A 56845-nucleotide genomic window follows, 5' to 3' on the forward strand; every position below is an offset into this window, starting at 1 on the left:
GGTGCTACTGGCCGCCCATGCCGGTCGTGGCGACGCCCTGCACGATGCGCCGCTGGAAGAGCATGAACACCACGAGCAGCGGCAGGGCGGCGATCATCGCCGACGCCATGTTCTGCGCGTACTGCACGCCGTAGGCGTTCTTCACGGTCGACAGGCCCACGGGCAGGGTCATGAACTGCGGGTCGGTCGTGACGATGAACGGCCACAGGAAGTTGTTCCACGCGCCGATGAACACGAAGATCGCGACCGCCACGAGGATCGACTTCGACAGCGGCAGCACGATCGTCCAGAAGAGCCGCCACGTGCCGGCGCCGTCGATGCGGGCGGCGTCGAGGAGCTCCGTGGGGATGGCGTCGAAGAACCGCTTGAGGATGAACACCATCACCGGGGCCACGACCTGCGGCAGCACGATGCCGGCGAACGTGTCGACCAGGCCCATCGCCTGCATCTGCTTGAACAGCGGCACGATGAGGATCTGGCCGGGCATCATGATCGACGCGACGGTGAGGAACTGCAGCAGGCCCCGGCCCTTGAACACGGTCTGCGAGAACGCGAACGCGGCCATCGCGGAGATCAGCACGGTCAGCGCTGTCACGAGGACGGCGACGACGAGGCTGTTCCACATCCAGCCCAGCAGCTCGCTGTTGCCGAGCACCTGGCGGTAGGCGTCGAGGGTCCAGCCCTGGCTGGGCCACCACGACGCGGGCAGCGCGGCCTCGGCCTCGTGCTTGAAGCTGGTGACGGCGCCCCACGCGAGGGGCAGCAGCCACAGCAGGGCCATGACGACGAGGGCGGCGAGCGCGGCGGCCCGCACCCACGGGGACGGCCCGATCGTCAGCTTGGTGAGGGTGCGGTTCTCGGCCCGGGTCTGCTGCGCCGCCGACCGGCGCGCGGCGACCAGCGTGGAGACGGAACCCTGGGCGGACTCGGCGATGGCCACGTCAGGCCTCCTTCTTCGACGGCAGCAGCCGGACCAGCGTGAACACGAGGATCAGGGCGAAGAACACGTACGAGATGGCCGACGCGTACCCGAGGCGGTAGTTGGTGAAGCCCGTGTCGTAGACGTACTCGAGGATGGGCCGCGTGCTGCCGTTGGGGCCGCCGGCGGTGAGCAGGTAGATCTGGTCGAACACCTTGAGCGACGCGAGCAGCTGCAGCACGACGATCACGCCGGTGATGGTCTTCAGCTGCGGCAGCGTGATCGAGAACAGCCGCCGCCAGCCGCCGGCGCCGTCGATGGTCGCGGCCTCGTACTGCTGCTGCGGGATGCCCTGCAGCGCGGCCAGGTAGAGCAGGAAGTTGAACCCGACGGTCCACCACACGGTGACCAGCGCGATGGAGAACATCGCGACGTTCTCGTCGGTGAGCCAGCCGATCGGGCCCAGCCCGAGCTTGGCGATCCAGACGTCGAGCAGGCCGATCTCGGGCTGGAACAGCCAGCTCGCGAGGGACGACACGACGGCGCTGGTCAGCAGGAACGGCGCGAAGAACGACAGGCGCCACACCCACTGGCCGGGCAGGCCGGTGTGCACCAGCAGGGCCATGAGGAGCGCGACCAGGATGAGCGGCACGGTGCTGAGCACCGTGAACCACACGGTGTGCAGCAGCGTCTGCCACACCTGGGGGTCGCTGAAGGCCTCGATGTAGTTGTCGAAGCCGATGAACGAGCTGTCCGTGGCCGTGAGGCTCTGGTCGGTGAAGCTCATCCACAGGCCGTAGATCGTCGGCCACAGCAGGAAGAGCCCGGTCGCTGCCGCGAACGGGGCGATGAACAGGTACCCGGACCGGTCGCGTTCGCGCAGCGAGCTGCGGACGGTGCCGGCGGAGCCGCGGGTGCGGGTGCTCGACGGGCGCCGGGAGGGGCGCGCGACGGGGGCGCTCAGTGACGTGCTCGAGGCGGTCATCGTCGTCCTCTCTCTCAGGCGGGGCTGGGCTGCGAGAGGAAGCGGTTCATCTCGCTGAGCATGCGGTCGACGGCGGTCTTGGGGGACGCCTTGCCGGACAGGGTGTCGGTCATGGAGTCGCCCATGCGCGTCTGGAAGTCGCTGCCGCCGCCGGTGAACCAGGCGTCGGGGTCGAAGACGGCGATCTCGGCGGCGGGCGCGTAGTCGCGCTGCGGCGTGAGGTCCTGGTACTCGGGCGTCTGCACGACGGGCTGGTACGCCGGGATGTGGCCGGCGCCCGCCCAGGTGAGGCCCTCCTTGAGGAGGCCGGCGAGGACGCGGTACGTGGCCGCGCGCTTCTCCGGGTTCGCGTGGGCCTGCTTCGGCAGCACGAACGAGTGCGAGTCGGCGTAGTTGGCCGGCGTGTCGAAGATCGTCGGGAAGGGCGTGCCGCCGACGTCGGGGATCGCGTCCCGGAACATCGGCAGGTCCCACTCGCCGGAGAACATCAGCCCGGTGCGCTTCGACATGAACCGGCCGGAGGCGGCGCCGCCGTCCTGGTTCGTGGCCGCGACCTTGCCGTCCACCATCGCCTGGAGGAACTCGAACACCTCGGCGGCGGCCTGCTCGTCGATCTCGGCGGCCTTGCCCGGGGTGAGGTCGTAGCCGCCGCCGTTCTGGTTGTACAGGCCCCAGAACATCCGCCAGCAGCCGGCGGGGTCGCGCAGGTAGCCCCACGAGACGCCCGTCTCGCCCGTGACCTCCGCCATCGCGCGGCCGGCGTCCAGGAACGAGTCGGCGCCCGGCGCGATGTCGAGCTTGCCGTCGGCGTCGAGCAGGCCGGCCTTCCCGGTGATCTCCGGGTTGTTGAAGGCGATGTACGGGTGCGTGTCGAGCGGCAGCGCGTAGAGCTGGCCGTCGAACTGCGCCTTCTCCCACACCGCGGGCGCGAAGTCCTCCTGCGTGATGCCGAGGTCGGCGAGCGCGCCCAGGTCGAACGGCTCCAGCAGCCCGCCGGGCGCGTACCCGGCGAGACGCGACATGTGCATCACCGCGGCCTCGGGCGGGCGGCCGCCCGACGACGCCATCGCGAGCTTCGTGTAGTACGGCGCGCCCCAGGCGAGGGTCGTGGAGTCCACGGAGATGTCCGGGTTCTCGTTCGCGACCGCGCCGACCATCTTCTGCATGAGGGCGCCGTCGCCGCCGGAGAACAGGTCCCAGATCATCACGGACGTGCGGCCCGAGCCCGACGCCGTCGGCGTCGCGCACCCGGAGAGCGCGCCGCCCAGCGCGATCCCGCCGGCCCCGACGAGCGCGGCCTGGAGCAGGCCGCGGCGGCTCCATCGCGGGACGTCGTCCGCGGGACCACCCGTGCCGGACCGGGTACGTCGCCCGGGTGCGTGGCCCGGCCACGCTCCTCCCGGCGACGCTGAACTGCGCTGCATGGTCTTCATCGACCCTCCTTGGTGCAACGTTGCGCTCCAACGTGGGACCACGATGGACTAGGGCGGGCGACCCGTCAAGAGATCCAGCAAGGTTCATCGCGGGCCGCCGGAGGGAGACGTGGATGTCGGGACTCGAGGACGGCAAGGAGCGCGCGGGCACCGTTGCCCGGGGCCGCGGGTCGGGCCGGGTGGGGATCAAGGACGTCGCCGCGGAGGCGGGCGTCTCGTGGAAGACGGTGTCGAACGTCGTCAACGGGACGGGGCGCGTCGGGGACGACACGCGGGCGCGCGTCGAGGAGGTCATCGCGACCCTCGGCTACCGCCCGAACCTCGCCGGGCGGCAGCTGCGCCGGGGGCGCACCAACACCCTCGCCCTCGCGGTGCCGTGGGTGCACTCGCCGTACTTCTCGCTGCTGGCGCACATCGTCATCGACGTCGCGGGGCGGCGCGGCTACCGGGTCCTCATCGAGGAGACGCGCACCGAGCGCGACGCGGAACTGCAGGTGGCACGCGGTTTCCAGGTGCACTCGATCGACGGGATCATCTTCTCGCCCCTCGCGCTCGGCCCCGCCGAGATCGCCGAGGTGCGCGGTGAGACGCCCATGGTGCTGCTCGGCGAGCGGGACGACCCGGGGCACGACCGGCGCTGGCGCACCGACCACGTGAGCATCGACAACGTCCGCGCGGCCCGGGAGGTGACGGAGCACCTGCTCGCCACCGGCCGCCGGCTGGCGTTCGTCGGCGCGGAGTCGGTGGCGGACCGCTCGGGCACCCCGCGGCTCCAGGGCTTCCGCGAGGCGCACGCGGCGCGGGGCCTGGACGTGGACCCGCGCTGGATCCTCCCCGTGCCGCAGTTCTCCCGCCCCGCGGGCGTGGCGGCGGTGGAGTCGGTGCTGCCCCGCATCAGCGAGGTCGGCGGCCTCGTCTGTGCCAACGACGAGCTCGCCCTGGGCGTCCTGCACGCGCTGCGCCTCAACGGGGTGCGGGTGCCCGAGGACGTCGCGGTCACCGGGTGGGACAACATCGAGGACGGGCGGTTCTCCCATCCCACCCTGACCACCGTGGCGCCGGACCTCGAGTCCATCGCGGAGGCGGCCGTGGAGCGCGTGATCGCGCAGGTCGAGCGCCGTTCGGAGGGCGCGGGGAGCGGGGACGTGGACGTCGTCGTCCCGCACCGGCTCCTGGTGCGCGAGAGCAGCCGGGTGGTGCCCGTCGACGACTGAGACGCACCAAATCCTGATTCAACGTTGCATCTTTTCGCGTTCCCCTGTTGAATCGGCGGCGCACTGTCATCCACGCGCAACGGAGCTCAACGATGTCCGTCCTCGATCGACTCGATCCTCCCTCCGCCCCCACCGGCGGCGAGATCCCCCGCCCCGAGTACCCGCGCCCGCAGGTCGTGCGCGACCGCTGGCTCAACCTCAACGGCTCGTGGGGGTTCGAGATCGACCCCGGTGACTCGGGCCTCGAGCGCGGCCTGCGCGAGCGCGCGCTCGACGGCACCATCACCGTGCCGTTCGCCCCCGAGTCCGAGCTCTCGGGGGTGGAGAACACCGACTTCCTCGAGGCGGTCTGGTACCGCCGCGAGGTGACCGTCCCCGCCGACTGGGAGGACGTCGCCGGGGCCGACACCCACGTGCTGCTGCACTTCGGCGCCGTCGACCACGACGCGACCGTGTGGGTGGACGGCACCGAGGTGGTGCGCCACCGCGGCGGGTTCACGCCGTTCACGGCCGACCTGTTCGGCGTGGCGGCGCCGGGCGACACGGTGACCGTCGTCGTGCGGGCCCGCGACCACCGCGGCATCCCGCAGGCGCGCGGCAAGCAGTCCGGCCTGTACGCCAACAAGGACTGCCACTACACGCGCACCACCGGCATCTGGCAGACCGTGTGGATGGAGCCGGTGCCGGGCGCCAGCCTGCGCCGCCCCCGCATCACGCCCGACCTCGCCGCCCGTGCCCTCGACGTGCGCGTGCCGCTCACGCAGAACCGCCGCGGCCACCACGTGGTCGTGACGGTGACCGACGCGGACGGCGTCGTCGCCACCGAGACCACGCGCGCGGACCTGGACCTCGCGCCCTCGCTGCGCGTCGTGATCCCCGTGGACCGGGTGCGCCCGTGGTCCACGCAGGACCCGCACCTGTACGGCGTCGAGGTGGAGCTGCACGACAGCGCGGGCGACGTCGTCGACACCGTGCGCTCCTACGCCGGCCTGCGGTCCGTGGCGATCGAGGGCAAGGCGATCCGCATCAACGGGGAGCCCGTCTTCCAGCGCCTCGTGCTCGACCAGGGCTACTGGCCCGAGTCGCTCATGACGGCGCCGAGCGACGCCGCCCTGCTGCGCGACGTCGAGCTGGGCCTCGAGGCCGGCTTCAACGGCGCCCGCCTGCACCAGAAGGTGTTCGAGGAGCGCTACCTGTACCACGCGGACCGCCTCGGCTACCTCGTGTGGGGCGAGTTCGGCGACTGGGGCTCCGGCGACTTCGGCCGCAAGGACGACCACCAGAAGCCGACGACGTCCTACGTCGCCGAGTGGCTGGAGGCCCTGGAGCGCGACTTCTCCCACCCGTCGATCATCGGCTGGTGCCCGCTGAACGAGACGCACCAGCTGCTGCACGACCGGATCACGCAGCTCGACGACGTCACGCGCGCCATGTTCCTGGCGACGAAGCTCGCGGACCCGTCGCGCCCCGTGCTCGACGCCAGCGGCTACTCGCACCGGGTGCTCGAGACGGACGTGTGGGACTCCCACCACTACGAGCAGGAGCCCGAGGCGTTCGCCCGCGACATGGCCGGCCTGAAGACCGACCAGCCGTACGCGAACGTCTACGACGAGGGCCCGATCTCGCTGCCCTACAAGGGCCAGCCGTACTTCTGCAGCGAGTACGGCGGCATCTGGTGGAACCCGGAGGAGGCCGCGAAGGCCGCCGGCGACGACCGCAGCGAGTCGTGGGGGTACGGCCAGCGCGTGGCCGACGAGGAGGAGTTCCACACCCGGTTCGCCGGCCTCACCGACGCCCTGCTCGACGACCCGCTGATGTTCGGCTACTGCTACACGCAGCTCACCGACGTCTTCCAGGAGCAGAACGGCGTCTACCGCTTCGACCGCTCCGAGAAGCTCGACGTCGACCGGGTGCGCGCGGTGCAGGTGCGCCCCGCCGCCTTCGAGAAGGACGCCGACTGACACCAGGCACCTCGACGTAGCGATTCGGTCGTCTCCCGCCCCGGGAGGCGACCGAATCGCTGCGTCGGCACCCTGACGACAGCCCCACCGAGGAGACCCGATGACGCACCCCACCTCGTTCGCGACGTCCTTCGAGCCCGGCGACCCCGCGCCCCTGCCGACCCCGCGGCACGCGCCGCTGGTCGTGCGCGTGGGGGACGGCCCCGCGGCCGGCGCCACCCACAAGCACCGGGCGGGCTTCACCGGCCTGCACGCGCTGGGCTTCGCGGGCCTCCGGGAGGAGGCCGGTCCGGTCACGCACGTGCTGTTCCGCGGGCTCGGGGTCGAGGTGGGGCCGCGCACGCGGCTGAGCTACGTGGTGCTGCCGGACCTGCGCGGCGACCTGCGGTACCCGTCCACGTACGTCGCGCTCGACCTGGCGTTCACCGACGGCACGTTCCTCTCCGACCTGCCCGCCACCGACGCCCACGGCACCGGGGCCACCGCCCGCGCCCAGGGCGAGGGCAAGATCCTCTACGCCGACCAGTGGAACTCCGTGCGGGTGGACGTCGGTGCGGTCGCCGCCGGCCGCACCGTGGACGCCGTCCTGCTGCGCTGCGACCCGCCCGAGGGCATGACCGACGCCGCCTTCTCCGGCTGGGTGGACGACGTCGCCCTCGTCGCGGAGCCCGCCGTCGCCGGCGGCACGGGTCTCGTCGACCTCGTCGACACCCGCCGCGGCACGATGTCGAGCGGCCAGTTCTCGCGCGGCAACAACGCGCCCGCCACGGCCGTGCCGAACGGGTTCACGCTCTGGGTTCCCATGACCGACGCCGCCTCCCAGCGCTGGCTGTACGAGTACCACCGGGCCAACGACCACCGGAACCGGCCCGTGCTGCAGGGCTTCGGCGTCTCGCACCAGCCCAGCCCGTGGATGGGGGACCGCAACCAGCTCGTCGTGCAGCCGGCCGCCGGGCCGGGGGTCCCGACGGCCGCGCTGGGCGCCCGCGGCCTGCCGTTCGACCACGCCGACGAGACGGCCCGCCCCGACCTGTACGCCGTGACCTTCGCGGACGGCCTCACCCTCGCCGCCGCGCCCACCGACCACGGCGGCGTGCTGCGCTTCGGGTTCCCCGCCGGCACCCCGGGCGCCGCCGGGCACGTGCTGCTCGACACCGTCACGACGGCCGCCGGCGCGGCGCGCCTCGACGCGCACCCCGACGGCACGGTGACCGGCTGGGTCGACGACGGCAGCCCGCTGTCCGTGGGCCGCTCGCGCATGTTCGTGGCCGGCGTCTTCGACCGGACGCCGGTCGCCGTGGGCGCCGCAGCCGGCGACCGGCAGCACGCGCGGTACGCGAGCTTCGACACCTCGGGCCACGACGGGGAGGGCCTCGTCGTCGAGCTGCGCCTCGCGACGTCGTACCTGAGCCTCGACCAGGCGCGCCGCGCCCTCGACCAGGAGCTCGCCGGGCGGTCGTTCCCCGAGGTCCAGGACGCCGCGCGGGCGCTGTGGGAGGAGCGGCTCGGCGTCGTCGAGGTCGCCGGCGCCACCGACGACCAGCGCGTCACCCTGTACTCCAACCTCTACCGCCTGCACCTCTACCCGACCTCGCACACCGAGAACGCGGGCACGGTCGACGCCCCCGTGCGCCGGCACGCCAGCCCGGTCGCCCCGCCCGTCGGGCCGAGCACCGACACGGCCACCGGTGCGGCCGTCGTGGACGGCCCGATGATGGTCAACCACGGGTTCTGGGACACCTACCGCACCGCCTGGCCGGCGCTCGCGCTGCTGGACCCCCGGCGCACGGCCGAGCTCGCCGACGGGTTCGTGCAGCAGTACCGCGACGGCGGCTGGGTCTCCCGCTGGTCGTCACCGGGCTACGCCGACCTCATGACCGGCACCAGCTCCGACGTCGCGTTCGCCGACGCGTACCTCAAGGGTGCGCTGCCCACCGCCCTCGCCCTCGACGCCTACGACGCCGCGCTGAAGAACGCCACCGTCGCGCCCCCGCACGACGCCGTCGGCCGCAAGGGCCTGGAGACGTCCGCCTTCCTCGGCTTCACCCCCGCGTCCACGCACGAGTCGGTCTCGTGGGGCCTCGAGGGCTGCCTCAACGACTTCGGCATCGGCACGATGGCGGCGGCGCTCGCGGAGGACCCGGCGACGCCGGACCACCGGCGCGCGGACCTGCGCGAGGAGTCCGCCTACCTGCTGGACCGCGCCGGCCAGTACGGGGCGCTGTTCGACCCGGAGGTCGCCTTCTTCCGCGCGCGCGGGGCCGACGGCGCGTTCACGCCCGCGGCGCGGCACTTCGACCCCGACGACTGGGGCGGGCCCTTCACCGAGACGAACGCCTGGAACTTCGCCTTCCACGCGCCGCACGACCCGCGCGGCCTGGCGAACCTCTACGGCGGCCCCGCGGGCCTGGAGGCGCGGCTCGACGAGTTCTTCTCCCGGCCCGAGGACGGCACCCACGTGGGCGGGTACGGGCAGGTCATCCACGAGATGACCGAGGCGCGAGACGTGCGGCTGGGGATGTGGGGCGTGAGCAACCAGCCCTCGCACCACGTGCCCTGGCTCTACACCGCGGTGGGCGCGCCGGCCAAGGCCCACCGGATCCTGCGCGAGGCCCTGCGCCGCCTCTTCGTCGGCAGCGAGATCGGCCAGGGCTACCCCGGCGACGAGGACAACGGCGAGATGTCCGCGTGGTGGCTGCTCGCCGCGATCGGCCTCTACCCGCTGCAGGTCGGCTCCCCGCGGTACGCGGTGGGGTCGCCGCTGTTCGACGCGGTCACGATCCACCGCCCCGACGGCGACCTGGTGGTCCGGACCGTGGGGAACTCGCTGGAGAACGTCCACGTGCAGTCCCTCACCGTGGACGACGTGCCCCGCAGCGCGGCCTGGCTGGACCACGCCGACCTCGCCGGGGGCACCACCGTCGAGCTCGTCATGGGTCCCGAGCCGTCCGCCTGGGGTACGGGCCCCGACGACGCGCCGCCGTCGCTCACCGGCGGCGACGCGCCGCCCGCCCCGCTGGCCGACGTCACGCGGGCCGGCACCCTGCGGGTGGACGACGACGCGCAGGCCGACGACGCGGGGAGGGTCGCCGAGCTCCTCGTCGACGACACGTCGGCCACCGCGGCCGTGTTCGCCTCCCGCACGCCGGTCGTCACGTGGTCGGCGCCGGCGGGGGAGCGGCCCGAGGTGCTGCGCTACACCCTCACCTCGGGCCCGGGCGGCGCCGCCCCGGCGGCCTGGCGGCTGGAGGGCTCCGACGACGAGGGCCCGGACGGCACGTGGACCGTGCTCGACGAGCGGTCGGGCGAGGTGTTCCGCTGGGCGCGGCAGACGCGCCCGTTCACCGTCGCGCGGCCGGGTCGGTACGGCGCGCTGCGGCTAGTGGTGACCGAGGCCGACGGCCAGGGGCCGCTCACGCTCGCGCAGGTGGAGCTGCTCGCCGGAGGGCGGTAGGCCGCGACAGGCCCGGCTACTTGTCCCAGGCGGTGGTCGGGGGGAGCCCGCGCGCCGCGCGCTCCTCGTTGAGCAGCGTCTCGACGAGGTCGCGCTTGGCCGCCGTGTACTCCCGGCCGTCGGTGAGCGTGGCGGCGAGGCGCGTCTTCAGCTCGCCGTACCGGCGGCGCGCGTCCGCGTCGTGCCGCAGCCTGTCGCGGAACAGCCGCTGCGGGCAGGAGTCCCACCCGTCGAAGGCGAAGACGTGCAGGATGTGGGTGCGCGCGCCGTCCGGCGACATCCGGACGTAGACCCCGTGGTTCGCGGGCCCGGACCGGAGCTGCCGGTACTCCAGCGGGGCGACCGCCTCCGCGAGGCCGAACGGGTCGGCGCCGGGCGCCGCGCGGGCGCCGAGGTCGAGGATCGGCTTCGCCACGAGGCCCGGAACGGCCGTGCTGCCGATGTGCTCCAGGTCGACGACGCGATCGCCCAGGTGCGCGCGCAGCCGGACGGCCTCCGCGCGGAACTCCTCCGCCCACCCGGGGCGGTGCTCCACCAGCCGGATCATCGGGCCGACCCTAGCGGCCGGGCGCCGTCCGCCGGAACCCGCGTGCCGCCTATCCCAGGGCCGACAGCCCGAACGCGGTGGCGAACCCGAGCACGGTGACCAGCCCCGTCACCGGCCCGCCGAACTCCGTCGCCTCGGGGATCATCGTGTCCACGAGCATGGTGAGCAGCGCGCCCGCGGCGAAGGACTGCACGATGGCGATGGTCGCCGGGTCGGCGGTGCCGAGCGCCGCGTACCCGACGCCCGCGGCGAGCGCGGAGACCAGGGTGGTGCCGCCCCACAGCAGGGCGAGGCGGGCGGTCGACGTGCCGGCCTGCCGCAGCCCCACGGTGGCGGCCATCGCCTCCGGCAGGTTGGACACGAACACGGCCGCGAGCACCGCGATGCTCACGCCGCCGCCGCCGACCAGCGTGGAGCCCAGCACCACCGACTCCGGGATGCCGTCCAGCACCGTGCCCAGCGCGATCGCGCCGCCCGACCCCTCCGACTGGGCGCCGGTGGACCGCTTGCGGTCGACCCCGCCGCGCCGGTCGATGAGCAGGTCGCCCACGAAGAACGTCAGCGCGCCGGCGGCGAGACCCGCGAGCAGCACCCACCCGCTCGCGGCGCGCGACGCGTCCTCCACCAGGTCGTACGCGACCGCGCTGATGAGGACGCCGGCGCCGAACGCCATGATCAGGCCCGTGAGCCGCCGGCTCGGCGTGCGCCACAGCACCAGGGCGGCACCGATCAGCAGCGACGAGCTGCCCAGCAGGCCCCACCAGAACCCCAGCACCCGACCATTCGACCAGGTCAGGCGGCGGCATGCCCGTCGACGACCGGGCACGTGGCGAGATGGTCGTCCACCAGCCCGCACGCCTGCATGGCCGCGTACGCCGTCGTCGGCCCGAAGAAACGGAAGCCCTCCTTCTTGAGCGCCTTCGCCAGCGCGACGGACTCGGGCGTGCTCGCGGGCACCACGTCCCACGCGCCGAGCCGGTGCTCGCGGGCCGGGGGAGCGAACGACCAGAACAGCTCGTCGAGCGTGCGCCCGTCGTCGTGCAGCGTGAGCACCGCCCGCGCGTTGCCGATCGTGGCCTCGATCTTCTGGCGGTTGCGGATGATGCGCGCGTCGCCGAGGAGCCGCTCCACGTCGTCGGGGCCGAGCGCCGCCACGCGCTCGGGCTCGAAGTCGAGGAACACCTCCCGGAACGCGGGCCGCTTGCGCAGCACGGTGATCCAGGACAGGCCGGACTGGAACCCCTCCAGCGCGATCCGTTCCAGCAGCGCGGCCTCGCCGTGCACGGGCACGCCCCACTCGGTGTCGTGGTACGCCTCGTACAGGGGGTCGCCGTCGCCGAAGCACCGGGCGGCGGGGGTGGTCGTCGTCATGCCCCCAGCGTGCACGCAGGGCCCGACACCCGCGGAGATCATCCGCGGGTGCCGGGCCCTGTGCGCAGCCTCGGGGGCTACGACCGGCGCGGTGCCGTCCTCAGTCCGCCGCGGGCAGGACCCGCAGGGCGGTGAGCCCGGGGTCGCCCGTGCCCCACGAGGTGGTCAGCGCGACGTACCGGGCCGTCCGGGCGACGTCGAGCGTGCCCTCGGGCCGCCCGCCCCGGATCGTGCCGACGTCCGTGAACGTCAGCCCGTCGTCGCTCACGGAGACCACCGCGGACGGCGCCCCGCCGCGCTCCCACGACGCGACGACGCGCCCGACGGCGTGCGCGGCACCGAGGTCGGTGACCATCCGGCCGCCCGGGCCGGGCACCCAGGCCGTCGTGCCGTCGCCGTCGACCGCCGCCGAGGGCGACGTCATCCCCTCCGGCAGCACCGACGCGGGGAACGTGAGGGTGCTCAGCGCCAGGTCCGCCACCGGGAACGCGGTCGCCGCGCCGAACCGCAGCGGGGTGCCGGACGGCGTCGCGCCGACCGTGCGGGCGGTGCCGGTCTCGGCGTTCGTCACCGTCACGGGCACGCCCCGCCCGACGAGGGCGAACGTCCGCGCGTCGGCGGTGCGCACGGTGACCCCGGCCGGGGTGCCGCCGTCCCGCCGGGAGACGGTGGCCCGGGGTGCCAGCACCACGGCCTCGCCGGCGCCGACCTCGACGGTCAGCGCCGACGACGTCGCGCCGACCTCCTGCGTGCCCTGGTAGACCGCGACCGTCCCGCCGGCGTGCGGCACCGTGACGGAGCTCGTGACGTCGGCGTCGGTGAGGTTGAAGGCGACGAGGTAGCCGTCGACGACGCTGACGAGCAGGCCGGGGTGGTCGGCCGTCGGGACGGCGCGGTCGGCCTGCGCGGCCGTGGCGGCCGCGTCGCCGGGCACCATCTCCACGAGCCGCGGCCCGGTCGCACCGTCGGCGAGCCGCACCACGTGGCGGGTGTCGCTCGCCCGCGACACCGTGATCGGCGCGTCCGTGCCGCGCACGACGAACCCGGCCTCGCCCTCCACGTCGATCCAGGAGCCGTCGCTCGTGAGCACCTGGTCGCCCGTGTACCGGAAGGACGCGGCGTCGTGCCAGGTCCGGCCGTCGAGCGACGTCTGCACGCGGTACTCCTGGCCGGCGGCGGCCTCCCAGCCGAGCTGCACCTGGCCGACCTCGGTCGGGGCGCCGAGGTCCACCTGGACCCACGAGTCGGGGCGGGCCCGGTCGCCGACCGCCACCGCCCAGCGGGTCGTGGCCGACCCGTCCGTGACGGCGCTCGCGGGGTTCCCGCCGGCGGCGCTCGACGCCGTCGCCGGGCGCCCGGCGGCGACGTCCGTGCCGGCGGGGGAGAACGCCCGCAGGTGGTAGAGCGAGTAGCCGTACGCCGCGTCGCCGCGCACGCCCTGCATGCGCACGTAGCGGGCGGTGACCGGCGCGGGGTGGGTGGCGCCCTCGGGGGTTAGGTCCACCGTGTCGAGGCGGGCGACGTTCACGTCCGCCGGGGCCTTGCCGTAGGCGGTCGCCGTGGTCCACGTCTCGCCGTCGGCCGACGTCTGGACGAGGTAGCGCGCGCCGGCGCCGGCCTCCCACGCGAGGCGCACGGCACCGACGGTGCGCTCCTCGCCGAGGTCGACCTGCACCCACGAGTCGGGCCGGCTGCGCTCGGGCACCGAGACGGCCCAGCGCGTGGCCGGGGAGCCGTCGGTGACGCGCGCCGCGGTGCGGCCGTTCGCGGCGTCCTCGCTGGACGCCGTCGCGGTCCTGCCGGCCGCGAGGTCGGCGCCCGAGTCGTCGGCGCCGTACGCGTGGAACGCGTACATCGAGTAGCCGTACTGCGGGTGGCCCTGCTGGCCGAGCACGCGCACGTACCGCGCGGTCACGGGCGAGAACGCGAGGTCGTCGACCCGCGCGGCCCTCGCGTCGGCCGGGTCGGCGGGCCGGGTGACCGGCAGGCTCGCCTTCGTCTCGCCCTCCGCCGTCGTGTAGGTGCGCGAGCCGTCGAGGCCCGCGTACCCGTCCATGTCGAGGTTGCGCACGGACAGGCTCGCGTCGTCCGGCCCGGCCCCGGTCGAGGCGTAGACCGCCGCCCCGGTCGGGAGGGTGGCCTGGCCGGCGTACCCGTCGCCGACCCGGAACACCGACGTGGTGCCCTCGAAGCCGTCCCGCGGCGCGGTGTAGGTGCGCACGTGGCGCTCGCCGACCGTCGCGCCGGTGGTGGGGTAGAGGTACGGCGTGGAGCCGGAGACGTGGAAGAGCCACGAGTCGTGCTGCGGCACCCAGGGGAACTTCACGAAGCCCTTGCGGCTCGACGCGGCCGCCCAGGCGTCGGCGGACTGCTGGACCGTCAGGCCCGGCCCGGCGCCGAAGTCGCGGACCCCGGCGAGGCGGTCGAAGAACTCGTCCTGCGGTGTCGGCTCCACGGGCCCGGCGGCGGACTCGGCCGCCTCGACGTGCAGCAGGTAGGAGATGGCGATCTCGGCGCGGGCCTCCGGCTCGTACTTGGGCTCGCCCGAGAACTTCGTCAGCCGGTTCACGGGGGCGTACGCCTGGTAGTCCTCGAGCGCGGCGGCGAGGTTCGCCTCCGCGCGCGCCGCGTCGGGGTCGCGCAGCACCTGGCCGAGGAACGCCATCGGGATGGCGTCGCGGCCGTAGAGGAACTCGCGGTCGGCGACCATCGGCATGAACGGCTCGCCGGCGTCCGCCATGACGAGCTTGATCGACTCCCACAGCTCCGCCGAGTTGGGCTGCCGGGTGAGGATCTCCGGCAGCGGCTCGTCGCGCAGCAGGAAGTGGATCGCGTTGCGCCCGCCCGACCGCCAGATGTCCGACTGGTAGTGCGGGCCGAAGGAGCCGTGGTTCTCCACGAGGTACGTGTCGTGGATCGTGTGCATCGTGTTGGTCGACACGGCCTTGCCCGCGACGACGGCGGGGTTGTTCCGGTCGGCGGTCGGCTGACCGGCGGCGTTGCGGCCCCAGTCGCCGAGCTGGTCGGCCCAGGTGGCGGCGTCCGGGTCGTCCGGCGCCCACGCGAGGCCCGGCGCGAGGGCCTGCGTGTAGACGCCGACCTCCTCCTGCGCGGTGTCGCCCTCGAACTTGCCGGTCGGCCAGTCGGCGTTCCACGAGCCCGACAGGGGGTCGTGCCCGAAGTCGAGGCCCGCGGTGTAGTCGGACTGGCCCGTCGCGATCGTCGTGAGGTTCGCCCGCGTCGTCGCGTCCAGCTCGTCCCAGAGCAACGTGCCGGCCGTGAGGAAGTACGACTGGAACGTGGAGTCCCAGAAGAGCTGCTTGCCCCAGGTGCCCGCCGGGTCGACGAGCCGGTTGGTCGCGGCGTAGTGCTCGATGGTGGCGACCGTGTGCTCGCGGAGCACGTCCTTCGAGACCCCCGCGAGCCGGGCGTCGTACTCGCCCCGGGTGAGCAGGACGGCGTTGCCCAGCACGACCGCGAAGTTCATGTCCTTCGCCTGGTAGACGCCCGCGGCGGGGTCCCAGACGGTCTCCGCCCAGCGGGTGTGCCGCAGCAGTGCGCCGTAGTAGTCGGCCGCGGTGGCGTCCGGCGCCCCGTAGGCCGGCGTCGCGTCCGGGGCGGAGGCGGTCGCACCGGCGAGGGGCGTGCCGGCGGCGGCCGGTCCCACGGCCAGGGAGGTGAGGAGGGCGCCGGCCGTGGCGGCGGCGGCCCACGCGGTCGCGCGCCGGCGTCGGGGGCCGCGAGCGGGGGCAGGTCTGGTGGTCATGGGAAACTCCCGGAGGTGGAAGACAGCGCTGTCGGCAACCGGGTGGAGAATAGCGCAGCCATACCCTCGCGTGGCCGGGACCGTGCAGGTTCTCGATAAGGTCGTCGGCACGATCGTCCGCTGCTGTCGGGAGAACAGATGACGCAGGACACCCCCACGCTCGAGCCCGGCCACCGCCGCGGCCGCCGCCCCACCCTCGCGGCGGTCGCCGAGCGGGCCGGGGTGAGCCTCAAGACGGCCTCGCGCGTGCTCAACGCGGAACCCAACGTGGCCGCGAGCACCCGGGAGCGTGTCCGGGCCGCCGCCCACGACCTCGGGTTCCGACGCAACGCCGCCGCGGCGGACCTCGCCCGGGGCGGCGCGGCCCGCCTGGTCGGGTTCGTCACCGGCGACCTCGCCAACCCGTTCTACTCCGCGCTCGCGAGCGGCATCGAGCGCGAGCTGCGGGGGCGGGGGCTGCAGCTCCTCACCGCGAGCACCGACGAGGACCCGGACCGCGAGCGGCAGCTCACCGACGAGCTGGTCGAGCGGCGGGTGGGCGCGCTGCTGCTGACCCCCACGTCGGGCGACCACGCCGCCCTGCGCGAGGAGCAGGCGGAGGGGCTGCCCGTGGTCCTGGTGGACCGCCCGGCGCCCGACGTCGAGGCCGACACGGTGGTCATCGACAACGGGGGCGGGGTGCGCGCGGCCGTGCGGCACCTGCTGGCGCACGGGCACCGCCGGATCGGCCTGGTCGGCGACGAGTCGCGGCTGTGGACGTTCCGCGAGCGTCGCGACGCGTTCGTCGCGGCCCTGGAGGCCGGTGACGTCGCGGACCCGGAGCGGTACGTGCGGGACGGCGCGCACGACGCGGCCGTCGCCGGCGCGCTCGTCGCCGAGCTGCTGGCGCTCGACGAGCCGCCCACCGCCCTCGTGACCGCGAACAACAAGATCACCGTGGGAGCGCTGCACGCCCTCCGCGCACGGTCGCACGCGGGCGGCGCGCCGGTCGCCCTCGTCGGCTTCGACGACTTCGAGCTCGCCGACCTGCTGGGCGTGACGGTGGTCGGCTACGACGCGGTCGAGATGGGGCGGCAGGCGGCGTCCCTCGCGCTGGCGCGGGCCGCGGACCCCACGCGCGCCGCGCAGCTCGTCGTCGTGCCGACGCACCTCGTGCCGCGCGGCAGCGGCGAGGTGCCCCCGGCCTCCTGACGGCGGCCGGGGGCGCGCCTCAGCCCTTCACCGACCCCGACATGAGCCCGCCCATGAAGTAGCGGCCCAGCAGCACGTACACGAGCAGCGTGGGCAGGGACGCGAACAGGGCGCCCGCCATCGAGACGCCGTAGTCCTGCAGCAGGGCGCCGTTGGCGAGGTTGTTGAGGGCCAGCGTGACCGGGCCGTTCTGGCTGGAGGAGAAGAACACGGCGAAGAGGAAGTCGTTCCACGCCGACGTGAACTGCCAGATGAGCACGACCACGAAGCTCGGGATCGAGATCGGCAGCACGATCCACGCGTACGTGCGGAGCATCCCCGCCCCGTCCACGCGCGCCGCCTCGACCAGCTCGTGGGGCACGGTCATGTAGTAGTTGCGGAAGATCAGCGTCGTGATCGGGATGCCGTAGACGACGTGCAGCAGGATCAGCGACGGGATGCCGCTCGGCACGCCGAGCCCGAGCACCAGCTGGTTCAGCGGGATCATCACCGCCTGGTACGGGATGAACATGCCGAACAGGATCAGCGTGAACACCAGGTCCGCACCGGGGAAGCGCCAGCGGGACAGCACGAACCCGTTGAGCGACCCGAGGAAGGCGGAGATGAGCGCCGCCGGCACCACCATCTGCACGGTGCGGCCGATGGCGGGCGCGAGGGTGGACCACGCCGTCTCCCAGTTCGCGGTGGTCCACACCTGCGGCAGGTTCCACGCGCGGGTGGGCGCCGCGTCGCCGGGGCCCTTGAAGCTCGTCACCAGCAGCACGTACACGGGCACCAGCACCACGAGCACGAAGAACAGCAGCACCAGGTAGCGCAGCGTGCGGCCCACGGTGAACCGGCCCCGTGGTGCGGCGTGCCGGCCGAGGTCGACGGGGCGCCCGGCCTCCTCCTCGATGACGGCGGTCATCGCTTGCCCTGCCGGTGCGTGTGGACGAGGTACGGCACGATGACGATCGCGACGATGACCAGCAGGATCGTGCCGACGGCGGCCGCGTTGGCGTAGTCGAACGCGGACTTGAACACGTACATGTCCACGGCGGGCACCTTGGTCTGGTAGTTCGCGGGCTTCGAGATCGACATGATGAGGTCGAAGGCCTTGAGCGACATGTGGCCGATGATGATCAGCGCGGACAGGGCGATCGGCGACAGCTGCGGGAACAGCACGTGCCGGTACAGCTTCCACTCGCTGGCGCCGTCCACGCGGGCGGCCTCGCGCAGCTCCTCCGGGATGCCGCGGAAGCCGGCGAGGAACAGCGCCATCACGTACCCGGAGAGCTGCCAGATCGCGGGGATCGCGATGGCGACGATGCCCACCGAGACGTTGTTCCACCAGTTGTTCTGCAGGGCGCCCAGCCCGATCATCTGGAACAGCCGGTTGAGTCCGGACGCCTGCTCGCCCTGGTTGGAGTTGAGCAGCCAGCGCCACACCACGCCCGACGCGATGAACGAGACCGCCATCGGGAACAGGTAGATCGACCGGAAGAAGCCCTCCCCGCGCAGCGGCTTGTCGAGCAGCCAGGCCCACATGAAACCGATCAGCATCGTGCCGACGAGGAACACCACCGTGTACAGCACGAGGTTGGTCAGCGAGTGCTGGAACTCCTCGCTGCCCAGCAGGTCGACGTAGTTGCGGAACCACACGACGACCGTCGGGGCCTGGCCGGTCGCCTGGGCTGCCGTGTGGTTGTCCGTGGCGGAGGTGCGGGCGTTCGCCACGATCAGGCCGTAGACGAACACCCCCACGAGGATCAGCGAGGGCAGCAGGAGGAGCAGGGGCGCGCCGGCGCGGCGGACCGCGCGGCGCACCCCCGACCGCCTCGTGCGCACGGGCGACGGCATCCCGGGGCTCAGCCGGCGTTCGCGGCGGCGAGCTCCGACTGGAAGCCGGCCAGGTCGGACGCCCCCGAGGTGAACTTGCTGGTGGCGTCGGTGATGGCCGTCAGCGTGGCCACCGGGACGGCGGCGCCGTGCGCCAGCGAGGACACGATGGTGTCGCTCTTGAACGACTCCGCGGCGTCCTGCTGGTACTGCCCGAAGCTGGACATGTCGATGTCGGTGCGGGCCGGGATGGATCCCTTGGCCTTGTTGAACGCCTCCTGGCCCTCGGCGGAGCCGACGGTCTCGAGCCACGCCTTCGCCCCGTCGGGGTGCGGCGCGCCCACGGGGAGCGTGAACGAGTCGGCGAGGAAGTCGAAGACGCCGTCGGTGCCCGGCACCGGGAACGCCGAGTAGTCGGTGCCCAGCTCCTTCTTCTGCTCCTCGTAGGAGGCCTCGGCCCAGTCGCCCATCACGGTGAACCCGGCCTTGCCGTCGATCACGAGCTGCTGCGACTCCGGCCAGTCCAGGCCGTCACGGTCGGTGTTGGTGTAGCTCATGAGCTTCTGGAAGTCCTGCAGCGCCGAGGTCACCTCGGGGCTCTTCCAGTCGGTGGAGCCGTCCCACAGCCCGGAGTACCCGTCGGCACCCAGGTCGGCCAGCAGCACGGTCTCGAGCAGCTGGACCTGCGTCCAGGCCTGCGCGACGGCGAGCGGCGTGACGCCCGCCTTCTTCAGCGTCTCCAGGTCGTCCATCCACGACGAGAGGTCGCTGTACTGGGCGTCCGGGTCGAGGCCGGCGTCGGTGAGCACCTGCCGGTTGGACCAGACGACGTTGGCGCGGTGGATGTTCGACGGGATCGAGTAGATCTTGCCGTCCGAGGCCTTCAGGCGGTCCATGAGGTCGGCCGGGAAGACGTCGGTGAGCCCGAACTCGTCGTACAGGCCCGTGACGTCCTCGATCTGAGCCGCGTCGATGTAGTCCTGCAGCTCGGCGCCCGCGTGGGCCTGGAAGGTGTCCGGCGGGTCCTGCGCCTGGAGCCGGGTCTGCAGCAGGTCCTTCGCCTGCGACCCCGCGCCGCCGGCCACGGCACCGTTGACGAACTTCACGTCCGGGTGCTGCTCGTCGAACACCTTCACCAGTGCGTCGAGGCCGGCCTTCTCGGAGCCGGCGGCCCACCAGGTGAAGACCTCCACCTCGTCGCCGCCGCTGCCCCCGCTGCCTCCGCTGTTCGGTTCGTTCCCGCCACCGCCGCACGCGGCCACGGTCAGCGCCACCGCGGCCGCGACCGCGGCGACCACAGAAGTCCTGGGAGCTCCTCGCATGTGTCTCACCTCTACGCCCTCGTGCCGGCGCGCGTCGTTGCACGTCGGCTCCACTCATCGCACGGCTGCGGTGGCAGCGGTGTCAAGGCGTCGGCGCGAGTTTCGCCCAATCGTGACCTGGCTCGATGCCCGGGGCGATGCCCCAGCCGGCCCGGGCGGCGTGCCAGCCGAGCTGCACGCGGGTCCGGACGCCGGCGCGGTCCATCAGCTCGCGCACGCGCCGCTGCACCGTGCGCAGCGAGACGCCGAGCTGGTGCGCGGCCGCCTCGTCGGTCTGGCCGGCGAGCAGCAGGGAGAGCAGCCGGGCGTCGACGTCGTCCGCCGCGCCGCTGCCCGGTGCGGCGGCCGCGCCGTGCAGGACGACGGGGGCCGCCGTCGCCCACAGGGCCTCGAAGAGCGCGACGAGCCCGGTGAGCAGCGCGCTCGGGCGCACGAGGATCGCGGCGGCGGAGGCGCGCTCGGGGTCCGCGAGCACCGGCAGGAACGCGAGCTCGCGGTCGACGACGATCATGCGCAGCGGCACGGACTCGGCGACCCGCGCCTCCTCGCCCGCGGCGAGCGACTCGGCGAAGGCGTCGAGGCCGCCGGGGAAGGTCTCGAGCATGGGCCGCTCGAGCAGCGCCCGGTACCGGATGCCGCGCGCCACCAGCTCGCCCTCCACGTGGTTCTGGTCCGCGCTGGTCACGGCCACGGGGTGCTGCACGAGCGCCAGGACCTCGCGCCGCGCCCCGGCCTGCACCCGGCCGAACCACCGCGCGACGGCGTCCGCGCCGCGCACGACCTGCACGACGTCGCCGGCGCCGTCCCCGCCGACGCCCGCCAGCCGGTACATCTCCTCCAGGACGTCCAGCTCCGCCTGCGCGCGGCGCACCGCCTCCTCGCGGGCGGCGACGGCGGCGCCCAGCGTGACCGACGGCGGCGCGGCGGCGAAGCGCCGGCCCGGGCCCCCGCGGGGCGCGACGAGCGGGGTGGCGAAGCCGCGGGAGACGAGGTCCTCGAGGCGTGCCTCGGCCTCGTCGACGGCGACGTCGAGGGTGGCCGCGACGGCCGCCGCGTCCGACGTCGGCGTCGCCACGAGCACCCGGTACGCGGCCAGCAGCCCCGCGGGGAGCCCGGCGACGTCGCCCAGCAGGTCGGCCCCGTCGCCCGTCGTGGTCCGCGCCATCGGTCCCCCTGTCCTCCGGGCCCGGGTGGACCCTCGTGGGGGCCATCGTCGTGGCTGCTCGGGGGCCGGGCGGACCGCCACGCCGGGATGCGGTTTCCTGTCATGGCGTAGATCCGCCACCCGTGGTCGTTGTGCCCGGTCAACGGTGATGACAGCGTCGCTGCACACCGACAGTGCCGTCACCGTTGCCGCCACCCAGGTCGGCTCAACCCCAAGGGGCCCCACCATGCGACCACCCGTCCGTGCCGGTCTTGCGGCCACCGCCGTCAGCGCCCTGCTGGCCGCCGGCGCCGCCCCGGCCCTCGCCGGTCCGACCACCGATCCCGACGCCGCCACCCCGGCCGCCTCCGCCGCGCCCGACGGCGCGACGTCCACGCTCACGCTCGTGACCGGCGACGTCGTGCACGTGGCCACGACCGGGGACGGCAAGCCGGCCGTCACGGTCGAGCCCGCCGCCGGGACGACCCGGCCCGCGCAGACCTTTGAGGTGGGCGACGACCTGTACGTGGTGCCCGCGGCCGCGCAGCCCTACCTCGCGTCGGGCGCGCTGGACCGCGAGCTGTTCAACGTCACCGGCCTCGTCGCCGACGGCTACGACGACGAGGCCGCCATCCCCGTCATCGCGCAGTACGACCGGAAGGCGCGCACGGCCGCCGCCGCGGCCCCGCGGGGCAGCGAGAAGGTGCTCGAGCTGACGTCGATCGGCGGCGCGGCGCTGCGCGCCGACACCGACGACGCGGCCACCTTCTGGGGCGCGATCACGGCCGCCCCGGCCGCGTCCGCCCGCACAGCCGCCGCGCCGGGCACGTTCGCCGGCGGCATCGCCAAGCTCTGGCTGGACGGGCGGGCCGAGGCGACCCTCGACGTCAGCGTGCCGCTGGTCGGCGCACCCGAGGCGTGGGCCGCCGGGCACGACGGCGAGGGCGCCACCGTGGCCGTGCTGGACACCGGCGTCGACGCCGCGCACCCCGACCTCGCCGACGTCGTCACGACCACCGAGTCGTTCGTCCCCGGCGAGACGGTGCAGGACGTGCACGGCCACGGCACGCACGTCGCGTCCACGGTCGCCGGCTCGGGCGCCGCGGACGGCGGCGTGCACCGCGGCGTCGCGCCCGGCGCCGACGTCGCCGTCGGCAAGGTGCTGAGCGACGAGGGCTACGGGCTGGACTCGTGGATCATCGCCGGCATGGAGTGGGCGTCGCGCGACGTCGACGCCGACGTCGTGAGCATGAGCCTCGGCGACGACTCGCGGCACGACCAGACCGACCCGGTCGCGCAGGCCGTCAACAACCTCACCGAGGAGACCGACGCGCTGTTCGTCATCGCGGCGGGCAACGCCGGCGGCGAGGGCACCGTGAGCAGCCCGGGCACCGCCGACGCCGCGCTCACCGTCGCGGCGACGGACGACCAGGACGAGCTCGCGTACTTCTCGTCCCGCGGCCCGCGCGGCCTGGACGACGGCCTCAAGCCGGACCTCGCCGCACCGGGCGTGGACATCACCGCCGCGCGCTCGCAGTACGCCGCGGGCGAGGGCCCGTACCAGACCATGAGCGGCACCTCGATGGCGACGCCGCACGTCGCCGGCGCGGCCGCCATCCTCGCGGCGGCGTACCCCGGCTGGGACGCGGCGCGGATCAAGGACGCGCTCATGTCGTCGGCCGTGGGGCTCGACGGGTACACCCCGTACGAGGTCGGCACCGGCCGCCTCGACGTGCCCGCCGCGCTGGACGGCGTCGACGCCACCGGCTCGGTGCACTTCGGCCGCGTGGCCTGGGGCGACGGCGACCCCGCGCCGCAGACCCGCACGATCACCTACGCGAACGACACCGACGCGGACGTCGCGCTCGACCTGGCGTCCACCACCACCGGGCCCGACGGCGACGTCGCGCTCGTGCGGCTCTCCGAGGCGCACCTCGTCGTGCCGGCGCACGGCACCGCCTCCGTGGAGGCGACGGCGTCGTTCGCCGACGCGACCGCCGCCGGGAAGTACACCGGCCAGGTCGTGGCCACCACCGCCGACGGCTCCGTCGCGGCGCGCACGGCCACCGGCCTCACCCGCGAGACGGAGCACTACGACCTCGACGTCACGGTGCTCGGCCCCGACGGCGAGCCCGTCGCGGCGGAGGTCTCGCTGTACCGGTACGGGACGCAGTGGATCACCCCGCTCGTCACCGACCCGGGCACGGGCGCGGCGCCCACCCAGCGCGTCGAGCCCGGCGAGTTCACCGCCCTCACGAGCATCCGGTACGCCGACACCGACGGCACCGACCGGCTGTACTGGCTGGCGGACCCGCAGGTCACCGTCTCCGACGGCGACGTCCGCGTGGTGCTCGACGCGCGCGACGCGCACCCGGTGGAGCTCGACACGCCGCGGCCCAGCGCCGACTACGACGGCCGCGTCCAGTGGTTCCACGACTCCGGGATCGGCGGCCAGTACGCCACGTTCTCCGCGTCCGTGGGGATGGTCCCCGGCGCGGAGGTCTGGGTGAACGAGACCGGCGACGTCGCGGGCGGGGACTTCGCGCTCACCAGCCGCTGGTCGCGCACCGCGCCGCTGCTGTCCCTGCAGGCCAGGACGCCGAGGCCGGCCGGCCTGGAGCCCGTCTACCAGGCGGGCAGCGCACGCCTCGACGGCAAGGTCGACCTCAAGGTCGTGACGGCCGGGACGGGCACGCCCGACGAGATCGCCGCGGTCGCCGCGAAGGGCAAGGCCCTGCTCGTGACGAACGACCCCGACGTCTCGCCCTGGGACCGTGCCGCGGCCGCCGACGCGGCGGGAGCAGCGCTCCTCGTCGTCGTGAACGACGGGCCGGGCGTGCTGTACGACCCGGCCGGCGCCACCGACGTGCCGGTCGTGTCGCTCACCGCCGACGAGGGCGGGCGGCTGCTCGCCGGGGCCGCCGGGAAGGGCGCCCGCCTGACCGGCCGGGGCGTCGAGTTCCCCGACTACTCCTACGACGTCGTGCGGACCTGGCAGGGCTCCGTGCCCGCGGACCTGAGCGTCGCGCCGCGGGAGAAGGACCTCGCGCAGGTCACCGACCGGCTGGCCGACCCCGACCCGCGCCTGACGTTCGTCAGCCGCTACGACTGCCCCGAGTACAGCCTGGGCTGCCTCGGCGTCACGCAGCCCCGCATGTCCGGCGACGAGCAGCTCGTGTACGTCTCGCCGGTCGGGGAGGAGCAGGGCTGGTACGCCACGGCCACGTCGACGAACGGGTGGGAGGTGCGCGACGACCGGCGCCGGTACCCGGCCGGGTCCCGCACCACGATCGACTGGTTCGGCGTCACCGCGCCGCACCAGGGCCCCGGCTACTGGAAGTCGAGGGCCGACGGGGACTGGTTCCAGCTCAACGTGCCCCCGGCGTCGAGCACCGGCGAGCTGACCGGCGGGTTCGGCGACGACCAGCCGGTGACGTCCCGGCTGTTCCAGGACGACACCCTGGTGCGCGAGATGTCCGGCCAGGCCATCCAGCGCGCCGTGCCCGCCGTCGACGGGACGCACACCTACCGGTTCGAGCAGGACACGGCGCTCGACCCGGCGGTGTGGGGCTACTCCAGCCGCACCTCGACGGTCTGGACCTTCCAGGCCGACCAGGCCGAGCTGGACGGCTCGCCCCTGCCGATCGTGTCGCTCGGCTACGACGTGGCCGGTCGTGACCTGTCCGGCGCCGTCCGGCGGAACACGCCGGTGCGGCTGGACGTCACCGCGGCCCTGCCGCCGGAGGGCGCCGTCGGGGCGGGCACCGTCACCGGTGTCGCCGTCGAGGTGTCGTTCGACGCCGGCGCCACGTGGCGGTCCGTCGCGGCGAAGCCGTCGGGCGAGGGCCGCTGGACGGTCAGGTTCGACGCGCCGAAGCGCGCCACGTCGGTCTCGCTGCGGACGACGGCGCAGGACGACGCGGGCAGCTCCGTCACCCAGGAGGTCGTGAAGGCGTTCGGCCTGCGCTGACCTCCTCCTCGACGCGCGTGACGTAGCGATTCGTCGTCGTCCTGGTGCAGGACGACGACGAATCGGTACGTCGTCACGTCGTGCCGCTACCGTGCACCGGGACGAGAGGGAGGTCGACGATGACGCTGGCAGGCCGCGGGTGGTACGGCGGGAGCCGCGGTGGGCACCTGTCGGCGACGACGGTCGCCTGGGTGCTGGGAGTCCTGCTCCTCGTCGTCGGGGTCTTCATGGTCGTCGCGGTGGTCCGCAACGCCCGGGGGCGGGGTGTCTACCGGACGCGACGCGGGGTCGAAGACTACGCGCGGACGAGTCACTACGGCGACGTCGACCGGGCGGCCGCCGCCGTGCGGGCCGCGTTCCCCGTGTCGCTGACGGTGCTCTCCGCTGGTGCGGACCTCGTCCTGTTCGCCCTGATCGGGGAGGAGGACGCGCTGGGCCGGCCGTTCTGGCCCGTCCCGCTCGGCGTCACGCTGGTGTGCGCGGTGTGGATCGTCGTCGAGCGCGAGGTCGCCTTCCCGGGGGTGCTCGTGCCCCCCGGCGCGCGCGGCACGACGGGCCTCCTGCGCGCGCGCCGTCGGGCCCGGTCCCGGGCGTGAGCCGCGCGTCGCCCGTGCGGTCGATGTCCCGGCGCGGTTCTATGGGGCGTCGGCTGTCCCGCGCAACGAGGCGAGGGGGCCGCGAGGACGATCCTCGAGGATCCAGGAGGTCGCGATGAGCCAGACGATCGACGAGACCGGGCCGGGCGGAGCCGGCGGCACCGCCGAACCGGGCCTCAAGCGGGTGATGGGGCGCAAGCTCCTGCTGCTGTTCATCGTCGGGGACATCCTCGGCACCGGCGTGTACGCCCTCACCGGTCAGGTGGCGGGAGAGGTCGGCGGCGCGGCGTGGGCGCCGTTCCTCATCGCGTTCCTGGTGGCCACGATCACCGCGTTCTCGTACCTGGAGCTCGTCACGAAGTACCCGCAGGCCGCGGGGGCCGCGCTGTACACGCACAAGGCGTTCGGCATCCACTTCGTCACGTTCATCATCGCGTTCATGGTGATGTGCTCCGGCATCACGTCGGCGTCGACCGCGTCGAACGCGTTCGCGGGGTTCCTCGACGACGGCTTCGGCCTGGGCCTGGGGACCACCGGGCTGCTGTGGATCGCGCTCGGCTTCATGACGCTCGTGGCGCTGGTGAACTTCCGCGGCGTCGGCGAGAGCGTCAAGGCGAACGTGGTGCTGACCCTCGTGGAGCTCTCGGGCCTGCTGCTCGTCATCTTCGTCGGCATGTGGGGGATGACGCAGGGGCGTGCGGACTTCTCGCGCGTCGTCGTCTTCGAGAGCGCGGACGACAAGAGCGTCTTCCTCGCGGTCACGGCCGCCACCACCCTCGCGTTCTTCGCCATGGTGGGCTTCGAGGACTCCGTGAACATGGCGGAGGAGTGCCAGGACCCGGTGCGGGACTTCCCGCGCACGATGCTCACCGGCCTGTCGATCACCGGGCTCATCTACGTGCTGGTCGCGATCACCGCCGTCGCCCTCGTGCCCGTCGGCGACCTCACCGACGCCGAGAAGGGGTCGGCGCTGACGCAGGTCGTGGCGGCCGGCGCCCCGGGCCTGCCGTTCGACACGATCTTCCCCTTCATCGGGATGTTCGCGGTGGCGAACTCGGCCCTCATCAACATGCTCATGGCGTCCCGCCTGCTCTACGGCCTGGCCAAGCAGGGGGTGCTGCCGCGCAGCTTCGGCAGGGTGCACCGGACGCGGCAGACGCCGTGGGTGTCGATCATCGTGACCACGCTGATCTCGTTCGGGCTGATCACGTACGTGGTCAACGCCAACGCCACCGAGGAGGGGTCCAACGCCATCGCCCTGCTCGGCGGCACCACGTCGCTGCTGCTCCTGGTCGTGTTCGCCGTGGTCAACGTCGCGCTGCTGGTCCTGCGCAAGCAGCCCGTGAAGCACCCCCACTTCCGGACGAAGACGTGGCTCGCCGTGCTCGGCGCGATCACGTGCGCGTACCTCGCCGGGCCGTGGGCGCGCAGCGCCGAGCAGCAGGAGCAGTACCTCATCGCGGGCGGCCTGCTGGCCGTCGGCGTCGTGCTGTCGTTCGTGACCTGGCTCTACAACCGCGCGGTGCGCCACCAGCAGATCCACTTCGAGGACGTCGAGGAGCTCGACGAGGACAAGCCGCAGGCGGGCTACCCGAAGCGCTGACCGGCCGCGGCGGAGGTCAGGCGGTCGCGACCGTCCGGCTGCCGTCGACGCCGTGCCCGGCCAGCAGGTCGAGCAGCGCCGCGTGCCCGTCGTCGACCGTCCAGCACACGGCGGCGAGGCCCGCGGCGCGGGCACCTGCGACGTTGTCCTGCCGGTCGTCGACGAACAGGATCGCGGAGGGGTCCGCGCCGATGCGGCGCGCGGCTTCGACGAAGAACGCCGGGTCGGGCTTGGCCGCGCCGAGGTCGTGGGAGTAGCAGCTGACGTCGAACAGGGCGTCGTAGCCGAGCCCGTCGCGCATGTACGCGGCCCGGTGCCGGTCCTGGTTGGTCCCCAGGTGCACGCCGTACCCGTTCCTGCGCAGGGCGTCGACGACGGCGAAGGACGCGGCGACGGGGTCGATGCGGCAGCAGACGGCCTCGAACACCTCCTCGACCGGCTCGGGCACGCCGAACTCGGCGAGGACCGCTGCCAGCAGCGGGAGGAAGTCGCCGTCGCCGGCCAGCGTCGGCCGCTCCACCGCGACCGCCCGGGTCCAGAGCTCCGGCGCGCGGTCGCCGGCGAACGGCTCCACCAGCGCCTCCCAGCCGCCGGGCACGACCTGCAGGACGTCGTCCGCGTCGAACATCACGTGCCGGATCGGCGACGCGGCGACGGAGCGCTTGGAGCCCGCGGTGGTGGGCGCCAGCACGACGCCCTCGGGCAGCGGCGTCGGCTCGTGCCGCACGTGGGGCACGACGCCCACCTGGAACGCGTCCTCGTAGACGCGCGTCCCCGGGTCGGTGCTCCGCACGACGTCGTGCGCGACGCCGTGGGCGGCGAGGATCGCGCACATCCGGTCCACCCGCTCCTGCATGGCGGCGGGCACCGGGGTGCGGAACCAGGTCACCGCGCCGACGGTGTTGCCGTCGGCGTAGAAGCCGGGGTTCGGCAGGCGCGCGGTGAACCAGTCGTCGACGTCGAGGTACTCGGCCTCCTGGTCGGGGGAGAGCACGCCGGCCCGGCGGAGATGGTCGACGGCGACGAAGACGCCGACCTCGACGCCCAGCCGGCCGCGATACGTCGCCTGGACACGGACGTAGGTCTCCTCGGTGCGCACGCGCCGAGCCTGGCAGGCCGGGCGCGCGGCGCGCGCGGGATTTTCGGGGCCGACCGGTCGGCCCCGGCCCCCGCGGCGCGCGTCAGGCGAGCGCCAGCGCCTGCTCGAAGGCGGCGAGGACCGGCGCGTTGAAGAGCACGAACCGCACCTCGTCGAGGGCGGCCGGGTTGGCGTCGTCCCAGGTCCGGACGGCGTGGGTGGCGGCCTGCGCCACGTCGTCGGCGGCCCAGCCGTAGACGCCGGCGCCGACGGCGGGGAAGGCGACGGTCCGGGCGCGCAGGTCGGCCGCGACGTCGAGCGACCGGGTGAAGCACGACGCGAGCAGGTCGGGGTCGGTCTCGCCCGCGTGCCGGTTCGGGCCGACCGTGTGGATGACCCACTCGGCGGGCAGGCCGAAGCCGGGGGTGGCGACGGCCTCGCCCACGGGCAGGCCGGCGGGCAGGGTGGTGGCGCGCAGCTCGCGGCACGCCGCGAGGAGTCGCGGCCCGGCGGCCGCGTGGATGGCGCCGTCGACCCCGCCGCCGCCCAGCAGCGACGAGTTCGCGGCGTTCACGATCGCGTCCACGGCGACGGTGGTGATGTCGCCGTGCTCCACGGTGACGTGCACGGTTCCTCCTGGGGGTCGGGACCGGGCGGCGCGCTCAGGCGGCGCGCAGCGCCTTGTCCTCGTCGGGCATGAGGATCCACAGCACGATGTAGGCGAGCACCTGCGGGCCGGGGATGAGGATCGACGCGACGGCGAGGACGCGGACGAGGCCGCGGCTCCAGCCGAGGTAGTCGGCGAGGCCCGCGCAGACGCCGCCGAGCACGCGGCCGAACTTCGGCCGGTACAGCTTGCGGCGGGGGGCGGGGGCGGGCTGGACGTACGGGGTCGTGGTCGGAGTGGTCATGATTCGACGGTACGAGCGGCCCCGCGCGCTCGGTATCGGGTTCTCCCCCCGTTCGACCCTGAGGAACCCTGACCCCCCGACCGCGCGCGGGTCAGGCGACGGCGGCCGCGATCCGCCGCTGCGAGGCGCGCGCGAACCCGGGCCAGCGGTCCCAGTAGTACGGCAGGGCGATCACGCCCTGCACCAGCACCCAGCCACGCCCGCGCTCCCAGGCGCCGTCGTCGAGGTCTCCGCCCGGGCCGGCCCCGGCGGCCTCGCGGAACGCGTCGCGGTCGCGGCCGGAGAAGAGCCACCAGGCGGGCGGGAGGTCGGCCGCCGGGTCGCCGACGCCGAGGGCGCCCCAGTCGATGACGGCGGTGAGCCGGCCGCCCTCGCCGGACCTGCTCGCGATGAGGTTGCCGGGCATGAGGTCGCCGTGCAGCCACGTGCCGGGCACCGGGTCGGCCGCCGCCTCCAGCGCGCGGTCCCAGGCCTTGAGGACGGCGGGGCCGTCGACGCGGTCCCCGGCCGCGGCGGCGGCGCGGCGGACGTCGTCGTCCAGCCGGGCCAGCGGCACCCCCCGGCCGGTGCCGTCCTTGACCGGCCCGTCCGTCGCGTCGACGGCGCGGAGCGCGCTGACGAACGCGCCCAGGTCGGCGGCCGCGGCGGCGGGGTCCAGGTTCGGGACCGTGTCCGGGTCGAGCGGGTCGGCAGTCGCGGCACCGGGGACCCACGGCACCACGGACCAGTGGAACGGGTACGCGTCGTCCGGCACGCCGAGCGCGAGCGGCGCGGGCACGGCCAGCGGGACGTGCGGGGCGAGGAACGGCAGCCAGCGGGCGTCCGAGAGCGCGTGCTTCCCCGCCCACGCGGCCTTCGGCATCCGTGCCACGAGCTCGTCGCCGAGGCGGAACAGCAGGTGGTCGGTGCCGGACTCGCTGACGGGCGTCACGGCCAGCGACGCCCACCGCGGGTGCTGGGCCGCGACCAGGCGGCGGACGTCGTCGGCGGTGACGGGGACCTCGTCGTCGTGCAGCGGCATGGTCCCGACCGTAGACGTGCCCGCGGCGCCGCGGCCAGGCGATACTCGTGCGGTGCGGGGGACGACGGCGGTGCTCAGGTCCGTGCTGGTGACGGCGGTGGCGCTCGCGGCGTCGTCCTGCGCCCCCGAGCCGGCGGCATCGCCCACGGCGCCGTCCACCGCGTCGTCCACAGTGCCTTCCACAGGGTCGGCGGCGGGCTCGGGGGTCGACCTGCCGCCCACGGCGGGTGCGCTCGACTACCAGCTCGGCGGCGCCTACGGCGCGGGGGACGACGGCGGTCCGGCCGCGATCGACGTCGTGGTCCGCGACGCCACGGCGGACCCGCTGCCCGGCGCGTACGGCGTCTGCTACGTCAACGGCTTCCAGACCCAGCCCGGTGAGGAGGACCGCTGGGCCGGGCACGACGACCTGCTGCTGCGCGACGCGGACGGCGAGCCCGTCGTCGACCCGGACTGGCCCGACGAGCGCGTGCTCGACCCGTCCACCGCGGAGCAGCGCGAGGGGATCCTCGCGGTGCTGGGCCCGGTGGTCGAGGGGTGCGCGGCGGCGGGGTTCGACGCCGTGGAGCTGGACAACCTCGACACCTGGACCCGGTTCGACGCCATCGACGAGGCGGGCGCGCACGCCCTGGCGCGCGCGTACGTGGACCTGGCGCACCGGTCGGGGCTGGCCGTGGCGCAGAAGAACGCCGCCGAGATCACCCGCCTCGCCCACGACGACCTGGGCTTCGACCTCGCCGTCACCGAGGAGTGCGCGGTGTGGTCCGAGTGCGCCGCCTACACCGACGTCTACGGGGACCACGTGCTGCAGGTCGAGTACCCGGACGCCCTCGACGAGGCGGGCCTGACCTTCGCCGATGTGTGCGCCCTCGAGGACCGCGCGCCGCTCACCGTGCTGCGCGACCGGGACCTCGTCGCGGCCGGCGACGAGGGGTACGTGTACGACGCCTGCTGACGCTCGTCGGGGGCCGCTCAGCCCTCGGCGAGGTGCGCGATCAGCTTGCGCGTCACGCGGTCCAGGTCGGCGCGGTCCCTGCTGCTGAGCGCGGACACGGCCTCCTGCTGGCCGGCGGTGTGGGTCGTGACGGCCTCGTCCACGAGGCGCTTCCCCTCGGGGGTGAGCTCGACGTCGAGGCTGCGGCGGTCGTGCGCGCTCGGCACGCGGACGATGAGCCCGCGCTTCTCCAGCCGGTCGAGCCGGCCCGTCATCGTGCCCGTCGTCATGAGCAGCGCGCGGGCCAGGGCGGTGGGGGAGAGCCGGAAGGGTTCGCCGGCGCGGCGCAGGGCGAACATGACGTCGCCGTCGCCGCGGTTGACGCCGTAGTCGCCGGCGAGCCGGTCCGTCCGGGCGTTGACGAGCTCGGCCGCGCGGGTCAGCCGCGCGAGGAGCGCCATCGTGTCGCGGTCGATGTCGGGGCGCTGGTCCGCCCACTGCTGGACCAGGGCGTCGATGCGGTCGTTGTCGTCCACCTCGCCAGTTTAGCTTGCGTGCGAGTTACTTGGGGTCTACCTTCATCTCAAGTAACTCGTACACAAGTAACTTGAGGAGGAGCAATGACTGCCACGCTGACGCTCAACGGGTCCGAGTCCCTGGTGGTGCGGGAGAGCACCCCCGACCGCTTCGAGGTCGAGGCGACGTACCAGCCGCACGGGGAGCGCCCGCCGCAGCACGTGCACCCGCACCACGACGAGGAGTTCACCGTGCTGGCGGGCACGATCCGGGTCGGGTTCGCGGACCGCCGGAAGGACTTCGCCGCCGGCGAGTCGTTCGTCGTCCCGCGCGGCACCGCGCACCACATGTGGAACCCGGGCGCGGAGCCGGCCGTGCTCCGCTGGGTCAGCACCCCGGCCGGCCGCGTCGAGGAGTTCTTCACCGCGATGGACCGGCTGCAGCGCGAGGGGCGGGCCGGGCTGGTCGCCCTCGCGGGCGTGCTGCACCGCTACCGCGACGTCATGCGGCCCACCTCGCCCGTGACCCGAGCCGCCGTCCACGTCCTCGGCCCGCTCGGCGCCCGCGCGCGCCGCTGACCGCCCGTCCGTCCGCCCCTGCCCCGTTCCGGACCGCCACGCGCAGACCGTCCACCCGCAGACCGCCGAAGGAGTACCACCATGTTCCGCAAGCACCTCGCGACGACCCTGACCGTCCTGCTCGCCGTCGGCATCGGCTACGTCGGCGTCAGCTACCTGTTCTTCCCCGCGGCGACCGCGCCGCAGTTCGGCATGGCGGTGTGGCCCGAGGGCGACGCGGCGACCTTCCTCGTCACGAAGGGCGCCCGCGACCTCGCGTCCGGGCTGGTGCCCCTCGCGCTGCTGCTCACGGGTCAGCGCCGCGCGCTCGGGTGGGTGCTGACGATCTGGACCCTCGTGCCCCTCGGCGACGCCGCGCTCATCCTGTCCACCGGCGGGTCCACCGTGACCGCGCTGGCCGTGCACGGCGTGACGGCCCTCGCGCTGCTCGTCACCGGCGTCCTGCTGCTCACCGAGACGAGGGGGGTGCCGGCGCCCGTCGCCGCCGGTCGCCCCGAGCTCGCCGGGCGCCGGGGCTGACGGCCGCCGGGCACGGGGCCACAGCTGGTGCGTGCGTCCCCCGGCCGCGAGGATGAGGGCACCGACGGCGGCCGAGGAGGGCGCGACCCGTGAGCTGGTTCGGGATAGTGATGGGGGCGCTGGGCGCGTGCGCGCTGGCCGGGGCGATCACGGCCGTGCCGGTGCTGGTGTCGCCGTGGATGCGGTGGCACTCGGGCTGGCTGCGGGCCGCCGTCCTGTTCGTCGTGGTGCTCCCCGCGCTCGTGTTCGCCCGCGACGCCGCTCTGGTCGGGTACGCGCTGCCCGCGTTCGTCGGGATGACGCTGGGCGACTGCCTCGCCTGGGCGCACGTCGCCCGCGGGCACCCGCTGTTCACGCGCGAGGGGTACTGGGGCCGCGTCCTGACCCTGCTCGCACGGCTCGACGGCGCGGGCCGCGTGACGGCCGACTACCGGGCGGCGGCCCGTGCCGTCGGAGCGGGCCCGGTCACCAGCCGCCGGGGCTGAGGATCTTGCGGACGCGCTTCTCGCTGACGGCGCCGTCGGTGCCGAGCTGCTGCGCGAACAGGGAGACCCGGAGCTCCTCGATCAGCCAGCGCACCTCGGCGAGCTCGGCCGCGCGGGCCGGGTCGGCCGGCCCGGCGGCGTACGCGGCGCGGGCCTTGTCGTAGGCCTCGGTCACGTCGTGCACGCGCCACGCGAGCTCGGCGTCGCGGGCGGGGTTGGTCTGCGCCTTCTCCAGCCGGTACGAGGCGGCACGCAGGTAGCGCACCAGGTGCGGCACGCGCCGCGGCGGTGTCTGCGCGACGAAGCCGTCGTGGACCAGCCCGGCGACGTGGTCGCGGATGTCCTGCAGCGTGTTGAGCAGCGCGAGGGAGGACGACGAGCGCACCTCGCCCTCGACGGTCCGCCACGCGGTCAGCGCGGCGACGACGTGCCCGACGATCCGGTGCACCTCGTCCTCCAGGTGGCGGCGCACGAACGTGCGGGCCTCGGCGTACGCCTCCGCGTCGCGGACCTGCTCGGCCACCGGGCCGCCGGCCGGGGTGCCGGGCGCCTTCGCGGCGTCGGGGCTGGTCAGCGCCGTGACGGCCGCGAGCTGCAGGTCGGCCACGAGCGCCTCGGTGTTCCGGTACGGCGCCGCGGCCAGCGTCAGCGACTGCGACGACGACCAGCGTGACGTCACGCGGCCCGTCTGGAGCGCCGTCTCCGCGAGCAGCAGCCGCCGCACCCCGCGGGCGTGCGCGGCGTCCCGGCCCGAGGCGTCGGCGAGCACGCGCAGCGCCACCGTGGGCTTCCGCTTCGCGTCCTCCTCCTCGACCAGCGCCGGATACCCGCGCACCACGACGCCGCCCCCGAGGTCGGTCGAGACCGAGTCGGGCAGCCGCCCGTCGGGCAGGCCCTCCGGCCACGTCGTCAGGCCGGCCTGCTCGGGCACGACGGAGCTCGCCCCGGGGGCGGGGTCGGGCGTCGTCGAGCGCGGCGCGGGGCGGCCCGGCGCGGTGGCGGCCGGGGCGGGCGTGCCCGCCGAGCGGCGGGCCTCCTCGAGCGCGAGGCCGACGGCGCCCTTCACGGCCGCGCGGACGGCCGCCTCGGCCTGCGCCGCGAGGCGCTTCTGCAGGGACAGCAGGTCCTTCGACTCGTCGAGCGGGGTGGCGGCCGGGCGGCCGGCGCCGCCCTTGCCGCGGCCCTTGCCCTTCGCCGGGGCCTTCGCCGGAGCCGGCGCGGCGTCCTCGACCCGGAACGTCATGCGCAGGTGTGCGGGCAGGCGCTCGACGCGCTCGGCGTCCCACACGTCGTCGGGGATCACGACGTCGCGCAGGGCCCGGACGGCGCGCGTGAACGCGACGTGGAACGGCTCGGCCATGTCGCCCGCGCGGGTCATGTCCTCCCACGCCGGGGTGTGCTCGCGCAGCCAGCCGGCGACGGCGCGTCCGACGTCGGGCGCGGGCACGAGCTGCACGCGCACGGCCTTGGGCAGCGACTTGATGGTCGCGACGCACAGCTCGTCGAGCAGGCCGGGCACCATCCAGTCGAAGCCCTCGGGGGCCACCCGGTTGAGGATCGACAGCGGGACGTGCACGGTGACGCCGTCGGCGGCCGCGCCGGGCTGGAACTGGTAGGTCAGCGGCAGCGTGACCTCGCCCTGCGTCCAGGTCTCCGGGAACTCGGACGTGTCCACGGCGCCGGCGTCGACGAGCTGGTCGAGCGTGAACGTCAGCAGGTCCGGCGTCTCGCGCTGCGCCGACTTCCACCAGCGGTCGAAGTGCGCGGCGCTCACGACGGAGTCGGGCACCCGCTCGTCGTAGAACGCGAACAGGTCGTCCTCCGACGCGACGAGCCCGCGCTGGCGCGAGCGCGCCTCGAGCTCCTCCGCCTCGGCGAGGAGGCGTCGGTTCTCGGCGAAGAACCGGTGGTGGGTGGTCCACTGGCCCTCGACGAGCGCGTGCCGCACGAACATCTCGCGCGCGGCCTCCGGGTCCACCTTCGCGAAGAGCACGGGACGGTCGGCGACGATCGGCACGCCGTACAGCAGCACCTTCTCCGTGGCCATCGCCGCGCCCTGCTTGGTGGACCAGTGCGGGTCGGAGTACGTGTGCTTGGCGAGCGGCCCGGCGAGCTCCTCCGCCCACTCGGGCCGGATGCGGGCGACGTCGCGGGCCCAGAGGCGGGACGTCTCGACGAGCTCGCCGGCCATGATCCACTCCGGCGGCTTCTTGCTCAGCGCCGAGCCGGGGAAGATCGCGAACCGGGCGCCGCGGGCGCCGACGTACTCGTTGCGGGCGCGCTTGGCGGCCTGCCGCAGCGCGCGGGCGCGGGCCTCGCCGCGCAGGTGCGCCACCGACGACGCCTTGATCTCGCCCGTGTCCTGCATGCCGATCTGGCTGAGCAGCCCGGCCAGCAGCGACCGGTGGATGGTGTCGTCGTCCCAGGTGAGGCGGTGGTCCACCTCGACCGCCTCGTCCTCGACCGAGGACGCCTCGCGGGGCTTGAACGACATGTCGATGCCGAGCGGCTTGGCCATCTCGCGCAGCTGCGCCACGACGTCCTGCCACTCGCGGATGCGCAGGAAGTTGAGGTACTCCGCCTTGCACAGGCGGCGGAACGCGGAGGAGCCCATCTCGTGCTGCTGCCCGCGCACGTACTCCCAGAGGTTCAGGGCCGTGAGGAAGTCCGACTTCTGGTCGGTGAAGCGGGCGTGCAGCTGGTCGGCCTGCGCGCGGCTCTCGGCGGGGCGCTCGCGCGGGTCCTGGATCGACAGCAGGGCCGCGATGATCGCGACCTCGCGCGCGACGCCCTGCTTCGCGCCCTCGATGATCATGCGCGCCAGGCGCGGGTCCATCGGGAGCTGCGCCAGCGTGCGGCCGACGTCGGTGAGCCGCGTCGCGCCGTCCGTCGTCTCCAGCGCGCCCAGCTCGGACAGCAGCTGCACGCCGTCGCGCACGGCCCGGGTGTCCGGGGGCTCGACGAACGGGAAGCGGGCCACGTCGTCGGGCGTGGACACGACGCCCACCGAGATCATCTGCAGCAGCACGGACGCGAGCGACGTGCGCAGGATCTCCGGCTCGGTGAACTCGGGCCGCCCGAGGAAGTCCTCCTCGGAGTAGAGCCGGATCGCGACGCCGTCGGCCACGCGGCCGGACCGGCCGGACCGCTGGTTGGCCGACGCCTGGCTGATCGGCTCGATCGGCAGCCGCTGCACCTTGGTGGCCTTGGAGTAGCGCGAGATGCGGGCCGTGCCCGGGTCGACGACGTAGTGGATGCCCGGCACGGTCAGCGACGTCTCCGCGACGTTCGTCGACAGCACGATGCGGCGGCCCGGGTGCGACTGGAACACCCGGTGCTGCTCCGCGGCGGACAGCCGCGAGTAGAGCGGCAGGATCTCGACGTGGTCGGGGCGCTTGGCGTCCCGCACGCGGTCCTTGAGGTGCCCCTCGAGCGCGTCCGCGGCGTCGTGGATCTCCCGCTCGCCGGACAGGAACACGAGGATGTCGCCGGAGCCCTCGCGCATCAGCTCGTCGCAGGCCTCGACGATGCCCGTGACCAGGTCCTTCTCCTCGCCCTTCTTCTTGGCGGGGGAGTCGGGGTCGGTGTCCGGGGACAGGGGCCGCCAGCGGATCTCGACCGGGAACGTGCGCCCGGTGACCTCGACGACGGGCGCGTGGTCGGGCAGCACGTCGACGACGGCCTCGGGCGCGCCGCCCACCTCGGCGAGGTGCGACGGCGAGAAGTGCGCGGCGAAGCGCTCGGAGTCGATCGTCGCGGACGTGATGACGACCTTGAGGTCCGGCCGGCGCGGCAGCAGCCGGGACAGGTAGCCCAGCAGGAAGTCGATGTTCAGCGACCGCTCGTGCGCCTCGTCGATGACGATCGTGTCGTAGGCGAGCAGGTCCGGGTCCCGCTGGATCTGGGCCAGCAGGATGCCGTCCGTCATCACCTTGACGAGGGTCTCCTCGCTCGAGGTGTCGGTGAACCGCACCTGGTAGCCGACGACGCCGCCCAGCGGGGTGCCCAGCTCCTCCGCGACGCGCTCGGCGACGCTGCGGGCCGCGATCCGACGCGGCTGCGTGTGCCCGATCTGCCCGGCCCGGCCGCGGCCGAGCTCCAGCAGGATCTTCGGCAGCTGGGTCGTCTTGCCGGAGCCCGTCTCGCCCGCGACGACGACGACCTGGTGGTCGCGGATCGCGGCGGCGATGTCCTCCCGGCGGGCCGAGACCGGCAGCTGCTCGGGGTAGACGATCGGCGGCACCTCGACGGCGGCGCGGATCGCGGCCGCCCTGGCGAGCTGCTCGCGGCTCACCCGGCGCGGGCCGGACCGCTGCCCCGAATGCTGCGCGTCGCCCCGGTTCCGGGCGCCGTTCCCGCGGCCGTGTCCTCCGCCCTGCCCACCGCCCTGACCGCGACCACGACCCCGGCGGCGGGAACGACGCGCACCGCCGTCGTCCGACGACGACTGCGGTGCGGGGCTGGGCTCGGTGCTCACGACGTCCCATTCTCTCAACCTCGGCAAGGTGATTCGTGCCGGGCCGCCGAACCGTCGCCGCAGCCGACCACGACATCGCCCGGAGGGGGCCCGGTCAGGCGCACGGGCGAGGCGGCGAAGAGCCCCGCCGCGAGCAGGGCGAGCGCCGTCCCGGCTGCGCACCACCGGGTCACGACCCCCGCCGTCCGGGCCCGGAGCGCGCGGCGGGCGAGCGCGACGACGCCGAGCCCGGCCAGGCCGCCCGCGGTGTTGACGACGACGTCGGTGACGTCCGAGCTCCCGACGGCCAGCACGTACTGCGCGACCTCGAGGAGCGCGCTCGCGCCCGCGAGGGCACCGGCGACCTTCCACCACGGCCACGCCGGGACGAGGAGCCCGAGGTAGACGCCGAAGGGCAGGAAGATCAGGAGGTTCAGGACGATCTCGACGGGATCGCTGGCGCCCGCATGGGCGGTGGCCGCGAACGGCACGAGCTTGACGACCCGCTGCCCCGCCTCGCCGGTGAACGGCACGTCGAGCTTCCACAGCACGGTCCAGGTGACCAGGGCGAGGTACGCCGCGAACAGCAGGATCAGGAGGGGCCGCGGCCGTGGCGCGGGGGCGGTGACGGTCATCGCCCCAGCCCACACGCCGCCATGTTGCGGGAGCGTATGCGGAAAAGGGCCGCGGCCGGCGCCGGGACGTCCGGTGCCGGTCCGGGCTACTCGTCGTCCGTCTGCCGCCGGTCGTGCTGGTCGCGATGCGTGAGGACCTCGTCCATGTGCCCCTCCGCCCACGCCTTGATGTCCCGCATGACGCCCTGCAGGGAGGCGCCGAGATCCGTCAGCTCGTAGGTGACAGTCACGGGAACGGTCGCGGTGACCGTCCTGGTCAGCATCCCGTCGCGCTCCAGGGACCGCAGGGTCTGGGTGAGCATCTTCTGGCTCACGCCGGAGATCTGCCGGGCCAGCTCGGAGTAGCGCATCGACCGGGGTCCGGGCGTGGGCCCAGAGCCGGGCCCGTCACCGCCCAGCGCGGCGAGCACCAGCGCGACCCACTTGTCGGAGATCCGCGCCAGGAGCTGGCGGCTCGGGCAGACGGCGAGGAAGGCGTCGTACTCCCGCCTTGCCACGGCTCGGTGCTGGGCCGCGGTCATGGTCGGCATGGGCTCTCTCCCGTGGTCCGGTGGCTAACGCACCTCAAGGTGCCTACTTCCCGATCGGAAGCGGCTTCTCCATGGTGGTGGTGATCCACCACCCGAGCAACACCCGAGCACCGACAGAGACGACACGAGGAGCAGAGCCATGAACCAGCAGACATCGCGGCGAGCCGTGGTCCGCACGCCGCACGGACCGGAGTCGATCGAGATCGTCGACGTGCCCGTCCCGGAGCCCGGGCAGGGCCAGGTGCTGGTCAAGGTCGCCGCCGCGGCGATCAACCCGGTCGACCTCGAGGTCACGGGCGGCGGGCTCCACCGCCTCGGCCTGGTGACCCAGCCCGAGCACACCGGGCTCGGCGCGGACTTCTCGGGGGTCGTGGAGGCCATCGGCGACGACGTCGACCTGGCCGTCGGCACGCGGGTGGCCGGCTTCGTCGGCGGCTTCGACCGCGACCACGGCTCGCACGCCGAGCACGTCGTGGTCGACGCGGCCGACGTCGCCGTGCTGCCCGACGGGATGTGCCCCAACGTCGCGGCGAGCCTGCCCCTGACCGTCACGACGGCCGCCCAGCTGCTGGAGGTCCTCGGCGCCGTACCGGCGGAGGGACGCCGGCTCCTGGTCACGGGGGCGGCCGGCGGGGTGGGGGCGGCGGTCGCGGCGCTCGCCGCGGCGCGGGGCTGGGCGGTGACCGGTCTCGCACGTGCCGGTGACGAGGCGTTCGTCCGCGGCCTCGGCGTCGACTTCACCGCCGCGCCCCAGGGCCGGTGGGACGTGGTCGCCGACGCCGCGGCGATGCAGGACGAGGCGGTGTCGCTCGTCCGCGACGGCGGGAGGTTCGTCGGTGTGAAGCCGGGACTGGAACCCGACGCGGAGCGCGGCATCGCGGTCGACGTGGTGGTCAGCCGTCCCGACGGACCGCTGCTCGCGGGGCTGCTCGACCGCGTGGTCGACGGGACCGTCCCCGCCAGGATCCACGCGGCCCTCCCGCTCGCGGAGGTCGTGGGCGCCTACCAGCTGCTGGCCAATGGCGGCGTCCGCGGCCGGGTCGTGGTGCTCCCGTGATCGCCACCGTCGCCACCGTGGTCGCCGGGCTGATCGCCGCGGCCGTCGTCGTCATGGGCACGAGCTTCTTCTGGGCGCCAGCGGTCGCCGCCGGGTTCGGCATCCCCGGCACGCCGGTGGAGGACCGCGCCTTCAGGTCCTGGGCGCAGGTCAAGGGCAACCGCGACATCGGCACCGGGCTCCTGCTGCTCGTGGTGCTGGTCGGCGGCACGCCCCAGCTGCTCGGCGCAGCCATGGTCGTGGCCGCCGTGATGCCCGTCGCCGACGCGGTGACCGTGGCCGCCGCCGGCGGGCCACGGGCGACGGTCTACGGCGTGCACGCCGCGACCGCCGCCGTCATGGTCCTGGTCGGTCTCGTGCTGCTCCTCGCGTGACGGACGCCCGCCGTCAGGGCACGCGGTACCCCGCCGCGCGGAACAGCTCGTACCACTCGGCCCGCGTGAGCGGGAGGTCCGAGCCCTGCGCGGCGCCCGCGACGCGCTCCGGCGTCGTCGTGCCGAGCACCACCTGCATCCCCGCGGGGTGGCGCGTGATCCACGCGACGGCGACGGCGATCGGCGGCACGTCGTACTTCGCCGCGAGGCGGTCGATCACCGCGTTGAGCTCGGGGTAGTCGTCCGAGCCGAGGAACACGCCGGTGAAGAACCCGGCCTGGAAGGGCGACCAGGCCTGCACGGTGATGTCGTGCAGGCGGCAGTAGTCGAGGATGCCGCCGCCGTCGAGGGTGAGCGACTGGTCCTCGCCGGCCATGTTGGCCGCGACGCCCTGCGCCACGATCGGCGCGTGCGTGATCGACAGCTGGAGCTGGTTCGCGACGATCGGCTGCCGCACCGAGCGCTTCAGCAGCTCGATCTGGCCCGGCGTGTGGTTGGAGACGCCGAAGGCGCGCACCTTGCCGGACGACTCGAGCTCGTCGAACGCGCGCGCGACCTCGTCCGGCTCCACGAGCGCGTCCGGGCGGTGCAGCAGCAGCACGTCGAGGTAGTCCGTGCCCAGCGCGCGCAGCGAGCCCTCGACGGACTCGACCAGGTGCTCGTAGGAGAAGTCGAAGTACGGCCCCTCGCGCACGATGCCGGCCTTGGACTGGATGGTGAGCTGCTCGCGCTCCGACGGCGTCAGCTGCATCGCCTCGGCGAAGCGGCGCTCGCAGCCGTGCAGGTCGTCGCCGTACACGTCGGCGTGGTCGACGAAGTCGATGCCGGCGTCACGGCCGGTGCGGACCAGCTCACGGACGGCGTCGTCGTCCATCTGCTGGATGCGCATGAGGCCGAGCACGACGTTCGGGACCTGGCGGCCCGTGGGGCCCAGGGGGACGGTTCTCATGGATCCTCCTCGATCGGGGGAGAGGTGGGTCGGTGGGTGGTGCCGCGGGCTCAGGTGGCCGACAGCGCGGCGAGCTCGTCGGCGGTGAGGACGAGGTCCACGGCGCGCGCGGAGTCCTCGATGCTCGCCGGCCGCGACGCCCCCGGGATGGGGACGACGACGGGCGCGAGCGCGAGCTCCCACGCGAGCGTGACCTGCTGCGGGCTCACGCCGCGGGCCTCGGCGACGCGGCCGAACGCGGCGTGCGCCGTGCCGACCTCGCCCGCCCGGCGGATCCCGCCGAGCGGCGACCAGGGCAGGAACGCGACGCCGAGCGACGCGCAGTGCTCCAGCTCGGCGAGGCTGGAGCGGAACGCCGGCGAGAACTGGTTCTGCACCGACGCGAGCCGGCCGCCCAGCACCTCGTTCGCCTCGTCGATCTGGGCGACGCTCGCGTTCGAGATGCCGGCCTGGACGATGACGCCCTCGTCGAGGAGCTCGACGAGCGCGCCGACCGACTCGGCGTAGGGCACGGCGGGGTCCGGGCGGTGGAACTGGTAGAGCCCGATCGCCTCGACGCCGAGGCGGCGGGCGGACTCCCGGGCGGCCTTCTTGAGGTGCTCGGGGCGCCCGTCCTGGGTCCACGACCCGTCGCCGGGGCGCAGGTGGCCGCCCTTGGTGGCGACCAGGACGGCGGACGTGTCGCCGCCCCAGGAGCGCAGCGCGCGGGCGACGAGCTCCTCGTTGTGGCCGACCTCGTCGGCGTGCAGGTGGTAGGCGTCGGCGGTGTCGACGAGGGTGACCCCCGCGTCGAGCGCCGCGTGGATCGTGGCGACCGAGCGTGCCTCGTCGGGGCGGCCCTCGATGGACATCGGCATGCCGCCGAGCCCGATCGCGCTGACGGTCCTGGTTCCGATCGTGCGAGCTTCCACGGCTCTCCTTGTGTCGTCGGTGCCTCCGACGATAGGAAGATCACCGTTGATGAGTCCAACAACTGGACGTCATGGGTTCCAGCACCGGGAGCGATCAATGGAGCTGCGGCAGATGGAGTACCTCGTCGCGGTGGCGGAGGAGGGCCACTTCACGCGCGCGGCGGCGCTGTGCGGCGTCACGCAGTCCGGGCTGTCCGCCGCGATCCGCAACCTGGAGCGCGAGCTCGGCGCCGACCTGTTCCTGCGCACCACGCGACAGGTGGCGCTGACGGACGCCGGCCGGGCCCTGCTGCCGTTCGCGCGGCGCATGCTCGCCCAGGCGGCCGCGGGGCGCGACGCCGTCGTCCGCGCGAGCCACCAGATCTCGGGCCGGCTGCGCCTCGGGGCCGAGCAGTGCCTCGGCGTGGTCGACGTCGCGCCCCTGCTCGAGCGCTTCCGCCTGCGCTACCCGCTCGTGGACGTCCAGTTCACCCAGGCGGGCTCGCGCGAGCTCACCGCGCAGGTGCGCGCGGGCGACCTCGACGTCGCCTTCGTCGCCGCCACCGAGCACCTCGGCGCCCTGCGCCGGCTCGAGCTCGGGCGCCGCCCGATCGTCCTGCTGACCCACGCGACCGACCCGCTCGCCGCCGCGCCCGCGGTCGCCTGGGAGGACCTCGTCGACCGCGACTTCGTCGACTTCCGCGAGCAGTGGGCGATCCGGCGGCTCGCCGACGCCGCCTTCGCCGACCGGCACCTCGAGCGTCGCGTGCGGATGAGCGTCGACGACGTCCACACGCTGCTGGACTTCGTGCAGCGCGGCCTCGGCATCGCCGTCGTGCCGCAGCACGTCGCCGCCAAGCCGCAGGCCGCCGGGCTGGCCGTGCTGGACCTCCCGGAGCGCGGCACGCCCGAGTGGGTGGTCGCCGCGATCGCCGCGCCGACGGCCGAGCCGACCGCGGCCCGCCTGCTGGAGCTCGTGGCGGAGGCCAACCTGGCGGTCGCGCAGCCGGCGTGACCGGGCTCGTGCCCGGCCCGGCCCCCGGCCGCGCTGGGAGTAGCGTCGGCACGGCCCGACCGCCGGGCCCCCGAGGAGGTCTTCGATGCGCGTCGCCGTCCTGGACGACTACCAGCAGGTCGCCCACCGCTTCGCCGACTGGGCCGGGCTGGGGGCCGAGGTCGCGTTCGTCGACCGCCCGCTGCCCGACGACGACGCGGTGGTCGCCGCGCTCGACGGCTACGACGTCGTGGTGGCGATGCGGGAGCGCACGCCGGTCACGGCCGCGCGGCTGGCGCGGCTGCCCGACCTGCGGCTGCTGGTGACGACCGGGCGCCAGAACGCGGCCATCGACCTCGACGCGGCCCGCGCGCGCGGCGTCGTCGTGTGCGGCACGGACTCGCCGACGAACGCCACGCCGGAGCTCACGTGGGCGCTGATCCTGGCGGTGCTGCGGCACGTGCCCGCGGAGGACCGGGCGGTGCGCGACGGCGGGTGGCAGCACACCGTCGGCGGGGACCTGGAGGGCCGCCGGCTGGGCGTCGTGGGCCTCGGGCGCCTCGGGTCGCGGGTGGCGCGCGTCGGCCTCGCGTTCGGCATGGACGTCGTCGCGTGGAGCCGGCACCTGGACCCGGCGCACGCGGAGGGGCTCGGCGTGCGCCCCGTCGCGAAGGACGAGCTGTTCGCGACGTCGGACGTCGTCACCGTGCACTACAAGCTGAGCGACCGCAGCCGCGGCATCGTCGGCGACGACGACCTCGCGCGCATGAAGCGCACCGCGATCCTCGTCAACACCTCGCGGGGCCCGCTCGTCGACACCGGCGCGCTGCTCGCCGCGCTGCACGAGGGCCGCATCGGCGGGGCCGGCCTCGACGTGTACGACGCCGAGCCGCTGCCCGCCGACCACCCGCTGCGGTCCGCGCCGCGCACCGTGCTCACCCCGCACCTGGGCTACGTCACCGAGGGCACGTACCGCACGTTCTACGGGCAGGCGGTGGAGGACGTCGCCGCATGGGCGGCCGGCGCCCCCGTGCGCGTCCTGACCTGAGCGGGGCGGCTCAGACCGTCAGCGCGGACGAGTAGTCGCCGTACGTGGCAGCGCCGAACAGGCCGAAGCCGAGCAGCACCACGAAGAAGAGCACGTAGAGCACCGAGACCGCGGTGAACACGATCGACAGCCACAGCCCCCACGTGGCGAGCGGGTTCGGGAAGCCGGCGCGGCGCGACTGCGACCGCCCGATGGCGGACAGCACGATGCCGGCGGGCGCGAACAGGAAGGCCATGACGAACCCGACGATGCCCATCGCCTTGCCGGGGTCCTCCGGCGGGTAGCCGTACGCGTAGCCGCCCTGCGGGTACGCACCCTGCGGATATGCCCCCTGCGGGTACCCGGCCTGGGGATGGCCGGGCTGGGGATAGCCGGCCTGCGGGTATCCCGGGGCCTCGTCGGCCGGGGCGTGGCCGGGCTGCGCGTAGCCCTGCGGGGACGGCCCGCCGGCCTGGGGCGCGGCCTGCTGGCCGGGCTGCGAGTACGGCTGGTACGGCTGGTACGGATCGCTCACCGGCACAGTGTCGCGGAGCACCGGCCGGTCGCGCCAGCACCTGCCCCCCGGGAGCCCGGCTGGCGCGGTCAGTCGGGGACCGCGCGGGCGTACCGCGCGGCCAGCGCGCGCAGGTGCTCCACCAGCTCGGGCGGCTCGGTGACGTGGAAGTCGAGGCCGAGCAGGCCGATCCAGACGGCGACGACCTCCGCGCTGTCGCCGCCGGTGACGAGCACGCAGCGGCCGTCGGGCAGCGGCTGCACCGTGCCGACTGCCGGGTTGATCCGGTCCAGCACCTCCTGCGCGGGCGCGTCGACCACGACGCGAGCGTGGAACGCCCATCCCGTGCGCGCGACCTCCTGCACGACGAACGTCGTCAGGTCGCCGGGGAACTCGACCGGGGTGAACCGCCGCCCGCCGGGGGTCCGCAGCCGCAGCCAGTCGACGCGGTAGGGCGCCCAGGTGCCGTCCGCCGGGTCGCGGGCCACGAGGAACCACCGGTGCTGCCACGCGACCAGGTGGTGCGGCTCGAGCTCCAGCGGCTCGTCCTGGTAGTCGCACCGCACCCGCTGGCGGTCCCGGATCGCGGCGGCCAGCGCCGTGAGCTCCTCCGGGTCGACCTCGGGCTCCTCGGTGTAGGGCCCGGTGTTCGCCGGCCCGGCCGTCGAGGCCGTCCGCAGGGCCGAGACGCGGCGCCGCAGGCGGTCGGGCAGCACCTGCTCCAGCTTGGTGAGCGCCGACTGGCCCGACTCCTCGAACCCCGCGGTGCCGGTCGCGGCGCGCAGGCCGACGGCGACCGCGACGGCCTCGGCGTCGTCGAGCAGCAGCGGGGGCAGCCGGGCGCCCGCACCCAGCCGGTAGCGCCCGCCCGGGCCGCGCACGGCGTGCACGGGATAGCCGAGCTCGCGCAGGCGCGCGACGTCGTTGCGCACCGTGCGGCCGGTGACGCCGAGCCGGTCGGCGAGCTCGGCACCGGACCAGTCGGGCCGCGACTGGAGCAGCCCGAGCAGCGCCAGCAGCCGTGCCGAGGTAGAGCTCATGGTGCCCTCCCGGGGGACGGTCCGTGCCCGCGGAGAACTCGTCGGCACCCGTCCAGAATAACGGAACGAACCGTTCCTGAACCCTTCCTAGTGTGGGTGTCAGGAGCTGGGGCGAGGGCCCGGCTCACGACCTCGGGAGAACGCCATGAACGCCACGACGCCCGCCGCGACCACCCTGGAGCTCCGCCCCTTCTCCGTGCACGTGCCGCAGGCCGACCTGGACGACCTGCGCGAGCGCCTCGAGCGCACCCGCTTCGCCCCGGCCGCCCCCGGCGACTCGTGGGACTACGGCACCCCCGAGTCCTACCTGCGCGGCATGGTCGAGCGCTGGAAGGACTTCGACTGGCGCGCCGTCGAGGACCGGCTGAACGCGTACCCGGCCTTCATGACCGAGATCGACGGCCAGCCGCTGCACTTCCTGCACGTGCGGTCGCCCCACCCGGACGCGACGCCGCTGCTGCTCGCGCACACCTACCCCGGCTCGGTGCTCGACTTCCTCGACATGATCGACCCGCTCGTCGACCCGGTGGCCCACGGCGGCCGGGCGGCGGACGCCTTCGACGTCGTCGTCCCGTCCATGCCCGGCTTCGGGTTCTCGACGCCGGTCGCCGCCGGCGACTGGACGATGGCGCGCGTCGCCCGCACCTACGACGCGCTCATGCGCGGCCTCGGCTACGCGTCCTACGGCATCCACGGCAGCGACGGCGGCGCGATGGTCTCCCGCGAGCTGGCGGTCCTCGACCCCGAGGGCTTCCTCGGCGCGCACGTGCTGCAGCTCTTCTCGTTCCCGTCCGGCGCCGAGGGGGAGATGGACGGGTTCGGCGAGAAGGAGTACGCCGCGCTCGGCCACCTGCGGTGGTTCCAATCCGTCGGCGCCTACAACGTCATGAACGCGTCGCGCCCCCAGACGATGGCGGCCGGTCTGGCGGACTCGCCCGTGGCGACGCTGGCCTACCACGAGCTGTTCGAGAGCTTCGGCAACGGCACCGCCCTCGTCGCCCCGGAGCAGGTGCTGGCGCAGGCCACGCTCTACTGGCTCACCAACACCTACGCCACCGCCGCGCGCTACCACTACGCGGAGCAGCGCTCCGGCGCCGAGCCGGTCGTCAGCACCGGGCGGATCGGGGTGGCGGTCTTCAAGGACGACTTCCAGACGATCCGCGCCTTCGCCGAGCGCGACAACGCGCGCATCGAGCACTGGTCGGAGTTCCCGCGCGGCGGTCACTACGCGGCGCTGGAGGTGCCCGACGACGTCGTCGGCGACCTGCGGGTCTTCTTCGGCTGACGGCGTCAGCGGACGGGCACGGGCACCCGGCGGTCGATGCCCGTGCCCAGGGCGGGATGGCGCCCGCGCACGAGCGCCTCCCCCCGGTCGACCTCCAGGACGTAGAGCCGGAGGTCGGCGTCGCCCGACAGCTCGTCGGGCGCGAAGGCCACGCCGTCCCGGGTGTCGGCATAGGCGGCAGCGCAGCGCGCCGCCAGCTCGGCGTCGGGAACGCGCCGCGCCCGCCCCGTGAGGTACACGGCCTCCGCCCCGCCGACGCGGACCGTGGAGTCGAAGACGACGCCCTCGACGCGCGCCTCCCGCTCCAGGTTCCGCGAGTGGTGGGCCTGCGGCGAGGACACCCAGTAGACGTCCGCGCCGTCGCGGGTGAAGAACACCGGGGAGACGCGCGGGGCGCCGTCCGGGTCGATCGTCGCGAGCGCGACGTACCGCACGGTGGCGAGGACGCGCTCGGCGTCGGCGGCGAGCTCGGTCATGGCATCGGTCATGGCATCGGTCGGGGCGGGGTCGGTCATGGCGGGCAGACCCGCGCCGCGCCGCGAAGTCATCGGTGGCGGTGCCGGGCGGGCACGCCGGCCGGAGGGCCGAGGCCGCGGGCCCGGGGGCCGTGGTGGAATCGGGGGGTGTTCACCCGCCCCCGCACCCGCCTCGACCTCGTCCCCCGCCGCGTGCGCGTGCACGCCGTCCGCGAGCTGAGCGACACGCTGCGCCGCACGACCTTCCGCGACGGCGCCGGCGCGGACCCCGCCGCCGTGACGTCCCTGGCGGCACTGCGGGCGCCGGGCCCGGAGGACCACGTGAAGGTCTTCCTGCCCGACCCGGCCACCGGCGAGCTGCACGCCCCCGCGCTGGCCGCGGACGGCGGCCTGCAGCGCCCGACCGGCGTCGTCTCGATCTCGCGTGACCTCACCGTCCGCGCCGCGCGGGTGGTGGACGGGGCCGCGGAGGTCGACGTCGACTGGGTGCTGCACGGCGACCAGGGCCCGGCGTCGGCGTGGGCGGCCCGCGCGGCGGAGGGCGACGAGGTGGTGCTCGCGGGGCCGAACGGCAGCGCGGGGCTGCCGGAGGGGATCGGGCGGCTCACGCTGGTCGGCGACGAGACCGGACTGCCCGCCCTCGCGCGCTGGGCCGAGGCCGTCGGCCCCGACGTCCCCGTGACGGCGATCGTCGAGATCGGCGACGACGTCGACGAGACGCACGTCGAGGACGAGCTCGACGGCGCGACCGTCGAGATCCTCTACCGCACCGACGGGCCCGGGCAGCTCGCCGACGCCGTCCGGTCCCTGGGCGGGCTGGAGCCCGACGAGCTGTTCGTCGGGCTCGGCGAGGCCGGCGACCTCGTGCCCGTGCGCCGCTACCTGCGCCGCGAGCTGGGGCTGCCCGCCGAGCAGGTGCTGGTCTCCGGCTACTGGCGGCGCGGGGTGGTCAACCTCGACCACCACCTGCCGATCGACCCGACCGACCCGGACTGACGGGACGGGTCAGGCGACCGCGCTCTGCGTCTCGCCGCGCAGGGCGTCGATCTGTTCCTGGAGCTTGGAGAGCTGGTCGGCGACCTGGCTCGCGCCCTTCTCCCGGGCGGCGTCGGTGACGAACCGGACCTCGGCGGACGCGGCCTCGAGCGCGACCTGCGCGTCCTCCAGGGCGACCACCGCGCCGTCGGCGGCGGTGGCGGCCCGGGCGAGCGCGTCGCGCGCCTCGTCGGTCGCGGCCTGGGCGGAGCCGATCGCGTCGGCGACCTGGCCGCGCAGCGCGGCGGGGACCTTGGTGACCTGCTGCAGCTGCTGGAGGTCGACGTCGAGGGCCTCGGCCTGGCTCTTCGCGTCCGCGATGAACGACTGGACGTCCTCGGTGGGGGCGGAACACGCGCCCAGCATCATGGTCACGGCGAGCAGGCTCACCGCGGCCAGACGGGTCGTCGTCTTGCCCTTCGAAGTCGTCGTCGACGTCATGGGCACGATTCTGCACTGCTGACCTGAATAAATGCTTACGACGGCGTGGAGATCTTGCACACAGCCCTCCTCCCGTCATCGGGCGCTCACCGGATGTCGAAGCCCGCGACCGAGGGCACGATGACGTCCATGAGCGCGCTGACCACGTCCGAGCTGACGGCGATCTACACCGACCTCCACGCCCACCCCGAGCTCGGGTTCGCCGAGCACCGCACCGCCGGGATCGTCGCCGACCGCCTGCGCGGCTGGGGCTACGACGTGCACGAGGGGATCGGCGGCACCGGCGTGGCGGGCGTCCTCGCGAACGGCCCCGGGCCGCGCGTGCTGCTGCGGGCAGACATGGACGGGCTTCCCGTGACCGAGCGCACGGGCCTGCCGTACGCCTCGACGCAGGTCGCCACCGGCCCCGACGGCCAGGAGACGGGCGTCATGCACGCCTGCGGCCACGACGTGCACGTCACGTGCCTGCTCGGCGCGGCCGCCGTGCTCGCCGAGCGGCGCGCCGCCTGGTCGGGCACGCTCCTGCTCGTCTTCCAGCCCGCGGAGGAGCTCGGCAACGGGGCGCGGGCGATGCTCGACGACGGCCTGTACGCGACCGTCGGCGGCGCGCCGGACGTCGTCCTCGGCCAGCACGTCATGCCCACGCCCGCCGGCGTGGTGAGCGTGACCCCGGGCGTCGCGATGTCGGCCACCGACTCGCTGCGGATCACGCTGCACGGGCGCGGCGGGCACGGGTCGATGCCGGAGACCACGGTGGACCCGGTCCTCATGGCCGCGGCCACCGTGCAGCGGCTGCAGGGCGTCGTGTCGCGCGAGATCGCCGCGGGCGACTCGGCGGTCGTGACGGTCGGCGCGATCAGCGCCGGGACGCAGGCCAACATCATCCCGGACCGTGCCGAGCTGCTGGTCAACGTGCGCACCTTCACGGAGCCCGTGCGCGAGCGCGTGCTCGGTGCGATCCGGCGCATCTCCGAGGCCGAGGCCGCCGCGTCGGGCGCCACCGAGCCGCCCGAGATCGAGACCACCAACGCCTTCCCGGCCCTGGTGAACGACCCGGCGGCCACCGCGCGCACGAGTGCGGTGCTCGCCGGCGCCCTGGAGGAGCAGCGGGCGCTGATCGAGGCCGCCGGCAGCCGGCCCGCGGTCCTGACCCTGCCGCCCATGGCCGCGTCGGAGGACGTCGGCGAGCTCGCCACCGACGCCGGGGTGCCCCTCGTGTACTGGTTCCTCGGCGGCTTCGACCCGAGCCTCTTCGCCGGCGTCGACCTGTCGGCCGGCCGCCTCCCCGCCGGCGTCGCGTCGAACCACTCGCCGTTCTTCGCGCCCGCGCCCGAGCCGACCCTCGACCTCGGCGTCGCGACCCTCGTCGCCGCCGCCCAGGAGTGGCTGGACTGATCCGGGAACGCATCGAGCGTGCTGACTTGCTCCTCAACCGGCCCGTTCGAGGAGCAATCCAGCACGCTCGATTCCCCGCGGGGGTCAGCGCGCGCCCAGCCGGCGGCTGATCTCCGCGGCGGCGCGGCCCGCGGCGGCGGCGAGCTCCGCGCGGCGGCCGTCGTCGACGTCCTCGGACCAGAACGTCAGCGCGACCCCCGCCACCGGGTGGCCGGTGTGGTCCAGGGCGGCGTGCGCGACCGAGGCGAGGCCGGTCGTGACCTCGCCGTCCTCGGTCGCGTGGCCGCGGCGGCGGGTGTCGCGCAGCACCTCGCGCAGGTCGCGCAGGGTGCGGGGCCCGACGCCCGTGCGGTCGGCGAGCGCCGCCGCCGACGGGAACAGCGCCCGCACCTGCGCGGCCGGCAGCAGCGCCAGCACGGCGCGGCCGCTGGCGGTGAGGTGGCTGGGCAGGCGGACGTCGACGTCGGTCACCAGGCTGGGCCGGTGCGGCGCGCGCTGCTCCACGAGGTACAGCACCTCCCTGCCGTGCAGGACGGCGAGGTGCGCGCTCTCCCCGGTGGTCTCCACGAGCCGCGCGACGACGGGGCGGGCCAGCCGCGCGAGCGGTGCCTGCCGCGCGTACGCCGACCCGAGCGACAGCGACGCCGTCCCCAGCCCGTAGCGGTGCTCCTCCGGCAGGTGGGTCACGAACCCCTCGTCCACGAGCACCGTGAGCAGGTGGTAGACGGTGGAGCGCGGCAGGCCCAGGTGCTGCGCCACCGCCGCCGCCGGGACCGGGCCCGCCTGCGCCGCGAGGTACGTGAGCACCCGCAGCGCGCTCCGCGCCGCCGGGACGTCCGCCATCGTGCCTCCTCGTCCCGGTGTCTGGGATCCCAGACTGAACCTCGCCGGACCCCGTGTCCAGCGGCCCCGCGACGGTGTGTGCTGGGCCCATGTCCGCAACGCTGCAGCAGGCCGGCGACCCCGCCGGCCGCACGACGACCCACCCGGTCGCGTCCCGGTCCGACGTCGTCGTCGAGGTCACGGGAGACCCCCTGACCGTCGACGACGTCGTGGCGGTCGCCCGCCACGGCGCGCGCGTGCGCCTCACCGACGGCGCGCTGGCGGGGATGGCCGCGAGCCGCGCCGTCGTCGAGTCGCTGGCCGACGACGACCGCCCCCACTACGGCGTCTCCACCGGCTTCGGCGCCCTCGCCCGCCGCCACATCCCCACCGAGAAGCGGGCCCAGCTGCAGCTCGGGCTGGTGCGCTCGCACGCCGCGGGCAGCGGCCCCGAGGTGGAGCGGGAGGTGGTGCGCGCGCTGCAGCTGCTGCGCCTGGCCACCCTCGCGACCGGCCGCACGGGCGCCCGCCCCGTCGTCGCCGAGACGTACGCCGCGATGCTCAACGCGGGCGTCACGCCCGTCGTGCACGAGTACGGCTCGCTCGGCTGCTCGGGCGACCTCGCGCCCCTGGCGCACGTGGCGCTGGCCGCGCTCGGCGAGGGCCGGGTGCGCGACGCCGGCGGCGAGCTGCGGGACGGGGGAGACGCGCTCGCGGCGGCCGGCATCGCGCCGCTGGAGCTGCGCGAGAAGGAGGGCCTGGCCCTCATCAACGGCACCGACGGCATGCTCGGCATGCTCTGCCTGGCCCTCGACGACCTGCACCGCCTGCTCGCGACGGCCGACGTCGCGGCGGCGTCCAGCGTGGAGGCGCTGCTCGGCTCGGACGCGCCGTTCGCGGCGGACCTCGTCGGGATGCGCCCGCACCCGGGCCAGGCGGCGTCGGCCGCGAACCTGCGCGCCCTGCTCGCGGGGTCGCCGGTCGTGGCGAGCCACCGGACGTTCGACGCCGACGGCCGCCCGGAGTGCACCCGCGTGCAGGACGCGTACTCGCTGCGCTGCGCGCCGCAGGTGCACGGCGCCGCGCGGGACACCGTCGACCACGCGGAGGCGGTCGCCGGGCGCGAGCTCGCGTCGGCCATCGACAACCCCGTCGTCACCGTGGACGGCCGGGTCGAGTCGAACGGCAACTTCCACGGCGCGCCCGTGGCGTACGTGCTCGACTTCCTCGCCGTCGCCGTGGCGGACGTGGCCAGCATGAGCGAGCGCCGCACGGACCGGTTCCTCGACGTCGCGCGCAACGAGGGCCTGCCGGCGTTCCTCGCCGACGACCCGGGCGTCGACTCGGGCCTGATGATCGCCCAGTACACCGCCGCCGGGATCGTCTCCGAGCTCAAGCGCCTGGCCGCGCCCGCGAGCGTCGACTCCATCCCCTCGTCGGCGATGCAGGAGGACCACGTGTCCATGGGCTGGGCCGGGGCGCGCAAGCTGCGCCGCGCCGTCGACGGCCTCGGCCGCGTGCTCGCGATCGAGCTCATGACGGCCGCCCGCGCCCTCGACCTGCGCTGCACCCCGGACACGGGGCTCGTGCCCGCCGCGGGCACCGGCGCCGTCCACGCGCTGCTGCGCACCGCCGTCCCCGGCCCCGGGCCGGACCGGTTCCTCGCCCCCGAGATCGAGGCCGTGACGAGGCTCGTCGCCGGCGGCGAGGTCGCCGCCGCCGCGGGCTCCGCCGTCGGCCCGCTCGCCTGACCCGCCGCCCCCCGAACCGCCCCAAGGAGACGCCGATGTCCCACGCCACGTACGACCGCGGCACCCCGGTGCCCGTCCGCGCCCCGCGCGGCCGGGTGCTCACCGCCCGCAGCTGGCAGACCGAGGCCCCGCTGCGGATGCTCATGAACAACCTCGACCCGGAGGTGGCGGAGCGCCCCGACGACCTCGTCGTCTACGGCGGCACCGGCCGCGCGGCCCGCGACTGGCCGAGCTACCACGCCATCGTCCGCACCCTCACGACGCTGGGCGAGGACGAGACGCTGCTGGTGCAGTCGGGCAAGCCGGTGGGCGTGCTGCGCACGCACGAGTGGGCGCCGCGCGTGCTCATCGCCAACAGCAACCTCGTGGGCGACTGGGCGACGTGGCCCGAGTTCCGCCGCCTGGAGGCGCAGGGCCTGACGATGTACGGCCAGATGACGGCCGGGTCGTGGATCTACATCGGCGCGCAGGGCATCCTCCAGGGCACGTACGAGACGCTCGCCGCGGTGGCCGCCAAGCGGTTCGGCGGCACGCTCGCCGGGACGCTCACGCTCACCGGCGGGTGCGGCGGCATGGGCGGCGCGCAGCCGCTCGCCGTCACGCTCAACGGCGGCGCGTGCCTCGTCGTCGACGTCGACCGGTCGCGCCTGGAGCGGCGCGTGCGCGAGCGCTACCTCGACGAGGTCGCGGACGACCTGGACGACGCCGTCCGTCGCGTCGAGGCGGCCCGCGCCGAGAGGCGCGCGCTGTCGGTCGGCGTGGTGGGCAACAGTGCCCACGTCGTGCCGGAGCTGCTGCGCCGCGGCGTCGCGGTGGACGTGGTCACCGACCAGACGTCGGCGCACGACCCGCTGTCGTACCTGCCCCTCGGGGTGTCGGTCGAGGAGTGGGCCGACTACGCCGCCGCCAAGCCGGAGGAGTTCACCGACCGGGCGCGCGAGTCGATGGCCCGGCACGTGGAGGGCATGGTGGGCTTCCTCGACGCGGGCACCGAGGTGTTCGACTACGGCAACTCGATCCGCGACGAGGCGCGCCGCGGCGGCTTCGACCGCGCCTTCGACTTCCCGGGCTTCGTCCCCGCGTACATCCGGCCGCTGTTCGCGCAGGGCAAGGGCCCGTTCCGGTGGGCCGCGCTGTCCGGCGACCCGCGCGACATCGCCGCCACCGACAAGGCCGTCCTCGACCTCTTCCCCGACGACGACCACCTGCACCGCTGGATCCGCGCCGCCCAGGAGCGCGTCGCGTTCCAGGGGCTGCCCGCCCGCATCTGCTGGCTCGGGCACGGCGAGCGCGACCGCGCGGGGCTGGCGTTCAACGACCTCGTCGCGTCCGGGGAGGTGAGCGCGCCGGTCGTCATCGGGCGCGACCACCTCGACTCCGGGTCCGTCGCCTCCCCGTACCGGGAGACGGAGGGCATGGCGGACGGCTCGGACGCCATCGCCGACTGGCCGCTGCTCAACGCGCTCACCGCCGCGTCGTCGGGCGCCACCTGGGTGTCGCTGCACCACGGGGGCGGCGTCGGCATGGGGCGGTCCATCCACGCCGGGCAGGTGTCCGTCGCGGACGGCACCGACCTCGCGGCGCAGAAGCTCGCGCGCGTCCTGTCCAACGACCCGGGCCTGGGCGTGCTGCGGCACGTCGACGCCGGGTACGACGACGCCGCGGCCGCCGCCGCGCGGGGCGGGCTGCGCGTGCCCATGCTGGAGACGGACCGGCCCGACGCGGAGGTGTGACGTGCGCGAGGTGGAGCACCCGGGCGGGTCGCACCCGGCGACCCTGATCCTCGGGATCGGCGAGCTCACGACCAACGCCCCGTCGCCGGCGCACGGCGGGGGTGACGACGACCCGACCGGCCTCGTCCGGGACGCCGCGCTGCTGCTCGACGGCGGGCGCGTGGTCTGGGCCGGCCCCGAGCGTGACGTCGCGGCCGGCGTCGAGGAGGCGCTGGGCCGCGCGCCGGACCGTGTCGTCGGCGTGGAGGGCCGCGCCGTCGTGCCCGGCTTCGTCGACTCGCACTCCCATCTCGTGTTCGCCGGCGACCGGTCGGGCGAGTTCGAGGCCCGCATGGCCGGCCGCCCGTACGCCGCGGGCGGCATCCGCACCACGGTCGCGGCGACGCGCGCGGCGTCGGACGACGCGCTGCGGGCCGGGCTGCGCCGGCACGTCGACCAGGCGCTCGCGCAGGGCACCACCACGCTCGAGACCAAGAGCGGCTACGGGCTGTCCGTCGCCGACGAGGAACGGTCCGTGCGGCTCGCGTCGGAGGTCACCGAGGAGGTGACGTTCCTCGGCGCGCACGTCGTGCCGCCGGAGTTCGCGGGCGACGCCGGGGGCGCCGACGCCTACGTCGACCTGGTGGTCGGCGAGATGCTCGACGCCTGCGCGCCGCACGCGCGCTGGGTGGACGCGTTCTGCGAGACGGGCGCGTTCACGCCCGCGCAGTCGCGCCGGGTGCTGGAGGCGGGCGCGGCCGCCGGGCTCGGCGTGCGGGTGCACGCCAACCAGCTCGGCTCGGGGGAGGGCGTGCGGCTCGCCGTCGAGCTCGGCGCCGCCGCCGTGGACCACTGCACCTTCCTCTCCGACGACGACGTCGCCGCGCTCGCGGGCTCCTGGTCGGTCTCCCGGCCCGGCCCCGGCGAGTCGCAGGGGACCGTCGCGACGCTGCTGCCGGGGGTCGAGTTCTCCACCCGCCAGCCCTACCCCGACGCGCGGCGGCTGCTCGACGCGGGCGCCGTCGTCGCGCTGGCCAGCGACTGCAACCCCGGCTCGTCGTACACGAGCTCCATGCCGCTGATGGTGGCGCTGGCCGTCCGCGAGATGGGGATGACCGTCCCCGAGGCCGTCCTGGCCGCGACCGCCGGCGGGGCCCGCGCCCTGCGCCGCGACGACGTCGGGCACCTCGCGCCCGGCGCCCGCGCCGACGTCGTCGTCCTCGACGCCCCGAGCCGCACCCACCTCGCCTACCGCCCGGGCGTCCCGCTGGTGCACGCCGTGTGGAAGGACGGCCGCCACCTCGCCGGGTGAGCGCGTCGCCCCGTCCCGGCGGCCGTCGCGTCCCGGCCGGTGCCCGCGCGCCGTCGGCGGCGTGCCGCTAGGTTCGTGGTGCGCCGTCGGTGGGACGTCAGGGGGTCGGTGGTGGAGGGTTCTTCGAGTCTCGTCGCGGTGCCGGTCGAGCACCGCCTGCTCGGGCTCGACCGGCGGACGTTCCCCTTCGGGGTGTTCGTGGTCGCGGTCTTCCTGCTCTTCGCGGTCGTGGTCCCCCGGGTCGACGCGGCGATCACGTGGGACGACCCGGTCGCGGCCGGGGACGAGCTGGCCCTGTCGAGCACGGTCGTCGTCGCTCCGCCGACCGGGTGGAACATCGAGGCGGGCTACCGGACCGACGGCAGCGGCGCCGCGTCGCAGAGCGGCGAGGCCACGGTGACCGGCGCCGGCGTCGTCGCGGACCTCGTGCCCGACTCCTTCGACGGCACGCCGGCGCAGCTGCTGGCACAGATCGAGAAGGTCACCACCGCGACCGACGACCCGACGTTCCGCGTCGACGGCGCCCCGACGACCACGACCACGGACTCCGGCGAGGTCGGGGTGCTGCAGCCCTACAGCAGCGTGCGTGGCGACGGGGTGATCGCCGCCTTCGTGATCGACGGCACGGGGGTGGAGGTCACCGCGTCCGGCCCGCCGGCGCAGATGCGGGCCGCCGCGCCCCAGATCGACGAGATGATCGCGAGCATCCGTGCCACGGACTCCCGGGGCGACTCGTGAACACGCCGACGACGGGGACCGACGACCCCCAGGTGATGGCCGAGGCGCGCCGCCGCCAGGCCCGTGCGCTGGACGT

General features: G+C 74.7%; 49 protein-coding genes (1 of these 49 only partly in view). 23 read left to right on the plus strand and 26 right to left on the minus strand.

The genetic code is table 11. The features are described 5' to 3' along the window. Positions 1-4 precede the first annotated feature (4 nt). Genes ACFU5J_RS02545 through ACFU5J_RS02555 form a run of 3 tightly spaced genes read right to left on the minus strand, consistent with a single transcriptional unit; the run spans position 5 to position 3337 of the window. Complete coding sequence (locus ACFU5J_RS02545) at positions 5-934, minus strand: carbohydrate ABC transporter permease (RefSeq protein ID WP_430577760.1); 930 nt, start codon at positions 932-934, stop codon at positions 5-7. A gap of 7 nt (positions 935-941) precedes the next feature. Beyond that, positions 942-1904 carry a carbohydrate ABC transporter permease gene (locus ACFU5J_RS02550; protein ID WP_430573722.1) on the minus strand — a complete coding sequence of 321 codons (963 nt, stop codon included), beginning with the start codon at positions 1902-1904 and terminating at the stop codon, positions 942-944. 14 nt (positions 1905-1918) lie between these two features. Beyond that, complete coding sequence (locus ACFU5J_RS02555; RefSeq protein WP_430573723.1) at positions 1919-3337, minus strand: extracellular solute-binding protein; 1419 nt, start codon at positions 3335-3337, stop codon at positions 1919-1921. Between the two features lie 113 nt (positions 3338-3450). Between ACFU5J_RS02555 and ACFU5J_RS02560 the strand changes: the two genes are divergently transcribed. The 3 genes from ACFU5J_RS02560 (at position 3451) to ACFU5J_RS02570 (ending at position 9966) form a co-directional block, all read left to right on the plus strand. Beyond that, positions 3451-4551: a LacI family DNA-binding transcriptional regulator gene (locus tag ACFU5J_RS02560; protein ID WP_430573724.1), complete on the plus strand. Its 1101-nt coding sequence runs from the start codon at positions 3451-3453 to the stop codon at positions 4549-4551. 92 nt (positions 4552-4643) lie between these two features. Next, positions 4644-6512 (plus strand): glycoside hydrolase family 2 protein, encoded by a 1869-nt coding sequence (locus tag ACFU5J_RS02565; RefSeq protein ID WP_430577700.1) that lies wholly within the window; start codon positions 4644-4646, stop codon positions 6510-6512. Between the two features lie 100 nt (positions 6513-6612). After that, positions 6613-9966, plus strand: coding sequence for a GH92 family glycosyl hydrolase (locus tag ACFU5J_RS02570; protein ID WP_430577701.1), 3354 nt, complete (start codon positions 6613-6615; stop codon positions 9964-9966). Positions 9967-9982: 16 nt separating this feature from the next. Here the strand turns inward: ACFU5J_RS02570 and ACFU5J_RS02575 are convergent, their stop codons facing one another. From ACFU5J_RS02575 to ACFU5J_RS02590, 4 genes are all read right to left on the minus strand, one after another. Further along, on the minus strand, positions 9983-10513 hold the full coding sequence (locus ACFU5J_RS02575; RefSeq protein ID WP_430577702.1) for a GrpB family protein: 531 nt from the start codon (positions 10511-10513) through the stop codon (positions 9983-9985). A 49-nt stretch (positions 10514-10562) separates the two neighbouring features. After that, on the minus strand, positions 10563-11288 hold the full coding sequence (locus tag ACFU5J_RS02580; RefSeq protein WP_430573728.1) for a ZIP family metal transporter: 726 nt from the start codon (positions 11286-11288) through the stop codon (positions 10563-10565). Between the two features lie 17 nt (positions 11289-11305). Continuing rightward, positions 11306-11884: a DNA-3-methyladenine glycosylase I gene (locus ACFU5J_RS02585; protein ID WP_430577703.1), complete on the minus strand. Its 579-nt coding sequence runs from the start codon at positions 11882-11884 to the stop codon at positions 11306-11308. A 100-nt stretch (positions 11885-11984) separates the two neighbouring features. Continuing rightward, the gene (locus tag ACFU5J_RS02590; protein WP_430577704.1) at positions 11985-15650 is read right to left on the minus strand and encodes a discoidin domain-containing protein; all 3666 of its coding nucleotides are present in this window, start codon (positions 15648-15650) and stop codon (positions 11985-11987) included. A 138-nt stretch (positions 15651-15788) separates the two neighbouring features. Between ACFU5J_RS02590 and ACFU5J_RS02595 the strand changes: the two genes are divergently transcribed. Next, positions 15789-16841, plus strand: a complete 1053-nt coding sequence (locus ACFU5J_RS02595) for a LacI family DNA-binding transcriptional regulator (protein WP_430577705.1) — start codon at positions 15789-15791, stop codon at positions 16839-16841. A gap of 19 nt (positions 16842-16860) precedes the next feature. Here ACFU5J_RS02595 and ACFU5J_RS02600 read toward each other — a convergent pair whose 3' ends face one another. The 4 genes from ACFU5J_RS02600 to ACFU5J_RS02615 all read right to left on the minus strand — a co-directional run bounded on the left by ACFU5J_RS02600 (position 16861) and on the right by ACFU5J_RS02615 (position 21146). Then, positions 16861-17748 (minus strand): carbohydrate ABC transporter permease, encoded by an 888-nt coding sequence (locus ACFU5J_RS02600; RefSeq protein WP_430573732.1) that lies wholly within the window; start codon positions 17746-17748, stop codon positions 16861-16863. Further along, positions 17745-18668, minus strand: coding sequence for a carbohydrate ABC transporter permease (locus ACFU5J_RS02605; protein ID WP_430573733.1), 924 nt, complete (start codon positions 18666-18668; stop codon positions 17745-17747). The genes ACFU5J_RS02600 and ACFU5J_RS02605 overlap by 4 nt, the downstream gene beginning before the upstream one ends. Positions 18669-18688: 20 nt before the next feature. Continuing rightward, positions 18689-19981 (minus strand): ABC transporter substrate-binding protein, encoded by a 1293-nt coding sequence (locus tag ACFU5J_RS02610; RefSeq protein ID WP_430573734.1) that lies wholly within the window; start codon positions 19979-19981, stop codon positions 18689-18691. Between the two features lie 82 nt (positions 19982-20063). Next, positions 20064-21146, minus strand: a complete 1083-nt coding sequence (locus ACFU5J_RS02615; protein WP_430577706.1) for a hypothetical protein — start codon at positions 21144-21146, stop codon at positions 20064-20066. Between the two features lie 226 nt (positions 21147-21372). Here ACFU5J_RS02615 and ACFU5J_RS02620 point away from each other — a divergent pair, with 226 nt between their 5' ends. From ACFU5J_RS02620 to ACFU5J_RS02630, 3 genes are all read left to right on the plus strand, one after another. Next, entirely contained in the window at positions 21373-25095 is a 3723-nt protein-coding gene (locus ACFU5J_RS02620) for a S8 family serine peptidase (protein ID WP_430577707.1), read from the plus strand. A 119-nt stretch (positions 25096-25214) separates the two neighbouring features. Continuing rightward, on the plus strand, positions 25215-25691 hold the full coding sequence (locus ACFU5J_RS02625; protein WP_430577708.1) for a hypothetical protein: 477 nt from the start codon (positions 25215-25217) through the stop codon (positions 25689-25691). Positions 25692-25806: 115 nt separating this feature from the next. Beyond that, on the plus strand, positions 25807-27294 hold the full coding sequence (locus ACFU5J_RS02630) for an APC family permease (RefSeq protein WP_430573738.1): 1488 nt from the start codon (positions 25807-25809) through the stop codon (positions 27292-27294). Between the two features lie 16 nt (positions 27295-27310). Here the strand turns inward: ACFU5J_RS02630 and ACFU5J_RS02635 are convergent, their stop codons facing one another. The 4 genes from ACFU5J_RS02635 to ACFU5J_RS02650 form a co-directional block, all read right to left on the minus strand. Further along, positions 27311-28393, minus strand: a complete 1083-nt coding sequence (locus ACFU5J_RS02635) for an HAD family hydrolase (protein WP_430577709.1) — start codon at positions 28391-28393, stop codon at positions 27311-27313. Positions 28394-28475: 82 nt separating this feature from the next. Further along, positions 28476-29000 carry an O-acetyl-ADP-ribose deacetylase gene (locus ACFU5J_RS02640; protein WP_430573740.1) on the minus strand — a complete coding sequence of 175 codons (525 nt, stop codon included), beginning with the start codon at positions 28998-29000 and terminating at the stop codon, positions 28476-28478. Positions 29001-29034: 34 nt separating this feature from the next. Continuing rightward, on the minus strand, positions 29035-29283 hold the full coding sequence (locus tag ACFU5J_RS02645; RefSeq protein ID WP_430573741.1) for a PspC domain-containing protein: 249 nt from the start codon (positions 29281-29283) through the stop codon (positions 29035-29037). Between the two features lie 91 nt (positions 29284-29374). Next, complete coding sequence (locus ACFU5J_RS02650) at positions 29375-30304, minus strand: aminoglycoside phosphotransferase family protein (RefSeq protein ID WP_430577710.1); 930 nt, start codon at positions 30302-30304, stop codon at positions 29375-29377. 52 nt (positions 30305-30356) lie between these two features. Here ACFU5J_RS02650 and ACFU5J_RS02655 point away from each other — a divergent pair, with 52 nt between their 5' ends. Beyond that, entirely contained in the window at positions 30357-31259 is a 903-nt protein-coding gene (locus ACFU5J_RS02655) for an endo alpha-1,4 polygalactosaminidase (protein ID WP_430577711.1), read from the plus strand. Positions 31260-31276: 17 nt separating this feature from the next. Here the strand turns inward: ACFU5J_RS02655 and ACFU5J_RS02660 are convergent, their stop codons facing one another. Beyond that, a complete protein-coding gene (locus ACFU5J_RS02660) occupies positions 31277-31774 on the minus strand; it encodes a MarR family winged helix-turn-helix transcriptional regulator (RefSeq protein WP_430573744.1) in 498 nt (165 codons plus the stop codon). Positions 31775-31858: 84 nt separating this feature from the next. Here ACFU5J_RS02660 and ACFU5J_RS02665 point away from each other — a divergent pair, with 84 nt between their 5' ends. The 3 genes from ACFU5J_RS02665 (at position 31859) to ACFU5J_RS02675 (ending at position 33336) form a co-directional block, all read left to right on the plus strand. Then, positions 31859-32332: a cupin domain-containing protein gene (locus tag ACFU5J_RS02665; RefSeq protein ID WP_430577712.1), complete on the plus strand. Its 474-nt coding sequence runs from the start codon at positions 31859-31861 to the stop codon at positions 32330-32332. An 81-nt stretch (positions 32333-32413) separates the two neighbouring features. Continuing rightward, positions 32414-32851, plus strand: coding sequence for a DUF4267 domain-containing protein (locus ACFU5J_RS02670; RefSeq protein WP_430577713.1), 438 nt, complete (start codon positions 32414-32416; stop codon positions 32849-32851). An 89-nt stretch (positions 32852-32940) separates the two neighbouring features. Further along, on the plus strand, positions 32941-33336 hold the full coding sequence (locus ACFU5J_RS02675; RefSeq protein WP_430577714.1) for a hypothetical protein: 396 nt from the start codon (positions 32941-32943) through the stop codon (positions 33334-33336). On the opposite strand, the gene hrpA is transcribed toward ACFU5J_RS02675, so the two are convergent. The 3 genes from hrpA to ACFU5J_RS02690 form a co-directional block, all read right to left on the minus strand. Continuing rightward, positions 33317-37630: an ATP-dependent RNA helicase HrpA gene (gene hrpA, locus ACFU5J_RS02680; RefSeq protein ID WP_430577715.1), complete on the minus strand. Its 4314-nt coding sequence runs from the start codon at positions 37628-37630 to the stop codon at positions 33317-33319. The two genes, ACFU5J_RS02675 and hrpA, sit on opposite strands and share 20 nt — an antisense overlap. A 197-nt stretch (positions 37631-37827) precedes the next feature. After that, complete coding sequence (locus ACFU5J_RS02685) at positions 37828-38427, minus strand: VanZ family protein (RefSeq protein ID WP_430577716.1); 600 nt, start codon at positions 38425-38427, stop codon at positions 37828-37830. Positions 38428-38513: 86 nt separating this feature from the next. Beyond that, positions 38514-38957: a winged helix-turn-helix transcriptional regulator gene (locus tag ACFU5J_RS02690; RefSeq protein ID WP_430577717.1), complete on the minus strand. Its 444-nt coding sequence runs from the start codon at positions 38955-38957 to the stop codon at positions 38514-38516. Between the two features lie 139 nt (positions 38958-39096). Here ACFU5J_RS02690 and ACFU5J_RS02695 point away from each other — a divergent pair, with 139 nt between their 5' ends. Both ACFU5J_RS02695 and ACFU5J_RS02700 read left to right on the plus strand, forming a co-directional pair. Continuing rightward, complete coding sequence (locus ACFU5J_RS02695; RefSeq protein WP_430577718.1) at positions 39097-40014, plus strand: alcohol dehydrogenase catalytic domain-containing protein; 918 nt, start codon at positions 39097-39099, stop codon at positions 40012-40014. Then, positions 40011-40388, plus strand: a complete 378-nt coding sequence (locus tag ACFU5J_RS02700) for a DUF4267 domain-containing protein (protein ID WP_430577719.1) — start codon at positions 40011-40013, stop codon at positions 40386-40388. The genes ACFU5J_RS02695 and ACFU5J_RS02700 overlap by 4 nt, the downstream gene beginning before the upstream one ends. A gap of 13 nt (positions 40389-40401) precedes the next feature. Here the strand turns inward: ACFU5J_RS02700 and ACFU5J_RS02705 are convergent, their stop codons facing one another. Together ACFU5J_RS02705 and ACFU5J_RS02710 are read right to left on the minus strand one after the other, a co-directional pair. Continuing rightward, a complete protein-coding gene (locus tag ACFU5J_RS02705) occupies positions 40402-41337 on the minus strand; it encodes an aldo/keto reductase family oxidoreductase (RefSeq protein WP_430573753.1) in 936 nt (311 codons plus the stop codon). Positions 41338-41387: 50 nt separating this feature from the next. Further along, positions 41388-42248: an aldo/keto reductase gene (locus tag ACFU5J_RS02710; RefSeq protein ID WP_430573754.1), complete on the minus strand. Its 861-nt coding sequence runs from the start codon at positions 42246-42248 to the stop codon at positions 41388-41390. A gap of 97 nt (positions 42249-42345) precedes the next feature. On the opposite strand from ACFU5J_RS02710, the gene ACFU5J_RS02715 reads away from it, so the two are divergent. Beyond that, the gene (locus ACFU5J_RS02715; RefSeq protein ID WP_430573755.1) at positions 42346-43242 is read left to right on the plus strand and encodes a LysR family transcriptional regulator; all 897 of its coding nucleotides are present in this window, start codon (positions 42346-42348) and stop codon (positions 43240-43242) included. An 85-nt stretch (positions 43243-43327) separates the two neighbouring features. Beyond that, positions 43328-44269, plus strand: coding sequence for a D-2-hydroxyacid dehydrogenase family protein (locus tag ACFU5J_RS02720; RefSeq protein ID WP_430577720.1), 942 nt, complete (start codon positions 43328-43330; stop codon positions 44267-44269). Positions 44270-44279: 10 nt separating this feature from the next. On the opposite strand, the gene ACFU5J_RS02725 is transcribed toward ACFU5J_RS02720, so the two are convergent. Both ACFU5J_RS02725 and ACFU5J_RS02730 read right to left on the minus strand, forming a co-directional pair. Then, positions 44280-44783 (minus strand): hypothetical protein, encoded by a 504-nt coding sequence (locus ACFU5J_RS02725; protein WP_430577721.1) that lies wholly within the window; start codon positions 44781-44783, stop codon positions 44280-44282. 68 nt (positions 44784-44851) lie between these two features. Beyond that, complete coding sequence (locus tag ACFU5J_RS02730; RefSeq protein WP_430577722.1) at positions 44852-45802, minus strand: helix-turn-helix transcriptional regulator; 951 nt, start codon at positions 45800-45802, stop codon at positions 44852-44854. A gap of 145 nt (positions 45803-45947) precedes the next feature. On the opposite strand from ACFU5J_RS02730, the gene ACFU5J_RS02735 reads away from it, so the two are divergent. Next, positions 45948-47087, plus strand: coding sequence for an epoxide hydrolase family protein (locus ACFU5J_RS02735; protein ID WP_430577723.1), 1140 nt, complete (start codon positions 45948-45950; stop codon positions 47085-47087). A 5-nt stretch (positions 47088-47092) separates the two neighbouring features. Here ACFU5J_RS02735 and ACFU5J_RS02740 read toward each other — a convergent pair whose 3' ends face one another. Further along, complete coding sequence (locus ACFU5J_RS02740) at positions 47093-47563, minus strand: pyridoxamine 5'-phosphate oxidase family protein (RefSeq protein ID WP_430573760.1); 471 nt, start codon at positions 47561-47563, stop codon at positions 47093-47095. Between the two features lie 147 nt (positions 47564-47710). On the opposite strand from ACFU5J_RS02740, the gene ACFU5J_RS02745 reads away from it, so the two are divergent. After that, positions 47711-48559: a siderophore-interacting protein gene (locus ACFU5J_RS02745; RefSeq protein ID WP_430577724.1), complete on the plus strand. Its 849-nt coding sequence runs from the start codon at positions 47711-47713 to the stop codon at positions 48557-48559. A gap of 9 nt (positions 48560-48568) precedes the next feature. Here ACFU5J_RS02745 and ACFU5J_RS02750 read toward each other — a convergent pair whose 3' ends face one another. Next, a complete protein-coding gene (locus tag ACFU5J_RS02750; RefSeq protein ID WP_430577725.1) occupies positions 48569-49039 on the minus strand; it encodes a hypothetical protein in 471 nt (156 codons plus the stop codon). A 129-nt stretch (positions 49040-49168) separates the two neighbouring features. Between ACFU5J_RS02750 and ACFU5J_RS02755 the strand changes: the two genes are divergently transcribed. Beyond that, the gene (locus ACFU5J_RS02755) at positions 49169-50434 is read left to right on the plus strand and encodes an amidohydrolase (protein WP_430577726.1); all 1266 of its coding nucleotides are present in this window, start codon (positions 49169-49171) and stop codon (positions 50432-50434) included. An 84-nt stretch (positions 50435-50518) separates the two neighbouring features. Here the strand turns inward: ACFU5J_RS02755 and ACFU5J_RS02760 are convergent, their stop codons facing one another. After that, positions 50519-51277, minus strand: coding sequence for an IclR family transcriptional regulator (locus ACFU5J_RS02760; RefSeq protein WP_430573764.1), 759 nt, complete (start codon positions 51275-51277; stop codon positions 50519-50521). Between the two features lie 89 nt (positions 51278-51366). Between ACFU5J_RS02760 and hutH the strand changes: the two genes are divergently transcribed. The 5 genes from hutH to ACFU5J_RS02785 form a co-directional block, all read left to right on the plus strand. Beyond that, on the plus strand, positions 51367-53007 hold the full coding sequence (gene hutH, locus ACFU5J_RS02765; protein ID WP_430577727.1) for a histidine ammonia-lyase: 1641 nt from the start codon (positions 51367-51369) through the stop codon (positions 53005-53007). A gap of 35 nt (positions 53008-53042) precedes the next feature. Further along, positions 53043-54740 (plus strand): urocanate hydratase, encoded by a 1698-nt coding sequence (hutU, locus tag ACFU5J_RS02770; protein WP_430577728.1) that lies wholly within the window; start codon positions 53043-53045, stop codon positions 54738-54740. Position 54741: 1 nt separating this feature from the next. After that, entirely contained in the window at positions 54742-56031 is a 1290-nt protein-coding gene (hutI, locus tag ACFU5J_RS02775) for an imidazolonepropionase (RefSeq protein ID WP_430577729.1), read from the plus strand. Positions 56032-56169: 138 nt separating this feature from the next. Then, a complete protein-coding gene (locus ACFU5J_RS02780) occupies positions 56170-56769 on the plus strand; it encodes a hypothetical protein (protein ID WP_430577730.1) in 600 nt (199 codons plus the stop codon). Further along, a protein-coding gene (locus ACFU5J_RS02785; protein ID WP_430573769.1) for a PrsW family intramembrane metalloprotease crosses the window boundary here: on the plus strand, positions 56766-56845 show its 5' end (the start). It continues 1135 nt past the right edge of the window; the window shows 80 of its 1215 coding nt (coding positions 1-80); the start codon lies at positions 56766-56768; its stop codon lies off the right edge, out of view. The genes ACFU5J_RS02780 and ACFU5J_RS02785 overlap by 4 nt, the downstream gene beginning before the upstream one ends.

Origin of the sequence: Isoptericola sp. NPDC057559 (genome assembly GCF_042801555.1) — a bacterium.
Classification (GTDB): domain Bacteria; phylum Actinomycetota; class Actinomycetes; order Actinomycetales; family Cellulomonadaceae; genus Isoptericola.

Bases quoted from the DNA above. Each gene is read 5' to 3' on its own strand.
- ACFU5J_RS02565 (WP_430577700.1), top strand. From the start codon at position 4,644: ATGTCCGTCCTCGATCGACTCGATCCTCCCTCCGCCCCCACCGGCGGC.
- ACFU5J_RS02750 (WP_430577725.1), bottom strand. From the start codon at position 49,039: ATGACGTCGACGACGACTTCGAAGGGCAAGACGACGACCCGTCTGGCC.
- ACFU5J_RS02645 (WP_430573741.1), bottom strand. From the start codon at position 29,283: ATGACCACTCCGACCACGACCCCGTACGTCCAGCCCGCCCCCGCCCCC.
- ACFU5J_RS02755 (WP_430577726.1), top strand. From the start codon at position 49,169: ATGAGCGCGCTGACCACGTCCGAGCTGACGGCGATCTACACCGACCTC.
- ACFU5J_RS02695 (WP_430577718.1), top strand. From the start codon at position 39,097: ATGAACCAGCAGACATCGCGGCGAGCCGTGGTCCGCACGCCGCACGGA.
- ACFU5J_RS02650 (WP_430577710.1), bottom strand. From the start codon at position 30,304: ATGCCGCTGCACGACGACGAGGTCCCCGTCACCGCCGACGACGTCCGC.
- ACFU5J_RS02625 (WP_430577708.1), top strand. From the start codon at position 25,215: ATGACGCTGGCAGGCCGCGGGTGGTACGGCGGGAGCCGCGGTGGGCAC.
- ACFU5J_RS02590 (WP_430577704.1), bottom strand. From the start codon at position 15,650: ATGACCACCAGACCTGCCCCCGCTCGCGGCCCCCGACGCCGGCGCGCG.
- ACFU5J_RS02720 (WP_430577720.1), top strand. From the start codon at position 43,328: ATGCGCGTCGCCGTCCTGGACGACTACCAGCAGGTCGCCCACCGCTTC.
- hutU (WP_430577728.1), top strand. From the start codon at position 53,043: ATGTCCCACGCCACGTACGACCGCGGCACCCCGGTGCCCGTCCGCGCC.
- ACFU5J_RS02550 (WP_430573722.1), bottom strand. From the start codon at position 1,904: ATGACCGCCTCGAGCACGTCACTGAGCGCCCCCGTCGCGCGCCCCTCC.
- ACFU5J_RS02630 (WP_430573738.1), top strand. From the start codon at position 25,807: ATGAGCCAGACGATCGACGAGACCGGGCCGGGCGGAGCCGGCGGCACC.
- ACFU5J_RS02600 (WP_430573732.1), bottom strand. From the start codon at position 17,748: ATGACCGCCGTCATCGAGGAGGAGGCCGGGCGCCCCGTCGACCTCGGC.
- ACFU5J_RS02735 (WP_430577723.1), top strand. From the start codon at position 45,948: ATGAACGCCACGACGCCCGCCGCGACCACCCTGGAGCTCCGCCCCTTC.
- ACFU5J_RS02620 (WP_430577707.1), top strand. From the start codon at position 21,373: ATGCGACCACCCGTCCGTGCCGGTCTTGCGGCCACCGCCGTCAGCGCC.
- ACFU5J_RS02560 (WP_430573724.1), top strand. From the start codon at position 3,451: ATGTCGGGACTCGAGGACGGCAAGGAGCGCGCGGGCACCGTTGCCCGG.
- ACFU5J_RS02685 (WP_430577716.1), bottom strand. From the start codon at position 38,427: ATGACCGTCACCGCCCCCGCGCCACGGCCGCGGCCCCTCCTGATCCTG.
- ACFU5J_RS02595 (WP_430577705.1), top strand. From the start codon at position 15,789: ATGACGCAGGACACCCCCACGCTCGAGCCCGGCCACCGCCGCGGCCGC.
- hutH (WP_430577727.1), top strand. From the start codon at position 51,367: ATGTCCGCAACGCTGCAGCAGGCCGGCGACCCCGCCGGCCGCACGACG.
- ACFU5J_RS02715 (WP_430573755.1), top strand. From the start codon at position 42,346: ATGGAGCTGCGGCAGATGGAGTACCTCGTCGCGGTGGCGGAGGAGGGC.
- ACFU5J_RS02760 (WP_430573764.1), bottom strand. From the start codon at position 51,277: ATGGCGGACGTCCCGGCGGCGCGGAGCGCGCTGCGGGTGCTCACGTAC.
- ACFU5J_RS02585 (WP_430577703.1), bottom strand. From the start codon at position 11,884: ATGACGACGACCACCCCCGCCGCCCGGTGCTTCGGCGACGGCGACCCC.
- ACFU5J_RS02740 (WP_430573760.1), bottom strand. From the start codon at position 47,563: ATGACCGAGCTCGCCGCCGACGCCGAGCGCGTCCTCGCCACCGTGCGG.
- ACFU5J_RS02610 (WP_430573734.1), bottom strand. From the start codon at position 19,981: ATGCGAGGAGCTCCCAGGACTTCTGTGGTCGCCGCGGTCGCGGCCGCG.
- ACFU5J_RS02615 (WP_430577706.1), bottom strand. From the start codon at position 21,146: ATGGCGCGGACCACGACGGGCGACGGGGCCGACCTGCTGGGCGACGTC.
- ACFU5J_RS02690 (WP_430577717.1), bottom strand. From the start codon at position 38,957: ATGCCGACCATGACCGCGGCCCAGCACCGAGCCGTGGCAAGGCGGGAG.
- ACFU5J_RS02555 (WP_430573723.1), bottom strand. From the start codon at position 3,337: ATGAAGACCATGCAGCGCAGTTCAGCGTCGCCGGGAGGAGCGTGGCCG.
- ACFU5J_RS02575 (WP_430577702.1), bottom strand. From the start codon at position 10,513: ATGATCCGGCTGGTGGAGCACCGCCCCGGGTGGGCGGAGGAGTTCCGC.
- ACFU5J_RS02730 (WP_430577722.1), bottom strand. From the start codon at position 45,802: ATGAGCTCTACCTCGGCACGGCTGCTGGCGCTGCTCGGGCTGCTCCAG.
- ACFU5J_RS02570 (WP_430577701.1), top strand. From the start codon at position 6,613: ATGACGCACCCCACCTCGTTCGCGACGTCCTTCGAGCCCGGCGACCCC.
- ACFU5J_RS02665 (WP_430577712.1), top strand. From the start codon at position 31,859: ATGACTGCCACGCTGACGCTCAACGGGTCCGAGTCCCTGGTGGTGCGG.
- ACFU5J_RS02705 (WP_430573753.1), bottom strand. From the start codon at position 41,337: ATGAGAACCGTCCCCCTGGGCCCCACGGGCCGCCAGGTCCCGAACGTC.
- ACFU5J_RS02670 (WP_430577713.1), top strand. From the start codon at position 32,414: ATGTTCCGCAAGCACCTCGCGACGACCCTGACCGTCCTGCTCGCCGTC.